The organism is Mycobacterium sp. 1245852.3 (assembly GCF_001669335.1).
Lineage (GTDB): Bacteria > Actinomycetota > Actinomycetes > Mycobacteriales > Mycobacteriaceae > Mycobacterium > Mycobacterium europaeum_A.
Genome location: NZ_LZLL01000518.1, coordinates 1 through 57,671, shown reverse-complemented (window position 1 = coordinate 57,671; position 57,671 = coordinate 1). Strand labels below are relative to the sequence as shown.

49 protein-coding genes, 1 tRNA gene and 1 pseudogene (1 of these 51 running past the window's edge) are annotated in these 57,671 nt (G+C 63.9%); 40 read left to right on the top strand and 11 right to left on the bottom strand.

Translation table 11 applies throughout. The annotated features are described in order from the left end of the window. The 7 genes from A9W96_RS23495 to A9W96_RS23465 form a co-directional block, all read left to right on the top strand. Positions 1-423 carry the final stretch of a PDZ domain-containing protein gene (locus A9W96_RS23495; protein ID WP_066871152.1) on the top strand. It extends 600 nt beyond the left edge of the window, so only the last 423 of its 1,023 coding nucleotides appear in the window; its start codon lies beyond the left edge, outside the window; its stop codon occupies positions 421-423. Positions 424-497: 74 nt separating this feature from the next. Further along, positions 498-3,479: a UPF0182 family protein gene (locus tag A9W96_RS23490; RefSeq protein WP_066871149.1), complete on the top strand. Its 2,982-nt coding sequence runs from the start codon at positions 498-500 to the stop codon at positions 3,477-3,479. A gap of 215 nt (positions 3,480-3,694) precedes the next feature. Further along, positions 3,695-4,363: a helix-turn-helix domain-containing protein gene (locus A9W96_RS23485; RefSeq protein WP_067143487.1), complete on the top strand. Its 669-nt coding sequence runs from the start codon at positions 3,695-3,697 to the stop codon at positions 4,361-4,363. A 201-nt stretch (positions 4,364-4,564) separates the two neighbouring features. Then, on the top strand, positions 4,565-5,245 hold the full coding sequence (locus A9W96_RS23480) for a helix-turn-helix domain-containing protein (RefSeq protein ID WP_197499615.1): 681 nt from the start codon (positions 4,565-4,567) through the stop codon (positions 5,243-5,245). A 96-nt stretch (positions 5,246-5,341) separates the two neighbouring features. Further along, positions 5,342-5,791 (top strand): nitroreductase family deazaflavin-dependent oxidoreductase, encoded by a 450-nt coding sequence (locus A9W96_RS23475; RefSeq protein WP_067143479.1) that lies wholly within the window; start codon positions 5,342-5,344, stop codon positions 5,789-5,791. 228 nt (positions 5,792-6,019) lie between these two features. Continuing rightward, positions 6,020-7,720 (top strand): thiamine pyrophosphate-dependent enzyme, encoded by a 1,701-nt coding sequence (locus A9W96_RS23470; protein WP_197499614.1) that lies wholly within the window; start codon positions 6,020-6,022, stop codon positions 7,718-7,720. A 7-nt stretch (positions 7,721-7,727) separates the two neighbouring features. Continuing rightward, positions 7,728-9,074: an FAD-binding oxidoreductase gene (locus tag A9W96_RS23465; protein WP_067143473.1), complete on the top strand. Its 1,347-nt coding sequence runs from the start codon at positions 7,728-7,730 to the stop codon at positions 9,072-9,074. A gap of 33 nt (positions 9,075-9,107) precedes the next feature. Here the strand turns inward: A9W96_RS23465 and A9W96_RS23460 are convergent, their stop codons facing one another. Then, the gene (locus A9W96_RS23460; RefSeq protein ID WP_156765383.1) at positions 9,108-9,923 is read right to left on the bottom strand and encodes a transporter substrate-binding domain-containing protein; all 816 of its coding nucleotides are present in this window, start codon (positions 9,921-9,923) and stop codon (positions 9,108-9,110) included. A 474-nt stretch (positions 9,924-10,397) separates the two neighbouring features. On the opposite strand from A9W96_RS23460, the gene A9W96_RS23455 reads away from it, so the two are divergent. From A9W96_RS23455 to A9W96_RS23430, 6 genes are all read left to right on the top strand, one after another. Further along, positions 10,398-11,348, top strand: coding sequence for a VOC family protein (locus A9W96_RS23455; RefSeq protein ID WP_067143467.1), 951 nt, complete (start codon positions 10,398-10,400; stop codon positions 11,346-11,348). Positions 11,349-11,441: 93 nt separating this feature from the next. Next, positions 11,442-12,692 carry a cytochrome P450 gene (locus A9W96_RS23450; protein ID WP_067143464.1) on the top strand — a complete coding sequence of 417 codons (1,251 nt, stop codon included), beginning with the start codon at positions 11,442-11,444 and terminating at the stop codon, positions 12,690-12,692. Positions 12,693-12,955: 263 nt separating this feature from the next. Beyond that, positions 12,956-13,138 carry a hypothetical protein gene (locus A9W96_RS23445; protein ID WP_066871127.1) on the top strand — a complete coding sequence of 61 codons (183 nt, stop codon included), beginning with the start codon at positions 12,956-12,958 and terminating at the stop codon, positions 13,136-13,138. A 69-nt stretch (positions 13,139-13,207) separates the two neighbouring features. Next, the gene (locus tag A9W96_RS23440) at positions 13,208-14,230 is read left to right on the top strand and encodes an acetylserotonin O-methyltransferase (RefSeq protein WP_231999828.1); all 1,023 of its coding nucleotides are present in this window, start codon (positions 13,208-13,210) and stop codon (positions 14,228-14,230) included. Then, a complete protein-coding gene (locus tag A9W96_RS23435; protein ID WP_231999826.1) occupies positions 14,227-14,964 on the top strand; it encodes an alpha/beta fold hydrolase in 738 nt (245 codons plus the stop codon). Before A9W96_RS23440 ends, A9W96_RS23435 begins: the two co-directional genes overlap by 4 nt. Further along, entirely contained in the window at positions 14,945-16,093 is a 1,149-nt protein-coding gene (locus tag A9W96_RS23430; protein ID WP_067143458.1) for an NAD(P)/FAD-dependent oxidoreductase, read from the top strand. Before A9W96_RS23435 ends, A9W96_RS23430 begins: the two co-directional genes overlap by 20 nt. Here A9W96_RS23430 and A9W96_RS23425 read toward each other — a convergent pair. Next, positions 16,084-17,064: a GlxA family transcriptional regulator gene (locus tag A9W96_RS23425; RefSeq protein ID WP_197497896.1), complete on the bottom strand. Its 981-nt coding sequence runs from the start codon at positions 17,062-17,064 to the stop codon at positions 16,084-16,086. The genes A9W96_RS23430 and A9W96_RS23425 overlap by 10 nt on opposite strands. Positions 17,065-17,226: 162 nt before the next feature. Between A9W96_RS23425 and A9W96_RS23420 the strand changes: the two genes are divergently transcribed. From A9W96_RS23420 to A9W96_RS23375, 10 genes are all read left to right on the top strand, one after another. Continuing rightward, positions 17,227-17,877: an HD domain-containing protein gene (locus tag A9W96_RS23420; protein WP_066871118.1), complete on the top strand. Its 651-nt coding sequence runs from the start codon at positions 17,227-17,229 to the stop codon at positions 17,875-17,877. A 147-nt stretch (positions 17,878-18,024) separates the two neighbouring features. Next, entirely contained in the window at positions 18,025-19,404 is a 1,380-nt protein-coding gene (locus A9W96_RS23415; RefSeq protein WP_082972562.1) for an NAD(P)/FAD-dependent oxidoreductase, read from the top strand. 116 nt (positions 19,405-19,520) lie between these two features. Further along, complete coding sequence (locus A9W96_RS23410; RefSeq protein ID WP_067020339.1) at positions 19,521-20,222, top strand: alpha/beta fold hydrolase; 702 nt, start codon at positions 19,521-19,523, stop codon at positions 20,220-20,222. 100 nt (positions 20,223-20,322) lie between these two features. After that, entirely contained in the window at positions 20,323-20,973 is a 651-nt protein-coding gene (locus A9W96_RS23405; protein ID WP_066871110.1) for an HD domain-containing protein, read from the top strand. A 16-nt stretch (positions 20,974-20,989) separates the two neighbouring features. After that, complete coding sequence (locus A9W96_RS23400) at positions 20,990-21,694, top strand: nitroreductase family protein (RefSeq protein WP_067020333.1); 705 nt, start codon at positions 20,990-20,992, stop codon at positions 21,692-21,694. A gap of 121 nt (positions 21,695-21,815) precedes the next feature. Then, positions 21,816-24,539, top strand: a complete 2,724-nt coding sequence (locus tag A9W96_RS23395) for a helix-turn-helix transcriptional regulator (RefSeq protein WP_197499613.1) — start codon at positions 21,816-21,818, stop codon at positions 24,537-24,539. Between the two features lie 74 nt (positions 24,540-24,613). Then, positions 24,614-27,388: a LuxR family transcriptional regulator gene (locus A9W96_RS23390; RefSeq protein ID WP_231999824.1), complete on the top strand. Its 2,775-nt coding sequence runs from the start codon at positions 24,614-24,616 to the stop codon at positions 27,386-27,388. 46 nt (positions 27,389-27,434) lie between these two features. Then, complete coding sequence (locus tag A9W96_RS23385; RefSeq protein ID WP_067143450.1) at positions 27,435-28,340, top strand: SDR family NAD(P)-dependent oxidoreductase; 906 nt, start codon at positions 27,435-27,437, stop codon at positions 28,338-28,340. Positions 28,341-28,464: 124 nt separating this feature from the next. Next, complete coding sequence (locus A9W96_RS30745; protein WP_082972561.1) at positions 28,465-29,430, top strand: GlxA family transcriptional regulator; 966 nt, start codon at positions 28,465-28,467, stop codon at positions 29,428-29,430. A 280-nt stretch (positions 29,431-29,710) separates the two neighbouring features. Then, positions 29,711-31,333 carry a GMC family oxidoreductase N-terminal domain-containing protein gene (locus tag A9W96_RS23375; RefSeq protein ID WP_082972560.1) on the top strand — a complete coding sequence of 541 codons (1,623 nt, stop codon included), beginning with the start codon at positions 29,711-29,713 and terminating at the stop codon, positions 31,331-31,333. 125 nt (positions 31,334-31,458) lie between these two features. Here A9W96_RS23375 and A9W96_RS23370 read toward each other — a convergent pair whose 3' ends face one another. Then, complete coding sequence (locus tag A9W96_RS23370) at positions 31,459-32,910, bottom strand: aldehyde dehydrogenase (protein WP_067143444.1); 1,452 nt, start codon at positions 32,908-32,910, stop codon at positions 31,459-31,461. 354 nt (positions 32,911-33,264) lie between these two features. Between A9W96_RS23370 and A9W96_RS23365 the strand changes: the two genes are divergently transcribed. From A9W96_RS23365 to A9W96_RS32850, 17 genes are all read left to right on the top strand, one after another. After that, entirely contained in the window at positions 33,265-34,191 is a 927-nt protein-coding gene (locus A9W96_RS23365) for a helix-turn-helix domain-containing protein (RefSeq protein ID WP_156765382.1), read from the top strand. Positions 34,192-34,268: 77 nt separating this feature from the next. Beyond that, on the top strand, positions 34,269-35,180 hold the full coding sequence (locus tag A9W96_RS23360; RefSeq protein ID WP_067143441.1) for an SAM-dependent methyltransferase: 912 nt from the start codon (positions 34,269-34,271) through the stop codon (positions 35,178-35,180). A 257-nt stretch (positions 35,181-35,437) separates the two neighbouring features. Then, positions 35,438-37,270: an asparagine synthase (glutamine-hydrolyzing) gene (asnB, locus tag A9W96_RS23355; RefSeq protein WP_067143439.1), complete on the top strand. Its 1,833-nt coding sequence runs from the start codon at positions 35,438-35,440 to the stop codon at positions 37,268-37,270. Positions 37,271-37,377: 107 nt separating this feature from the next. Then, positions 37,378-38,112, top strand: a complete 735-nt coding sequence (locus tag A9W96_RS23350; RefSeq protein ID WP_082972559.1) for an alpha/beta fold hydrolase — start codon at positions 37,378-37,380, stop codon at positions 38,110-38,112. 755 nt (positions 38,113-38,867) lie between these two features. Beyond that, entirely contained in the window at positions 38,868-39,491 is a 624-nt protein-coding gene (locus A9W96_RS23345; RefSeq protein WP_067143433.1) for a UbiX family flavin prenyltransferase, read from the top strand. A 36-nt stretch (positions 39,492-39,527) separates the two neighbouring features. Then, on the top strand, positions 39,528-41,126 hold the full coding sequence (locus tag A9W96_RS23340) for a UbiD family decarboxylase (RefSeq protein WP_067143430.1): 1,599 nt from the start codon (positions 39,528-39,530) through the stop codon (positions 41,124-41,126). A gap of 40 nt (positions 41,127-41,166) precedes the next feature. Next, positions 41,167-42,135 (top strand): alpha/beta hydrolase, encoded by a 969-nt coding sequence (locus tag A9W96_RS23335; RefSeq protein ID WP_067143427.1) that lies wholly within the window; start codon positions 41,167-41,169, stop codon positions 42,133-42,135. Further along, a complete protein-coding gene (locus A9W96_RS23330) occupies positions 42,132-42,782 on the top strand; it encodes a DsbA family protein (RefSeq protein ID WP_082972558.1) in 651 nt (216 codons plus the stop codon). Before A9W96_RS23335 ends, A9W96_RS23330 begins: the two co-directional genes overlap by 4 nt. Next, entirely contained in the window at positions 42,764-43,765 is a 1,002-nt protein-coding gene (locus tag A9W96_RS23325; RefSeq protein ID WP_067143419.1) for an LLM class flavin-dependent oxidoreductase, read from the top strand. Before A9W96_RS23330 ends, A9W96_RS23325 begins: the two co-directional genes overlap by 19 nt. 15 nt (positions 43,766-43,780) lie before the next feature. Further along, on the top strand, positions 43,781-44,521 hold the full coding sequence (locus A9W96_RS23320; RefSeq protein ID WP_082972557.1) for an SDR family NAD(P)-dependent oxidoreductase: 741 nt from the start codon (positions 43,781-43,783) through the stop codon (positions 44,519-44,521). 164 nt (positions 44,522-44,685) lie between these two features. Continuing rightward, on the top strand, positions 44,686-46,056 hold the full coding sequence (locus A9W96_RS23315) for an NAD(P)/FAD-dependent oxidoreductase (protein WP_067143414.1): 1,371 nt from the start codon (positions 44,686-44,688) through the stop codon (positions 46,054-46,056). 10 nt (positions 46,057-46,066) lie between these two features. Further along, the gene (locus A9W96_RS23310) at positions 46,067-46,939 is read left to right on the top strand and encodes an alpha/beta fold hydrolase (protein WP_231999820.1); all 873 of its coding nucleotides are present in this window, start codon (positions 46,067-46,069) and stop codon (positions 46,937-46,939) included. Between the two features lie 368 nt (positions 46,940-47,307). Then, positions 47,308-48,132, top strand: coding sequence for a helix-turn-helix transcriptional regulator (locus A9W96_RS23305; RefSeq protein ID WP_067143409.1), 825 nt, complete (start codon positions 47,308-47,310; stop codon positions 48,130-48,132). 153 nt (positions 48,133-48,285) lie between these two features. Beyond that, the gene (locus A9W96_RS23300; protein ID WP_067143406.1) at positions 48,286-48,948 is read left to right on the top strand and encodes a class I SAM-dependent methyltransferase; all 663 of its coding nucleotides are present in this window, start codon (positions 48,286-48,288) and stop codon (positions 48,946-48,948) included. Positions 48,949-49,175: 227 nt separating this feature from the next. Continuing rightward, positions 49,176-49,478 (top strand): hypothetical protein, encoded by a 303-nt coding sequence (locus tag A9W96_RS31705; RefSeq protein ID WP_156765381.1) that lies wholly within the window; start codon positions 49,176-49,178, stop codon positions 49,476-49,478. 270 nt (positions 49,479-49,748) lie between these two features. Further along, a tRNA-Met gene (locus A9W96_RS23295) sits at positions 49,749-49,825 on the top strand. Between the two features lie 313 nt (positions 49,826-50,138). After that, complete coding sequence (locus A9W96_RS32850; RefSeq protein ID WP_067143403.1) at positions 50,139-50,342, top strand: hypothetical protein; 204 nt, start codon at positions 50,139-50,141, stop codon at positions 50,340-50,342. Between the two features lie 87 nt (positions 50,343-50,429). Here A9W96_RS32850 and A9W96_RS33450 read toward each other — a convergent pair. The 8 genes and pseudogenes from A9W96_RS33450 to A9W96_RS23255 form a co-directional block, all read right to left on the bottom strand. Then, a pseudogene (locus A9W96_RS33450) lies at positions 50,430-51,464 on the bottom strand (recombinase family protein); the annotation flags it as partial. A 2-nt stretch (positions 51,465-51,466) separates the two neighbouring features. Then, positions 51,467-51,865: a helix-turn-helix domain-containing protein gene (locus tag A9W96_RS23285; RefSeq protein ID WP_067143400.1), complete on the bottom strand. Its 399-nt coding sequence runs from the start codon at positions 51,863-51,865 to the stop codon at positions 51,467-51,469. 154 nt (positions 51,866-52,019) lie between these two features. Then, entirely contained in the window at positions 52,020-52,640 is a 621-nt protein-coding gene (locus A9W96_RS23280) for an antirestriction protein ArdA (protein WP_067143539.1), read from the bottom strand. 147 nt (positions 52,641-52,787) lie between these two features. After that, the gene (locus A9W96_RS23275) at positions 52,788-53,111 is read right to left on the bottom strand and encodes a hypothetical protein (protein ID WP_067143396.1); all 324 of its coding nucleotides are present in this window, start codon (positions 53,109-53,111) and stop codon (positions 52,788-52,790) included. 86 nt (positions 53,112-53,197) lie between these two features. Beyond that, positions 53,198-54,235 carry a site-specific DNA-methyltransferase gene (locus A9W96_RS23270; protein ID WP_067143393.1) on the bottom strand — a complete coding sequence of 346 codons (1,038 nt, stop codon included), beginning with the start codon at positions 54,233-54,235 and terminating at the stop codon, positions 53,198-53,200. Further along, a complete protein-coding gene (locus A9W96_RS23265; protein WP_082972556.1) occupies positions 54,232-55,194 on the bottom strand; it encodes a replication-relaxation family protein in 963 nt (320 codons plus the stop codon). Before A9W96_RS23265 ends, A9W96_RS23270 begins: the two co-directional genes overlap by 4 nt. Continuing rightward, on the bottom strand, positions 55,191-57,392 hold the full coding sequence (locus A9W96_RS23260; protein ID WP_067143390.1) for a type IV secretory system conjugative DNA transfer family protein: 2,202 nt from the start codon (positions 57,390-57,392) through the stop codon (positions 55,191-55,193). Before A9W96_RS23260 ends, A9W96_RS23265 begins: the two co-directional genes overlap by 4 nt. After that, positions 57,385-57,633: a hypothetical protein gene (locus A9W96_RS23255; RefSeq protein WP_067143387.1), complete on the bottom strand. Its 249-nt coding sequence runs from the start codon at positions 57,631-57,633 to the stop codon at positions 57,385-57,387. The genes A9W96_RS23260 and A9W96_RS23255 overlap by 8 nt, the downstream gene beginning before the upstream one ends. Positions 57,634-57,671: the final 38 nt, after the last annotated feature.

The following is a 57,671-nucleotide window of genomic DNA, read 5'->3' as shown; positions in this document are numbered from 1 at the left end:
ACCCTGGGTGCCAATAAGGACCGCGACTACGGCTTCCTGGGCGTCGCGGTGCTCGACGCGCCGTGGGCGCCGTTCACCGTCGACTTCAACCTGGCCAACGTGGGCGGGCCGTCGGCCGGCCTCATGTTCAGCCTCGCGGTGGTCGACAAACTGACCACCGGGGACCTGGCCAAGTCGAATTTCATCGCCGGGACCGGAACCATTTCGTCGGACGGCAAGGTCGGCCAGATCGGCGGCATCACCCACAAGATGGTCGCCGCGCACGCGGCCGGGGCCACGGTGTTTCTGGTGCCGGCCAAGAACTGTTACGAGGCCAGCTCGGACAATCCGTCCGGCCTGCGGTTGGTCAAGGTCGAGACGCTCGGCCAGGCAGTGGATGCGTTGCACGCGATCGGTTCGGGTGGGCAGGCGCCAAGCTGCTAGCGAAGCCCGGCGATCACGGGTTGTGCCATGCGTAGAGTTGTCACCGTCTAGCAATCGATCAGGGAGCGTAGCCAGTGGGGATGCGGCCCACCGCACGGATGCCGAAGCTGACTCGGCGTAGCCGGATTCTGATCCTGATCGCACTGGGTGTGATCGCTTTGCTGCTCGCGGGTCCGCGGCTGATCGACGCATACGTCGACTGGCTGTGGTTCGGCGAGCTCGGGTATCGCTCGGTGTTCTCCACCGTGCTGGTCACCCGGTTCGTGGTGTTTTTGATCGCCGGCCTGCTGGTGGGCGGCATCGTGTTCGCCGGGCTGGCGGTGGCCTACCGCACCCGCCCGGTGTTCGTGCCGAGCAACGACAACGACCCGGTGGCGCGCTACCGCGCCCTGGTGCTGTCGCGGCTACGACTGGTGAGCGCCGGTATCCCGGTGGCGGTCGGCCTGCTGGCCGGCATCGTCGCCCAGAGCTATTGGGTGCGAATCCAACTGTTCTTGCACGGCGGCGATTTCGGCATCCGGGACCCGCAGTTCGGCAAGGACCTCGGTTTCTACGCGTTCGAGCTGCCGTTCTACCGGCTGCTGCTGTCCTACCTGTTCGTCGCGGTGTTCCTGGCCTTCGTGGCGAACCTGTTGGCCCACTACATCTTCGGCGGCATTCGGCTGTCCGGCCGCACCGGGGCGCTGAGCCGGTCGGCGCGAATCCAGCTGGTCACCCTGGTCGGGGTGCTGGTGCTGCTCAAGGCCATCGCCTACTGGTTGGACCGCTATGAGTTGTTGTCGCACACCCGCGGCGGCAAGCCCTTCACCGGCGCCGGCTACACCGACATCAACGCGGTGCTGCCCGCCAAGCTGATCCTGATGGCCATCGCGCTGATCTGCGCGGGCGCGGTGTTCTCGGCGATCGTGCTCAGGGATTTGCGGATTCCCGCGATCGGTGTGGTCCTGTTGCTGCTGTCGTCGCTGATCGTGGGGGCGGGATGGCCGCTGATCGTCGAGCAGATCAGCGTCAAACCCAATGCCGCGCAAAAGGAAAGCGAATACATCAGCCGCAGCATCGCCGCGACGCGGCAAGCCTACGGTCTGACGTCTGACCAGGTCACCTACCGCAACTACACCGGCGACGCGGGGGCCACCGCCCAGCAGGTCGCCGACGACCGGGCCACCACATCGAACATCCGACTGCTCGACCCGACGATCGTCAGCCCGGCGTTCACCCAGTTCCAGCAGGGCAAGAACTTTTACTACTTCCCCGACCAGCTCTCCATCGACAGGTACCAGGACCGCACCGGGGCCCTGCGTGACTACGTCGTGGCGGCCCGCGAACTCAACCCCGACCGGCTGATCGACAATCAGCGCGACTGGATCAACCGGCACACCGTGTACACCCACGGCAACGGCTTCATCGCGTCGCCGGCCAACACGGTGCGCGGAATCGCCAACGACCCCAACCAGAATGGCGGCTACCCTGAATTCCTGGTCAACGTCGTCGGCGCTAACGGCGGGGTGGTCTCCGACGGCCCGGCGCAGCTCGACCAGCCGCGCGTCTATTTCGGGCCGGTCATCGCCAACACGTCGGCCGACTACGCGATCGTCGGTCGCAACGGCACCGACCGCGAATACGACTACGAGACCAGCAACGAGACCAAGAACTACACCTACACCGGGCTCGGCGGCGTCCCGATCGGCGACTGGCTGTCGCGCAGCGTGTTCGCCGCGAAATTTGCCGAGCGAAACTTCTTGTTCTCCAACGTGATCGGCTCCAACAGCAGGATCCTGTTCAACCGTGACCCGGCGCGGCGGGTGGAGGCGGTGGCGCCGTGGCTGACCACCGACAGCGCGGTGTATCCGGCGATCGTGAACAAGCGACTGGTGTGGATCATCGACGGCTACACCACGCTGGACAATTACCCGTATTCCGAACTCACGTCGTTGGAGTCGGCGACCGCGGACTCCAACGAGGTGGCGTTCAACAGGCTGGCACCCGACAAGCGGGTCTCCTACATCCGCAACTCGGTCAAGGCGACCGTGGACGCCTACGACGGCACCGTCACGCTGTACCAGCAGGACGAGCAGGATCCGGTGCTCAAGGCGTGGATGCAGGTCTTCCCGGGCACGGTCAAGCCCAAGAGCGATATCAGCCCGGAGCTGGCCGAGCACCTGCGCTATCCCGAGGACCTGTTCAAGGTGCAGCGGATGTTGCTGGCGAAATATCACGTCAACGATCCGGTGACGTTCTTCTCCACGTCGGATTTCTGGGACGTGCCGCTAGATCCGAACCCGACGGCCAGCAGCTACCAGCCGCCGTACTACATCGTCGCGAAAAACATTGCGAAGAACGACAATACGGCGTCGTATCAGCTGACCAGCGCGATGAACAGGTTCAAGCGCGACTATCTGGCCGCCTACATCAGCGCCAGCTCCGACCCGGCGACGTACGGCCGGATCACCGTGCTGACCATCCCGGGTCAGGTCAACGGGCCCAAGCTGGCCAACAACGCGATCACCACCGATCCGGCGGTGTCCCAGGACCTCGGTGTGATCGGGCGTGACAACCAGAACCGGATCCGGTGGGGCAACTTGCTCACCCTGCCGGTGGGCCAGGGCGGGCTGCTCTACGTCGAACCCGTGTACGCGTCCCCGGGGGCCAGCGATGCGGCGTCGTCGTATCCGCGGCTCATCCGGGTGGCGATGATGTACAACGACAAGATCGGGTACGGCCCCACGGTGCGGGACGCCCTGACGGGGCTGTTCGGTCCGGGTGCGGGCGCGGCGGCGACGGGCATCCAGCCCACCGAGTCCGGCACCCCCGCCGCCAGTCCGCCGGCCAACACGCCGCCGCCGGCCGTGACACCGGGTTCGGCGCCGCCGGTGGCCGCACCGCCGGTCGCCGACGGTTCGGTGACCCTGTCCCCGGCGAAATCGGCTGCCCTGCAAGAGATTCAGGCGGCCCTCGGCGCGGCCAAGGACGCGCAGAAGAAGGGCGATTTCGCCGGCTACGGTGCGGCGTTGCAGCGCCTGGACGACGCGATCACCAAGTACAACAACACCAAGTAGGTCGGACGCGGGCCGGCGAAGCGCATCTCGCAAAGGCTGCTGCCCGCGCTAATGCAACATTTTAGCCCCATGCCGCTTCGGGGATAACCTCGTCGAGGACATCGACGAGCAGGCTGTTGTTGCTTTTCGGCACCGGGCATAGATCGCACGTGTTCGCCGTTGCAGTCGGCAACAGCAACCTCAAAGGGGTCGATGGTGGGCCAACGGTGGATCGCATGACCGCCAGTGATAGGCGGGTGGGCGCGGCGGGCGGTTCGCTTCGCAACGACGGCCGCGGGGTCCTCGAGAGCGCATTTGAACTGCTGGAGCTGGTGGCTGCGTTGGAGCCGGTGCGGCTGCTGGATTTGGCGAATGTGAGCGGGATCCCGCGGGAGACGGTCCGTCGACTGTTGCAGCAGTTGATCGCGGTCGGGGCGGTCAGTCGCGAAGGCAGCCGGTATCGGTTGGGCGCGAGCCTGTTGGGGTTGGGTTCGCGGGTGAGTCCGGAGCGTCGATTGCGGGTGGCCGCCCGTCGGCCGATCGCCGAGCTGGCAAGCGCCACTGGGGCTGCGGTTCAGTTGTCTGCGCCGATCGGTGGCGAGGTGGTGTATCTGGACGCGGTGGACGCTCGGGTTCCGTTCGGAGTGGTCGCCCAACCGGGGGCCCGGGTACCACCTAGATGCGCAGCCGCACGAGCCCACACCGAATTGGGCTTTACCGCACCGATAGTGGATGCCGGCGAGGTTATCAAGGGTATGAGCTGTGTCGCGGTAACCATTCCTTTGGGCAACGGCGCTGTGGCAGCTGTGTCGACGCTTGTCCCGCGACCGCGGCCGCCGCTCGGGCTGCTCGCTGCCACCAGGGCCACCGGTGTCCGTATCGCCGGGCTCCTTCGTACACCGTGAATTGCTATCAGCGAGAAAACCCACTGAGTGGGCACAGATTGGCCGCTTGTCCCGCGGCTTCTTAACGTCATAGCCGTGGCGGCCACACACCGGTCCGGTACTACCTTCGGATCCTTGACAGCGAAAGGCATACCTTGAACGAGGGGTTGACGTATGTGCTGATTTCGGGCCGTCGGCATGGAGTCTGGTCAAGGCGACCGGTTGCCAAGCGGCCTGGTCTGGGCGATGGCGATGCTCCGTCGGGTTGTGGACGGCTCGTTTCCTAACGACGGCCGCGGGGTTCTCCAGAGCGCATTTGAACTGCTGGAGCTGGTGGCTGCGTTGGAGCCGGTGCGGCTGCTGGATTTGGCGAATGTGAGCGGGATCCCGCGCGAGACGGTCCGTCGACTGTTGCAGCAGTTGATCGCGGTCGGGGCGGTCAGTCGCGAAGGCAGCCGGTATCGGTTGGGCGCGAGCCTGTTGGGGTTGGGTTCGCGGGTGAGTCCGGAGCGTCGATTGCGGGTGGCCGCCCGTCGGCCGATCGCCGAGCTGGCAAGCGCCACTGGGGCTGCGGTTCAGTTGTCTGCGCTGATCGGTGGCGAGGTGGTGTACCTGGACGTGGTGGACGCTCGGATTCCGGTGGGATTCACAGCCGAACCCGGGGCTCGGGTGCCGCCAGGTACGGCGACTGCGCGGGCTTATACCGAGTTGGGCCGCGCCCCCATAGTGGATGCCGGCGGGGTGCTGGCGGATCTCAGCTGCGTTGCCATAGCAATTCCTCTCGGCGACAACGCGGCGGCAGCCGTTTCGGCGCTCATCCCGCAACGCCGGCCTCCGCTGGGACTGCTGGCTGCCACCAGGGCTACCGGCAGCCGCATCGTCAGCCTCCTTCGCAACCCGTGAAACGGTGCCAGGCGCGAAAACCCACTCAGTGGGCGCAGGTTTGCCGCCTGTCGCGCGGTTTCCTAACGTCGCGGGCATGACAGGCGCAAACTGCTCATGAGCAATATGACTCCGGCGGAGCAACTGGTGCTCCTACCGCTGCTGCGCCTTCATGGCATGGTCTATCGGAGGACCGACGGTCGGATCGGCCACCGGATACCCGGGATGCCACCCTGTTTGCTGTTACACACCACGGGCGCGAAGACCGGTCAGCAGCGCAGCAATGCACTGACCTACGCCAAGGACGGCGACTCGTATCTGGTCGTCGCGTCCTTCGGTGGTAGCGATAAGCATCCGGGCTGGTACCACAACCTACGGAACCAGCCGGACTGCGAAATAAACGTGGGGCCAATACGATTCGCGGTGACAGCACGCAGAGTCGCACCCGGTGACGCCGGCTACGCTCGGCTGTGGGAGATCGTCAATACAAACAACGCGAACCGATACACCGGCTACCAGAGCCGAACATCGCGGCCCATCCCGGTTATCGCGTTAACCCCCGCCTGAAGGGCTTACCGCAGCTCTTTGGCCGGCAGCTGCCATCCGGTGCGTGACAGGTAGATGCGGCGATGAACCCGGCACCGCCTTCGGCGTGTGGATGGTCGGCGAACTGATCGCACAGCACACTAGCCCTCAAATCAGAAGCGCCTAACCGTGAATCACTGATCAGCTAGCAAAACCCACCCAGTGGGCGCGGGCTCGCAGTTGGCCTCGTCGCTTCCTAGCGTCACTCGTGTGACACGCGCTCATGGCGCCAAGAATGGCGCAGAAGTACTGCTGGATCATTTGGAATCCCAGGGCGTGGACTGCATTTTCGCCTCTCCCATCGCCGTGATGGCGCCGATCTGGGAAGTGCTTGCCCGGCGCGGCAACGAGATGAGGCTGCGGTACTTCCGCTGTCGCCATGAGCTGTTGGCGGTGAGCCTGGCATCGGGTTACTACAAGGCCACCGGCCGAAGCCAGATCGTCTTCTTGCCGACATCGTTGGGAGTTCAAAACGCGTCGATGGCGCTGAGCACGGCGCTGCAGGAGCGCACACCGATGACGGCACTGTCGCCTGACACGCTCAGCTATGGTGATGACCCCGACGGCGATCCCGGTGCCGAATGGCCCGCACTGCTGACCGACCATGCCGGCCCGGCGCGCAACGCCGAAGTCGTCGTCAAGTGGGCGAAGCGAGCGCGCACGCCGTTCGATCTGGTTCACGAACTCCGGCGCGCCCGCTTCATCGCCGAGTCCGTCCCGCTCGGCCCGACGCTGTTGGAGATACCGTTTCAGCTGTTGCTGGGCGAGGGTCACCCCGAGGTCCCCCCGTGGGTTCCCGCTGCACCGAATGTCGCGACACCAGAACATATCGACCGGGTGGCCGGACTTCTCGTGCGCGCGACAAACCCGATCATCGTCACCGAACACGGCGGGCGCACCGACGCCGACCGCAACGCCCTGATAGGCATCGCCGAGGCGCTGTCGGCGCCCGTCTTCGAATTCTGGAATCCCGCCTATCACAACTTTCCGCGGTCACACCCCCTGTACGGGGCGGGGCCGGTGGAAGCGGTGCTGGGTGAAGCCGATGCCGTGCTGTTGGCCGGCTGCAATGGACCGTGGCATCCGCCGCAGGCGGCGTTACGCCCAGGGTGCGCGGTCATTCACCTCGAACAAGACCCGCTGCGCCCGCGCGGTGCCTATTGGGGCTACCCGATCACTCACGCGATCCCGGGGAATGTGTCGATCAATCTGGTTGCGCTCGCTGCCAATCTACAAACGCGATCGGCCGTTCGGCACGACGCCGACGAGCGGTGGACGCGCTACACGGACGGCGTGCGCGCCAAGGGAATCGAAGAAGCTCGCCAACTAGCGTTGCAGGCAACCGATTTCGTGTGTGCCGCCGACTTGTTCGGCGCGTTGCACGACGCACTTCCCGACGACGCGATCTGTGTCGATGAGATCACGTCTCAAGTGCCGCAAATGATTCAATTCCTGTACGCCCGTAAACTTTTCGAGCAGTATCGCGGTTGGGCAGGAGCACTGGGCACCGGCCTGGGCACCGCACTCGGCGTCAAGCTCGCGCGCCCGCAGCAAGTGGTCGTCTGCATCCTCGGTGACGGAGCGTGGCACTACAATCCCGTGCCGGCTGCGCTGGGATTCGCACAGGAATACGCAGTCTCGCTGCTCATCGTGCTGTGCAATAACCGGCAGTACGCATCCCAGATCCGAAACCTTGTCAGGTACTACCCGGATAGCGCGGCCGTCCGCGAACAGAACTTCGTCGGCAACACCATTGAACCGATGCCCGACTACGTGAAGCAGGCCGAAGCGTATGGCGGCATGGGCGAACGCGTGCAGAAATTCGATGAGCTGGCCGTGGCCGTGCAGCGGGCGCTCGAAGCCGTCGCATCAGGGCGGACGTTCTTGCTGGACGTCGTCGTCAACCCGTAGGAGACAAATGACCACCCCCGCTGTGATATCCGCGGCCGCCGCCGACCTGACGAGAGCGATCAATGCCACGCAAGTGCGGGTCCCCGGTGCTGCGCCGTTGATCTGGAATGCGGCGGCGCAGCATCGTCCGGCATTGATCGTGCGACCCGAGTCATCGTTCGACGTGCAGATAGCCATCCGGGTGGCGCGTGGCCGCGGGATGCGGCTCTCGGTGCTCGGGGGTGGCCACGACTGGCTTGGTCGCGCTGTGTGCGACGGCGGTCTGGTGATCGACATGTCCGGGATGCGAAGTGTCACAGTCGATACCACGGTACCGGTCGCAACGGTGGGCGCGGGTGTCACAGCGACTGATTTGACCGACGCGGTCACGCCGTACGGGCTGGTTGCCGCCACCGGCAACTGCGGCGGCGTCGGTATGGCCGGCCTGACACTCGGCGGAGGTTACGGACCGCTCAACGGCCGGTTCGGCCTTGCCTCGGACAACCTGGTCGGTGCAGAGGTTGTCCTGGCGGACGGTCGAACCGTCGCAGCCGACGCGACTCACGAGCCGGAGCTGTTCTGGGCACTGCGCGGTGGCGGCGGCAACTTCGGGGTGGTCACCTCGATGCGCGTGCGGTTACATCCGCTGGACCGGTTGATCGGCGGGATGATCACCTTCCCGTGGTCGCAGGCCGCGACGGTGTGGCGTGGGCTCGGTGAGCTGTTGTCGACGGCTCCGGACGAGCTGACCGTGTTAAGTGGACTGCTTTGCGACCCAGGCGGAAATCCGGCGGTGTTCCTGGCCCCGGCCTTCAGCGGCGATCATCGTTGCGGCGAAGCCGCCGTCGATAAGCTCGTCAAGCTTGGAACTCCGCTGACCACACAGGTCGCGCCGATGACGTACCGCGAATGGCTGAGCCTGTTCGATGCCTGGAGCGTGGGTGGGCAGTGCTGGGCGATTCGCACCCGCACGGTCGCGGGGTACACACCTGGGGTGATCGATACGCTCCGCGAGGCCGGTCGGGCGCTGACCTCACCACCCAGCGGCATCACCATCCACCACTGTCACGGCGCGTCGACGCGCGTCGCCTCGGACCAAACCGCGTTCGCAAACCGCCGCCCACACTTCGTCGTCGAGATTGTCGCCAGTTGGGAGACCGGGGATGGTGCTACTCACCGTGCGTGGGCCGACGCGGTGTCGGCGGCGCTTGCGCCTCACGCCCAACCGGGCGGCTATGCCAACCTGTTGGGACCCGATGACCACGAGCAGGTCGCGAATGCATACGGCGAGAACGCCGTCCGACTCGCCGCCGCGAAAGCGCGGTACGACCCCGACGGCGTCTTCACCGCCATTCCGCTTCCCAGCGTCGGTTAGAGGAGGGCTCGAATGTCGATCGGTCCGCAACAATCATGGTCCGATTAGCGCACCCAGGTACCTCTGGCTCAGCGCTGCGTAGGTTCCGTCGTTCTGTGCGATGTTGAGCCACAGATTGATCCATTGCTGCACGTCCGTGGCGGTTCGAGGAATGAGATAGGCCTTTTGTTCGAACGTGAACGGATGGTCCAGACTCTGACCGCAGAGCTGCGGATCCTGGCCTGTCTGCCAACGGATCTCACTGGCATCGGTGATCATGACATCGGCGGCGTCGTTAGTGATTTGGCCGAAGATGGTGTTGTTGTCCGGATAGTTCACCACATGCGCATTGTGGAGGTGGCCGTTGTCGAATTCGGCATTGGTGCCACCGGGGTTGACGACCACGCGGACACCCGGCCGGTCAATGTCGCTCAGGGTCTGGAACTTTGATGCCTCAGCGCAACGGACGATGGCCGCTTTTCCATCGCGTAGGTAGGGAGCGCTGTAGATCGCATGCTCGGCGCGGTTGAGCGTGATGGTGATTCCTCCCATCGCCACATCGCACTTGTTGCCCAGATCATTGACAACACTTGCCCACGTGGTCGGCACCGTGTCCAGCCGGACTCCCAGTCGAGTGGCCATGTCGTGGGCCATGTCGATGTCGAGCCCACTCCAGATGCCCTGTGCGTCACGATACGTGAATGGGCGGTAGTCGCCGGTACTGCACACACGGACCGTGCCGCGCTGCAGAATTTGTGGCAATCCGACGGACGCCGGCGTGGCTGTCGATGACGTCGTAGTCGGTGAGTCACACCCCGCGGCGAGCGCGGCCATGGCGACCAATACAGGAATCGTGACCAACCCGATCATGATGGCCCGCCCCCTCATTGGGGAAGTGCCGACGCCCCTAGCCATTCGCCCTACCAGAATCACTCATCATGAATGCTCCTCAATGACCTGACGGCCCCTTCTGGGATCCGTCCTGGTACTCCTTGAGCGCCAATCTATTACCCCAGCCTAGAGCTCGGGCGCTGCCCCTATCGCCACACCGTCAAACGGTGACCGGCCGCTAACGCCCACTCAGTGGGCGCAGGTTAGCTGCTGGGCGCGTTGCTTTTTAACGTCGCAGGTGTGACGAAGAACAGATCTGGCCATACTGCTCATCGCGGTTGGCCCGAGGTGGTATCAGCTGCGCTTCCGCAGCATGTGCTTCCCGGCGGCTACGCCAACATGTCTATGCCCGATGGCCCGATCAGACCGCAAACGCTCACGGCGAGAACGATGTCCGAAGCGGCTTTCCGCTTCCTGGGGGCCCGATGACCACCCGCCGGCGGGAGAGCTCGAATGTCGTACATCATCGATAGTCACCACATCACCATGTCGGTGAACGGGGCCCAGGAGGACGTTGACTTTCACGTCAAGATGCTGGGTCTGCGGCTGATCAAACGGACGGTGTTGTTCGACGGCACGATCCCGATCTATCACCTGTATTACAGCAACGCCAACGGCGACCCGAGCGCGGTGCTCACCACGTTCCCGGTTGGCCAGGCCGGGATCTGCGGGCGACGTGGTACCAACCAAGCACGTGAGGTATTGCTCGCCGCTCCCGCGGGTTCGCTGAACTACTGGTCCTCCAGGTTGCAGGAACGGACCGCGGACGTCCGGGACGCGACCGTGTTCGATCGCCGCCGCGTCCTGTTCCGGCATCCGTGCGGGATCGAGTACCAGCTGGTCGAGGTCGTCGACGACCCTCGTCGGGGTTACACCGGCAACGGTGTGCCCGAGGAGTACGCCATCCACGGGATTTACGGTGTAGGCGTACACGTGACGGGGCCGGACACCGCAGTCGAGTTCGCCGCCAACCACCTTGGTGCTCGCGAGGGTTTGACCGAAGGTGACCGTTTTGCGTTGGAGGCCGGTAAGTCCGGGCTCGGCGGTGCGGTCGAGCTTGTCGTCAATCGCACAGATGGGCCGGGCACGTGGACCTATGGTGCCGGAACTATTCACCACTTCGCTTGGAACGCAGACACTCTCGAAAACCAGAGCGACCTGAAACTCGAGATCGAGGGTGCCGGCTACACAGATATGTCCGAAGTTCGAGACCGCAAGTACTTCAAGTCGGTCTACGTCAGATCACCCGGCGGCGCCCTTTTCGAACTGGCCGTGACACACAATGACGGTGGCTGGGACTGCGACGAGTCGCCGCAGGAGCTGGGCAAGCGATTCCAGCTGCCGGAGCAATTCGAGGCGCGGCGCGAGGAGATCCTCGGCCGCCTCGAGCCGATCAGGCTCTGAGGATGCGTCGAAGCGAGGACGGCCGCGCGTCGACGGCGGCGCATTGGGTCTTCATCTATCGAAGTTCTGACAACCCCGGAGTGAGGAATCCACATGAACGCACCCACAATGCATGACGCCACCAAAGTTCTGGCTGACCCATCGGCATACGCCGACGACGAGCGGCTGCACACGGGGCTACGGCAGCTGCGGGCAACCAATCCGGTTGCATGGGTGGACCATCCGCCGTATCGGCCGTTCTGGGCGATCACCAAGCACGCTGACATCATGGCTATCGAGCGCGATAATGACCTCTTCATCAGCGCGCCCCGCACAATGCTCACAGCCGCCGCTGTCGACGATCTGCGCAATGCAGAGCTAGACGCCGGGACCGGCATGCGCACCTTGGTCCAGATGGACGGCGCATACCACCGCAAGGTGCGCGCGATCTCCGCGAACTGGTTCCGCCCCGCGGCCATGCGCAACCTGAAGGCGCAGGTGGACCAGCTGGCCAAGCGCTGTGTCGACAAGATGCGCGAGATCGGACCTGAGTGCGACTTCGTCACCGACGTCGCAGCCGACTTTCCGCTCTACGTCATCCTGTCCCTATTGGGTCTTTCCGAATCCGAGTTTCCCCGGATGCGCACGCTTACCCAGGAAATGTTCGGCCGCGATGACGCCGAATACCAGCGAAGTCAAGGCCCCCAGGCCGTGCTCGCGGTGATGCAGGACTTCCTCAACTACTTCGCCGCGCTGACCGCGTCGCGCCGCCAGAACCCCACCGGCGACCTGGCCTCGGCCATCGCGAACGGGCGCGTCGACGGCGAGCCGCTCTCGGACGTGGACACCGCGTCCTACTACGTGATCATCGCCAGCGCCGGCCATGACACCACCAAAGACGCCATCTCCGGCGGGCTGCGCGCGCTCATCGAAAACCCCGGTGAACTAACGCGATTGGAGCAGGACCTCACGCTGATGCCGACGGCGATCGAGGAGATGATCCGGTGGACCACCCCGGTGAAGGAATTCATGCGCACCGCAACCGCCGACACCACGGTTCGGGGGGTCGACATCGCCGAAGGAGAGTCGGTGTATCTGGCATACGCGTCCGGCAACCGCGACGAGGAGGTCTTCGACGATCCGTTCCGCTTCGACATCCGCCGCGATCCCAACAAACACCTGGCCTTCGGGTACGGAGTGCACTTCTGCCTCGGTGCCGCATTAGCGCGGATGGAGATCAACAGTCTCTACCGCGAACTGCTTCCCAGGCTGAAATCGATCGAGCTCGCCGGCGAGCCCGAATTGTGCGCGACGACACTCGTCGGTGGTCTCAAACACCTGCCGATCCGCTACTCACTGAAGTGATTTCGGCTCTGCCGATCCGTGACACAGAAGGGCCCACCATGACGAGATTTTCGGAGGATTACCCACTGCAGCCGCCCCTGGCGATGATAGTGCGGCAAGCATGCGTTCACAGCTTCATCGCGATAGTGCTGGTCTTTATGGGCACCATGCTATGGGCCGCGGCTTTCGGTGACCTTCCAGGGTCTGCCAAGACCTTCCCACGTTGCGAGCAATACGACCTCGGGCCAGCGGCTTCGGCCGGCCGACTCGATCGATGATCAACAATGACCATATCGCTGAGCGCGAGAATGGGTTTCGGCTCAATGCGTAATCACTATGTGTTGCCTGATTTTTCACAGTCGGCCGAATTGGACCGTCTTGTCCAAAACACCTTTCTGCGCCAACTCGTCCTCCACGGTCTCGTCACGGTCTTGCTGCTGGCAGCCGTTATCGCGATGAGTTGGTAGCCCTCACCCGGTCCGGGCGGCGGGCGTGGCCGTGATTTTTGTCAACCAGAATGAGGAGGTTGGGAGACAATGCCATTGGATCCGCCGGCGTCATCGCCGGCGAAAGCGATGCAGGGGCTCATACTGGGCGCGTGGGTAGCGCAGACCATTACTACAGTTGCCGACTTGGGAGTGGCCGATGCGCTTGGCGACGGGCCACTGCACATCGATGAACTCGCCGACAAAGTCGGAGCCGATTCCGATGCGTTGCGCAGGGTGTTGCGAGCATTGATCAGCAAGGGCATCTTCGCTCAGGGCGACGATGGCCGCTATGAGCTGACCGAGCGGGCAGACCTGCTGCGCTCGGACGCCCCGGTATCTATGGCGGCCCTGGCGCGGCTCGTGGGCGCACCGCAGGAGCGCGAACATTGGAGCCTGCTCACCCAGACTGTTAGAGCCGGCACTTCGCCGGTCCAGGCGTTGCGCGGTAAGCGCTTCTTCGACTACTTGCGCGACGAACCCGAATTCAGTGCGATTTTCAACGACGCGATGACGGGCTTGTCGGCGTACGTAGATGGACCGCTCGTGGAGGCGTATGACTTCACGCCATTCGCTACCATCGTCGACGTCGCAGGCGGTCATGGCCGCTTGCTCGCGGCCATCCTGGCCTCGGCCCCGAACACGCGTGGTGTGCTGTTCGACCTTCCCGATGTGGTGGCCCAAGCAGCGCCGCTGCTACGAAAGTTAGGCGTGGCGCAACGGGTTCGCCTGGTTGCGGGCTCCTTCTTCTGCGATGTTCCGCCGGGAGCTGATGCCTATGTGCTCAAGCACATTGTGCACGACTGGTCCGATGACGCGGCGCTGCAAATCCTGCGGAATGTGAGGAGGGCTGCGTCGACCGGCGCGGCCTTACTGCTCGTCGAGACGGTAATCCCCGAAGACACCCGCGAATTCATCGGCAAGATCGCTGACATCGAGATGTTGCTGTTCAACGATGGGCGTGAACGCACCGCCAAGGAGTATCAGCGACTCCTCGCTGAAGCCGGCTTCGAGATGACTCAAATCTTCGATACCGAAACGGATTTCAGCGTGATCGAGGCTCGCGCCAGATGACTCTCGACGGGACCCTACCGCCGGACACGCACGGGCTGACGTATGTGCTGATTCCAGGCGGCTGGCACGGCGCCTGGTCCTGGCGGCCGGTTGCCAACCGGCTTCGCGCGGCGAGCCATCGGGCGATCACCCTGACGCTGCCGGGTCTGGGCGACGGCGATGACCCGTCGGGTTACCAGCTCGGGGACGCGGTCGACTACATCGTCAACGAGGTGCGCCGGCTCGAGCTGGACAATGTGGTCCTCGTCGCGCACAGCTGGGGCGGCTACCCCGCGACCGGCGCCGCTCACCTTCTGCGCGGCCGGGTCAGCAAGATCGTCTACTACAACGCTTTTGTGCCGGTTCGGGTCAGGTCGCTCGTCGACGAAACCCCGCCAGACACACGCGAGTTGATGCTGCAATTGATCGACGGATCACCGTTCGGCGCCATTGCACCGAGCTTGGAGTACGTCGAGCAGCTGTTGCTGCAAGGCGTCGCCCCAGCGTTGCAGCGATTGGTGGCGGATCTGATGACCCCGCAACCCGGCGGCTACTTCCTTGGCGCTCTCGACATCGATGCGGCGAGTCTCGGTGTTTCCACCGCCTACGTCACCGGCGACAGCGATCAGGCGATGCCGCACCCGGGGCCCGAATTTGCCGCCCGGCTCGGTGTAAAACCGGTCGTCGTTCCGGGGACACACGACGGAATGCTGACCCACCCCGACGAAGTGGCCAATGCGATCCTCGCGACCTGACCGGGCAGTAGTGGTTATTGGTGCCGGCCCGGCCGGCATTTCTGCCGCGCTGAGCTTGAAGGACAACAGAATCCGGCCATTGCTCATCGACCGGGCCGATGCAGTGGCCGCGTCGTGGCGCGGCCGGTATGACCGGCTCAGGCTCAACACCGGTCGGCAGTTCTCCCACTTGCCGGGCCGGCCATACCCGAAGGGGACTCCGCTCTATCCGACTCGTGACCAGGTCGTCGCGCACCTTGACCGACACGCGGGCGAGGACGGCATCGACCTCCGGCTCAACACCACGGTCGAGCGGATCGACCGCTGTACGGTGGGATGGCGGTTGACAACGTCTGACGGCGACCTCGACGCTCGACACGTCGTGGTCGCCACGGGTTACCTGCACACTCCCTTGATCCCGGATTGGGCCGGCACTTTCAGCGGTGAGCTATTGCATTCATCGAGTTATCGAGGCCCGGCGCGGTACGCGGGCAAGCGTGTGCTGGTGGTCGGGTCGGGATCCTCGGGAATGGAGATCGCCCACGACCTGACCGTAGGCGCGGCGGCCAAAGTCTGGCTCTCGGTAGGAACTCCACCAAACCTCTTGCCGCGTAAGGGGCCTGTCGGGCTGCCCAACGACGTGCTCTCGATTCCGTTGTTCCATCTGCCCCCGCGGGTAGCCGACCGGATCTCTAACGCAGCGCGCCACCGCGCATTCGGCGACCTCCAAGAATTCGGTCTGCCTGTTCCGGCGGAAGGCCCGTTTGCCAGAGCCCACCGGCTGCACGCCGCACCGACAGTGGTCGACCGCGAGGTCATCGACGCGGTGCGCGACGGATCCATCGAAGTGGTCGGGGCGGTCAGCGCGCTCGAGGGTGCCAAGGCGGCGCTGGCCGACGGTGCACGAATTCAACCCGACGTGATGATCTGCGCGACCGGATACGGGCCCGGCCTGGGCCCGTTGGTCGGGCACTTGAGGGTACTCGCACCCGACGGCGGACCGGTCCTGCTGGCGCCGACGCCTGCGGCCGATGGCCTGTACTTCCATGGTCTGCTGAGCCGCCCAGCGTTGATCGGCTACGTAGCGAAACAATCGCGAACCCTGGCCAGGCGCATCTCGCAAGACTGCCATTCGATCGCTCAGGCGTAGGCCGTTCGGAACCTGTCCCGATAGGCCTTCGGGCTGATGCCCAGGTGGTTGACGAACACGCGTCGCAGGGTTTCGCTGCTGCCGAAGCCGGCCATGCCCGCGGACTCGCTGACGGACCGGCCGGATTCCAGTGCCCCACGGGCGAAATCGATGCGAACCAATTCGACATAGCGGGCCGGGGTCATCCCGAGCTCGGATTGGAAGAGCCGGGTCAGCTGACGGGTGCTCAGTGACGCCCGCGCGGCAAGGGACTGCACGCTGTGGTTCGCGGCCGGGTCGGCCGCGACCGCGTCGATGACCGCACGCAGCGGCGACTGCGGCGGGGGATCGGCCTCGACCAACACCGAGAATTGTGATTGGCCCCCTGCGCGTTTGAGGTAGACGACCAGCCACCGGGCAACGTTGCGGACCAGTTCGGTGCCGTAATCCATTTCGACCAGCGCCAGCGCCAGGTCGATGCCCGACGAGATCCCGGCCGAGGTGAAGACGTTGCCGTCGCGGACGAAGATCGCGTCGGGATCGACGGTGACATCGGGGAAGGCACGCGCGAACCGCCGGGCATCGTGCCAGTGCGTGGTGGCGCGCCTTCCGCTGAGCAGGCCCGCCTGCGCGAGGACGAACGACCCGGTGCAGATGGAGGCCAGCCGCCGGGTCCGGGCCGACACCGATCGGATGGCCTCGACCAGGGCGGGGTCGATGGCGTGCGCGGGCAGGTTGTCGCTGCCGGCGACCAGGACGGTGTCGGCGGATTCGATCGCCGCAATGCTGTCGGTCACGCCAAGTCGGGACCCGAGCGAACTGGTCACGTCGCACCCGTCCAGCGACGCGATCTTGACCTGGTAGTCGGCGCCGAACCGGTTGGCCTCGACGAAGACCTCACCCGCGCCCGCGACGTCCAACAGCGTCACCCCGTCGAACACGACGATCACCACCACCCGCGTACGCGCTTTGGCTTCGGTCACGCCAGCCATTGTGTCGCAATTTGTGGGAAATATGGCGGCTGGGCGGCTAGCGGGCCGACCGACGGTGGCGAACGCGTCGCATTCTGTGGTGAAGACGGCTCAAACGATTCGGGTGGCTTGAACGGCGCGGTCGAATACTGAGGACAGTCCACCCGACACAGGAGGTTGATCATGGTCACTCAACACGTCGAGAGTATCGCCGACATCGTCATACCGGACACCCCGCTGGTTCGCGAGATCACCGAGTTCATCCGCGAGGCCGAGGGTGACCTGCTCTTCGACCATTCGCGGCGCGTGTTCTTCTTCGGTGCGCTGCAGGGGCGGCGCCGGGGCCTGGAGCCCGACCTGGAATTGCTGTACGCCGGGGCGATGTTCCACGACCTGGGCCTCACCGAGCGGTATCGCACGTCCACCCTGCGCTTCGAGGTGGACAGCGCCAACGCGGCGCGGGCTTTCCTGTTGGAGCACGGCGTCGGCGAGGCCGACGCCGCCAAAGTGTGGCTCGGCATCGCGTTGCACACCACGCCCGGCATACCCGAATTCATGGAACCCGAAATCGCTTTGGTCACAGCCGGTGTCGAGACCGACGTGCTGGGCATCGGACGCGACGACCTTTCCGCGGAAGCCCTCGCCGCGGTCACCGCGGCGCATCCCCGGCCTGACTTCAAGCGGCGAATCTTGGCTGCCTTCAACGAAGGCATGAAACACCGCCCGCACAGCACCTTTGGCACCGTCAACGCCGATGTGCTGCAACACTTCGATCCCACTTTCCGCCGTGACGACTTCGTCGAGATCATCCTGGACAACACCTGGCCCGAGTAGGCGCTCCGTCCGCGCGGCCGGTGATGTCGCGAACTGTGGGATAGCGGTCTGAAATCGCACCGGTGCCCCGACGGTCACCGCAGCAGACTGAGCGGTGACCGCCGGGGGATGCGGCGGTTCTCATCAGGTGCGATCACAGGAGTCAGCTTGAAGACGAACGCGTCCGAAATCGGGGACACCGCAATAGTTCTCGGGGGAAGCATCACCGGCTTACTGGCGGCACGGGTACTGGCCGACTTTTATCGCGACGTTGTCGTGATCGAACGAGACGTTCTCCCGGACGGACCGCGGACCCGCCGCGGGGTCCCGCAAGGCGGCCTGCCGCACATCCCACCGGCACGGCTGACACGAAGTTTGGAACAGCTTTTTCCCGGTTTCCTCGACGAATTGGTGGTCGGCGGTGCCCGAGTCTGGGACGACGGCGACCTGTCGCGCCTCTGCATCAATTTCGGTGGACACGAGTTGCTGCGCTCGGGCAACGTCCCCGACCCGGAGTCGATCGTTATCCACTACGCGCACCGCGCTTTTCTCGAGTGGAACCTACGTCGACGCGTGCATGCCCTTCCCAATGTCGAGTTGCTGCAGGGCTGTGACGCGGTCCGGTTGACGTCCACCCAGCAGCGCGCCCGCGTGACGGGTGTCGTGGTGGCGCGACGTGACTCGGGCGCCGAAAGCGTCCTGACCGCAGACCTTGTCGTTGACGCGACGGGCCGCGGCTCGCGGACACCGATCTTTCTCGAAGAACTCGGGTATCGCCGTCCACGCGAGGACGAATTGAAGGTGCACGTCACCTACGCCGGTCTGCCGGTTTATCTGGAGCCGGGCACCTTGCGGGAGAACGTCACGCTCACCGCCGCCCAGCCCAGCCGCCCGGTCGCATTCGCGATGTTCGCCGGGGAGAACAACGCGTACATGCTCGCGGTGCAAACGCTGTCCGGGCAACCGGCGCCCACCGATCGCGCCGCCCTGTTCGATTGTCTGACCGGTGTAGCGCCCCCACATGTGCTGGCCGCCGCGCGGGCCGCGGAACCGCTCGCGGACGTCACGCATTACAAGTTTCCCTCGAATCGATGGCGACGCTACGACAAGCTGACGCGCAAGCCCGACGGCCTGATCGTGATGGGCGACGCGCTGTGCAATTTCAATCCGCTTTACGGCCAAGGCATGTCGATCGCCGCCATCGAGGCGTTGATTCTGCGTGATTGTCTTCGGGACGGCGGCGACAAACTGCCACGGCGGTTCTTCGGCCGCGCTGCCAAGGAGATCGCCGTGGCCTGGCACACCGCCGTGAGTTCGGACTTGGCACTGCCGCAAATAGCGGGGAAGCGAACCGTGTCGGTGCGGCTCAGGAACGCTCTGGTGGAGCACATGGTCCGCGCCGCGCAAACCGATCCGGAAATGGTCCAGCGATTCCTGCATCTGATGAACATGGTCGGCCGGCGCGCGGAGCTGATTCATCCATCCACGATGCTGCGCATGGTCCCGAATGCGCGGAACGTCCCGATAGCGGCTCGGGCCTCAGCGTAAGCGCGGCCTCGATCGACAGAAAGCAGGACATGACGCGAAGCGACTGCCACACTTCGGATTTGGCCACCGGTGACCTGGCCGCCGCCCGGCCCGGCCACCCCGGCTGATTAGCGGACATGTCGACATACGTCCTGATCCCCGGCGCCTGGCATGGGGCGTGGTCTTGGCGTCCGGTCGCCCAGCGGCTGCGCGCGGCGGGCCACCGGGCTATCACCTTGACGCTGCCCGGTATGGGCGACGGCGAGGATCCCTCGGGATACCAACTTCACGATGCGGTCGATTACATCGCCCGGCAGGTGCGGCGGCGGGAATCCGGCGCGGTGGTGTTGGTTGCCCACAGCTGGGGCGGTTTCCCCGCGACCGGCGCCGCGCAAGTGCTCGCCGGTCGAGTCGAGAAACTGGTGTACTACAACGCGCACGTGCCGCTGCCCGGCAGGTCGCTGATCGACGAGAACCCGCCCGACAAGCGCCTGTCCGCGCTGCGGTGGATCGAGGAATCGCCAGTCGGAGGCGTTCCGGCAACCGCGGACTATCTCGGACGGGAACTGATGCAGGGCGTCTGTGCTGACCTACAGCGGCTGGTGGCGGACCTGCTCACCGTTCAGCCCGGCGGTTACTTCCTCGGTGCCCTCGACATCCACCCGATCGACCTTGGCATCCCGTTGGTCTACATCGCCGGCGAAGACGACCTGGCGATGCCGCGGCCGGCGGCCGAATCGGCCGCGCGGATCGGGGTCCGGCCGGTCGTCGTTGCGGGCACGCACAATGGGCTGCTCACCCACCCCGACGAGGTGGCCCAGGCGATCCTCACCGCCTGACGGCCAATGTCGGATTCTGTGGGAAGAACGGCCGCAAACCGACTCCTCCCTGACCGCGCGGCGGCGCACACTTCAGGCAAGCAGTGAAGGAGACGCGGTCATGGCCATTCCATCGACAACAGCCGTTGCGGACATCGTGGTCCCCGACACCGCGCTGGTGCGCGAGGCAACCGAGTTCATCCGCGCCGCCGAGGACGACGTCCTCTTCCACCATTCCCGGCGGGCGTACTTCTTCGGCGCGCTTCACGGGCGCCGCCTCGGGCTGCACCCAGACCTGGAACTGCTCTACGTGGCGGCGATGTTCCACGACCTGGGTCTCACCTCGCGCTACGGCGCCTCGACCGAGCGCTTCGAAATCGACGGTGCCGACGCGGCGCGCGAATTCTTGGTGGAACGTGGCGTCGAGGAAGCGCAGGCGCAGAAGGTGTGGTTGGGCATCGCCCTGCACACGACGCCCGGCGTGCCGGCCCGCCTGGACCCGGAAATCAGTTTGCTCATCGCCGGTGTCGCGACCGACGTCGTCGGTGCCGGCCGCGAGGCCCTGCCTTCTGACGCTGTCGAGGCGGTCACCGCGGCCCACCCGCGTCCCGACTTCAAGAACCGCATCCTGGTCGCCTTCAACGAAGGCATGAAGCACCGCCCGGAGACCACCTACGGCACCATGAACGCCGACGTCCTGGCGCATTTCGATCCGAACTTCACGCCCGCCAACATGGTCGACGCGATCCACAACAGTCCTTGGCCCGAATAGTGGAAGGAGCAGAACAATGGACATCTACGAAGGCCTGTACACCACCCGGATGATGCGCCGGCTGCGCCCGGATCCGATTCCGTTGGAGACCCAGGCGCGCATCCTCGATGCGGCCGTGCGCGCCCCGAACGGGGGCAACACCCAGCGTTGGCACTTCGTGGCCGTGGACGATCGGGAACTCATCGGCAAGTTCGCCGAACTGTTCCGCAAGGCCCGCGCCATCGAATACGAGAAGTTCAGCACGGGAACGGGACCGATGGTCGCCACGGCGCCGGGAGCGGATCCCGCCGCGCACGCCGAAACGATGCGCCGAATGAAGGGCTCGGGCAACTACCTGGCCGACCATTTCGAAGAGGTCCCCCTGTTGCTGTTCGTCTACTCCATCGATGACCTAGGCGGCGCCAACATCTACCCGGCCATCTGGAGTGCGTTGCTCGCCGCCCGCGCCGAGGGAGTCGGCGGTGTCATGACGATGGTGCTCCGCAATTTCGAGGACGAGGTGAACGAGCTACTGGGAGTTCCGGCCGAGCAGGGCTGGAAGATGTCGGCGATGCTCACCCTGGGCTACCCGTTGGGCAGGTGGGGCGTCGCGGCCAATCGCCATCCGGTGCACCAGGTTTCGTCCCGCAACGGCTGGGACAAGCCGTTCGGCATCGAAGTGCCGCAGCCACTGTGGCCGCCGCACGACGAGATGACGGCCGGCCTGGCCGCGGCGGGCTGAACACGTCTTGCGGCGGCCGATTAGGCCATCTCTGGCATAGGTCACCTCAACGTAATACGATCCGAGGCATCCCTACGCGCTGGAATGGACAAGGCGGTGCGGATATCGGCAGGGTGCCCTCGTGGGCGCGACGATTGAGCTGATCGGCCGACAGGCCGAGTGCACGGCTCTCGACGAGCTCATCGACGCTGTCTGCGCCGACGAAAGCCGCACGCTCGTCATTCATGGCGAGGCAGGGGTCGGAAAGTCCGCGTTGCTGAGTTACTTGGCGGAGCGGGCATCAAATTGCCTCGTGATCCGTGTGGCCGGCGTCCAGTCCGAGATGGAACTTGCGTTCGCCGCGCTCCATCAATTGTGTAGTCCCATGATGGCCTACCTGGAGCGGCTTTCAAGGCCTCAACGTGAGGCGCTACAGACCGCGTTTGGGATGGTTAACGGGCCGCCGCCAGACCGCTTTTTGATCGGGCTGGCCGTCTTGAGCTTGCTGTCTGAGGTCGCCGACGAGCGCCCCGTCGTCTGCCTGATCGACGACGAACAGTGGCTCGACCGTGCCTCCGCTCAGGTGCTTGCGTTCGTAGCGCGGCGCCTTTTCGCGGAACCCGTCGGCCTGGTCTTCGCCGCGCGCGTGCCGGGACGCGATCTGGCCGCGTTGCCGCACCTGGCTATCAGCGGATTGCCGGACGCTGAAGCGCGTGTGCTGTTGGACATGGTGTTGACCGGACCATTGGACACACAAGTGCGCGATCAGATCGTCGCCGAAACACGCGGCAACCCACTGGCATTGGTGGAACTGCCGCGCGGACTCAGTGCCCACGATCTGGCAGGCGGATTCGGTTTACCAAGCGCCACAAGGCTTTCCGGAGTCGTAGAGGAGAGCTTCAGTCGGCGCATCGGTGCCATGCCCGACCCGACCCGAAACCTGTTGGTCCTGGCGGCCGCGGAGCCGACCGGCAATTCAGCGCTGATATGGGCGGCCGGCACGCAGCTGGGGATCCACCCCGACTCGGCAGCGCCCGCGGTCGATGGGGGCCTCTTGGAGATCGAGGCCCGGGTGTTGTTCCGGCACCCGCTCGCGCGCTCCGCCGCCTACCGCTTCGGAACATCGCTGCAACGAAAGCGGGCCCACCGGGCCCTTGCCAGTGTTATGGATCCCGAGGCGGATCCGGACCGGCGCGCCTGGCACCTGGCTCAGGCTGCAGCCGCGCCGGATCAGGATGTCGCCGCTGAGCTGATACGTTCGGCGGGTCGCGCTCGTGCGCGCGGCGGGGTAGCGGCCGCCGCGGCTTTCCTTGAGCGCGCCACGGCGTTGACCGTCGATCCCGCGCATCGCGCTCAACGGGCGCTGGATGCCGCTGCGGCAAAGGTAGAAGCCGGTGCATTCGATGCCGCACTAGACCTGATAGCTCAAGCCGAGGCCGGGCCCTTGAACGACTTCGAACGCGCCCGGGTCGACTTGGTGCGCGCTCAGTTGGCCTTCGTCACAAACCGCGGCAGTGACGCGCCCCCGCTATTGCTCACGGCCGCCAAACGGCTGGAGAAAGTCGATGTATTACTCTCGCGCACAACATATTTGGATGCTATGTCGGCCGCCATGTTCTCGGGCCGACTAGGGAAAGGTTGCGGCGTAGCCGACGTGGCAAGCGCCGCCGCGACATCACCGCGCCCGTCAACATCGCAACTGTCCGACCTCCTCCTGGACGGCCTCGCAGCACATTTCACCGACGGATATGCGGCGGCGGCCCCACTCCTGCGCCGCGCGGTCAGAGCGGCCATAACTTCGTGCGTCGACGAGCTCCGATGTCTATGGCTGGCCGGTATCGCCGCGTTGCACTTGTGGGACGAGACAAGCTGGGAGGTGCTGTCGGCCCGCCACGTCGAGATTGCCCGTTCCACCGGCGCCTTGACTGAGCTGCCCCCCGCGTTGAGCTCGCGTGCCGTGATGTTGCTGGCTGCAGGAGAATTGTCCGCCGCGGAATCTCTGATTCATGAGGCCGAGATGGTCACAGAGGCGACGGGCGACAGCGCCGCGCCCCATGGTGCGTTGGGTCTCGCTGCATTTCGCGGTAAGCAAGCCGAAGCTTCGTCACTGATCGAACACACCACTACAGACATAGTGCGGCGCGGGGAAGGTGTTGGGCTGACGATTGCCGAGTGGGCGACGGCTGTTCTGGGCAACGGCAATGGTGACTACAGGACCGCCCAAGCGGCGGCTCGCCGCGCTGCCGAGCAGCATGCTGACATCGGCGTATCTACCTGGGCCGCCGTCGAGCTGATCGAGGCCGCAGCGCGTGGGGGTATGACAGAGATCGCAGCCGTCACACTTGATCGGCTCACCGAGATGACCCGCGCCAGCGGCACCCATTGGGCACTCGGCGTCGAAGCGCGTTCGCGAGCGTTGCTGACTGACGGTGCGCTGGCCGAGCCGCTGTATCGCGAGGCGGTCGAGCGGCTTGGCCTTACGCGCATGCGTGCCGAACTTGCCCGTGCGCACCTGCTGTACGGCGAATGGCTTCGCCGGCAACGTCGCCGCACCGACGCCCGGGCACAGCTGCGAATCGCGCACGACATGCTGGAGAGGATGGGAATCGAGGCGTTCGCAGAACGGGCCAGGCGTGAGCTGCAAGCCACTGGCGCGACGGCCCGGAAGCGCACCGCCGATGTGAGCGGAGAACAACTGACCGCGCAGGAGATTGAGGTCGCGCGGCTGGCACGCGAAGGCCTGTCGAACCCCGAGATCGGCGCGAGATTATTCATCAGCCCACGCACCGCCCAGTACCACCTGCGCAAGGTCTTCGCCAAGCTCGACATCAGCTCGCGTAGCCAACTCGACCGAGTCCTTGACTAGCGGGCGCTTGCGCATCCGCAAATCGAGGGCTGCGCCACGTGCGGTGGATTGGCGGCTCGGATAGCGTCAGCTCCGTGTCACATAGCGAAGGCACCGGGTTAAGGCTGATTGGTCGCCACGCCGAACGCGGTGTGCTCGATCGATTGTTGGCCGCGTTGCGAGCCAGTGACAGTCGAGCCCTAGTACTGCATGGCGAGCCGGGCATCGGTAAGACCGCGCTAATGGAATACCTGGCCGTCAACGCATCAGGCTGCAAGGTCTTGCGCGCGGCGGGGATTCAGTCGGAGATGGAACTACCGTTCGCAGGATTGCACCAACTGTCCGCCCCCTTGCTCGGCCGGGTGCTTCGCCTTCCGGGCCCACAGCGAGAGGCTCTGCGGACTGCCTTAGGCATGAGCTCGGGGTCGGCGCCAGACCCGTTTCTGATCGGCCTCTCCGTCTTGAGTTTGCTGTCGGACGTCGCTGAGGAGCAGCCGCTGTTGTGTCTGGTCGACGATCAGCAGTGGCTGGATCACGCCTCGGCGCAGATCCTCGCGTTCGTCGCCAGACGCCTCGGGGCGGAAGCGGTCGGCATCGTCTTCGCGACCCGGGCGCCTGGAGTTGAACTCGCCGGCCTGCCGGAGCTGGTCGTCAGCGGCCTGCCGAAAGCGGATGCGCGTGCGCTGCTGGATGCGGCCCTGCCCGGGTCACTGGATGAACGGGTTCGCGAACAGATAGTCGCCGAGACGAGCGGCAACCCCCTCGCCTTGATGGAGCTGCCACGCCGCATGACCACGGCAGAACTGGCTGGCGGTTTCGGGCTGCCCGCGGCGGCGCCAGTCGCTGGCGCCGTCGAGGAGAGCTTTCGACGTCGCCACGCCGCATTGCCCGCCGACGCCCGAATGCTGCTATTGATCGCGGCCGCCGACCCCACCGGTGACCCAGCGCTGGTCTGGAGTGCCGCGGAGCGGCTTGGCATCTCGGCCGCGTCTGCGGCTGTTGCCGGGGCTGATGCGGCGGAGTCGGGCCTGGCTGAGATCGGAACCCGGGTGCGCTTTCGGCACCCTCTGGCGCGTTCCGCAACCTATTGGTCGGCGTCGCCGACCGAGCGCCAGGCGGTCCACGGCGCACTGGCGGCGGTCACCGACCCGACGCTTGATCCCGACCGCCGCGTCTGGCACTTGGCCGAGGCCGCTTCGCGGCCGGACGAGGACATTGCCGAGCTGCTGGAGCATTCTGCCGACCAGGCGCGTGCACGAGGTGGGCTGGCCGCGGCAGCAGCGTTCCTCGAACGCGCGGCCCGCTTGACGCTCGACCCGATAAAACGGTCTGGACGGGCGATCGCCGCGGCGTACACGAAGGTGCAGGCGGGCGCATTCGATGCGGTGGCGGATTTGTTGTCGATGGCGAATGCCGGACCGCTCGACGAGCTGCAGCGTGCACGCGTCGACCTGCTACGCGCCCAGCTCGCTTTTGCCACGAGCCGGGGCGGCGACGCCCCGCTCCTGTTGCTGACGGCTGCCAAGCGGATCGAGCCGATCGACGCCGGACTCGCGAGGGAAACGTATCTCGACGCCATCAACGCCGCGGCGTTCGCCGGCCGCCTAGCCAGCCCTGGCGGCGGCGTTCGTGAAGTGGCTCGAGCCGCGGCCGTGGCCCCAACACCCCCGCGCAGCCCGCGCGCCCCCGACATTCTCCTGGACGGCTGGGCGGCGAACTTCGTCGAGGGATACGCGGCGGCGGTTCCGGACCTACGAGAAGCGCTGAGGACGTTCGGCGTCGGCATGTCGTCCGACGAGGAGCTGCGCTGGATGTGGCACGTCAATCTCGCTGCTCTGCACTTGTGGGACGACGAGCACTGGGATCCGTTATCGGTCCGCTATCTCCAGCTCGCGCGTGAGTGCGGCGCGCTCAACGAGCTGCCGCTCGCCCTGAGTACGCGGGCGATGATGCTGTTGTTCGCGGGCGATCTCACCGCTGCGGGCGTGATAATCGACGAGCAATCTACGGTTACCGAGGCGACGGGGAGCAACCTCGCGCCGTACGCCGCCATGCGCCTTGCGGCGTTGCGCGGCAGGGAAGTCGAGACGTCCGCCCTGATCGAGATCACCATGAACCAGGTGACCGAACGAGGTGAAGGCATCGGGGTGGCGTGCGCCGAGTGGGCAAGGGCGGTGCTACGCAATGGTGTTGGCGATTATCCGGGGGCGGTGGCCGCTGCGCAGCTAGCTCTTGACGAGCAGGAGTACCCCGATGTCCGATACCCGGGCATAGCGAATTGGGCCGCTGCGGAGCTCGTTGAGGCGGCCGCACGCAGCGGGATGACCGAGATCGCTTCGGCCGCTGTGCACTGGGTCGCAGAGATGACGACCGCCAGTGGTACCGAGTGGGCGCTGGGAGTTGAAATGCGCTCGCGTGCGCTGATTTCGGAGGGGGAGAACGCCGAGCGCCTCTACCGAGCGGCGATCACGCACTTCGGCCGCAGCCGCGTGCGCGCCGAGCTGGCCCGCGCACACCTGATCTACGGGGAATGGTTACTCCGGGAGCGCCGACGCATCGATGGGCGCGCGCAGCTACGCACGGCTCACCACATGCTGGAGACGATGGGTATGGCTGCGTTCGCGGAGCGAGCGCGGCGCGAACTGGTGGCCGCCGGTGCAGATGCCAGCATGCGCACGGCTGATACGAGCATCGTTGAGCTGACCGCTCAAGAATCCCAAATAGCCCGCCTGGCACGCGATGGGCTCTCCAATCCGGAGATCGGCGCTCGCTTGTTCATCAGCGCCAAAACCGTCCAGTACCACCTGCGCAAGGTCTTTGCCAAGCTGGACATCAGCTCTCGGAGCCAGTTAGATCGCGCCCTTAACTAGCCATCGGCGGATGCGATTGAGTGCTCGCTCGCGGCATTCTCTCAAGATGGCTCCCGACGTGATCGTGGTCACCGGCGCATCGAGCGCAGTCGGCCAGTTGGCTGCTGAGGCGCTGGCGCTGGCGGGCCACACGGTCTATGCGTCCATGCGTGAGACCGCCGGCCGCCACCGTGCACAAGTGGAAACGGCCGCCCATTTCGCGAGGGACAACGGCGTCGAGCTGCGGACCGTGGAGATGGACGTGCAATCGCAGCAGTCGGTGGATGCCGCGATTGAACGGGTCGTCGAAGCGAATGGGCGTATCGACGTCCTGATACACAACGCGTGCCGCATGGCTTTTGGACCGGCCGAGGCGTTTGTGCCACAGCAGTTGGCCGACTTGTACGACGTCAATGTGGTGAGCACGCAGCGGATCAATCGCGCCGTACTGCCACATATGCGACGACAGAGGCGAGGTCTTCTGATCTGGGTATCCAGCAGTAGCGCGGCGGAGGTTGTCCCGCCGTATCTTGCCCCATATTTCGCCGCCAAGGCCGCGATGGACTCACTGGCGGTGTCCTACGCATCGGAGTTAACCCGTTGGGGCATCGAAACTTCCATCGTCGTTCCCGGTGCATTCCCCGGTGGTACCGATCACTTCGCCAATGCTAGTTCTCCCGGTGATCGTACGGTGGCCGCCCAGTACGAGAATGGACCCTGCGCGGATATTGGAGCCCGAGTGCGGAAAGCGATCGACACGATAGTGCCCGCGGGCGCCGACGTGTCTGCAGTTGCAGACGCTCTGGTCAACGTTGTGCAAACACCGTTCGGCAAGCGTCCGTTTCGGTTCCACATCGATCCCGCCCAGGACGGCGTCGGAGTCGGATTCGCGGTGCTCGACAGGCTCAGGGCCGAGATGTTGCATCGTGTCGGCATGCACGATCTGTTGAAACCAGTCCGATCGGCGGTGTAGGGGACAAATATCTGAGGATAGCTCTCCCGGCCAAGCGATTTCGGGGTTGGATACGGCAGTGGAGGATCGATTAGTCTTGGCATAACCTGTTCCGACAAGCAACGCGATAGGGCATGGTGCCGACGTGGAAGCGGCCGCGCGAGTCGTGGTGATCGTCGTATTCGACGGTGTGAAGCTACTAGACGTGGCCGGTCCTGCCGAGGTCTTCACCGAAAGCAATCGGTTCGGTGCAGATTATTCACTAGAATTCGCATCGGTTGACGGACGTGATGTGACCGCATCGATAGGAACGAAATTCGCTGTCACGCACGATATTTCATCAATCGAATCTGTCGATACCGTGTTGGTGGCCGGTGGTGAAAATCTGGTCGGACAGCCGATCGATCCCGCGCTCGTCGGTGCTTTGGTAATCTTATCGGCACGAACTCGGCGTTTGGCATCGGTCTGCACGGGCGCCTTTATCCTGGCGCAAGCGGGGCTGCTCAGCGGTCGTCGCGCCACCACCCATTGGCGGCAGGCCCAACGCCTAGCCCGTGCCTTCCCAGATATCGCCGTCGAACCCGATGCGATCTTCGTCCGCGACGGCGACGTGTATACGTCCGCCGGTGTCTCCGCGGGCGTCGACCTTGCACTGGCGTTGGTTGAGCTCGATTATGGACCAGAGCTGGTCCGCAAAGTTGCACGGTCGTTGGTGGTATACCTCAAACGAGCTGGTGGGCAATCGCAATTCTCCGTCTTGATAGAAGCCAATCCGCCGCCAGACTCCCCACTGCGGGTGGTCATCGACGCCATTGCCGCCAATCCTGGCGACGATCACAGTGTGAAGAAGCTGGCCTTAAGGGCGTCTCTTAGCACACGCCAACTGACGCGACTTTTTCATTCTGAGCTGCGGATGACTCCGGCCCACTACGTCGAATTGGTTCGAATCGACTTCGCCCGTGCGTTACTCGAAGCAGGGCGACCAGTCGCTGAAAGCGCGCGGATGGCGGGTTTCGGCAGCACGGAAACGCTGAGAAGGGCGTTTCTCAACCACATCGGCATCACGCCGACTACCTATCGGGACAGATTCCGCACGACATCTCGCGGATGAGAACACGGACTGCGCAGCGGTTTGCAACTGTCGGTCGTTAACCGGCGTACCGGGCGCGATGCGCCACCGCTCGATGTCACTTTCTGTGCGGTGGACGGCAGTAATTGCCCTCCCGGATAGCCCCCACAACCCAACAAACTGGCTAGTGACCCTGGCGGATTGAGCTTGGACGTCGTCAAGAGCCGAAGACGAAGTAATTCACGGGCTGCAACGCGGCAGCGCCATCGAGACGAACCCGGCGTAGTGCCAATGATTTCGTAGCGTGAGCTGGAGAACCTATATGCCATTGCAGCCCAACAAATCAATACAGTCCGAAGTCGAAGCGAGCGACCATGACGTGAAGCGTCTGGCAGAATCCACGCTGTTCGCCGAATACGACTTCATTGTCTGTGGTGCAGGATCCTCAGGTTCGGTGGTTGCGCGAAGACTATCCGACAATCCCGATGTCTCAGTGCTGCTGCTTGAGGCCGGCACCCACGATGCGACCCCATCCGTCATGACGCCGGAATTATGGGCGACAAACCTTGGCGGCGAACGCGACTGGGCATTTCAGAGCGAGCCTAACCCGCATATCAACAACCGCGTATTCCTGATGTCGATGGGCAAGGTTCTTGGCGGCGGATCGAGTATCAACGTGATGGCATGGGCGCGCGGCCATCGGTCCGATTGGGATTTTTACGCCGCTGAGGCGGACGACCCTGGCTGGAGCTACAAAGCGGTCGTAGACATTTATCGACGGATCGAAGACTGGGGCGGCGCCCCAGATCCCAGATATCGAGGCAGCGGAGGGCCGGTTGGGGTTCAACCGGCCTCAAGCTCAAATCGGCTCGCCGCAACAACGCTCGAGGTGGCCCGGTCCATGGGCCTGCCTACCTTCGAGACTCCCAATGGCAAGATGATGGAGGGCGACGGTGGCGCAGCGATCGTTGACTTGACTGTTGTCAACGGCCGGCGTCAGTCGATGTTTCGCTCATATGTCTATCCCATCTTGGATAGGCCAAATCTGACAATCCTCACGCACGCCGTGGTTACCCGCCTTTCGGCTGAAGGCAACCGAGTCACCGGTGTTGAGATATCTCGCGACGGCCGGCTGCAGCATGTCGCTGCCCGCGGGGAAGTTGTGCTATCACTTGGTGCGATCAACAGTCCAAAGGTGTTGATGCAGTCAGGTATTGGTGATGCGTCCGAGTTGCGTGCATTCGGGATCGAGGTCCGCCAGCATCTCCCCGGCGTCGGCAAGAACCTCCAGGACCATCCATGTCTACCGCTCAACTTTGAGTTCCCGCACCCATTCACGGCGTCAAACCAGGGCGAAACACAGCTGTTTTGGACGAGTAATCCTCGTTTGGACGCTCCGGATCTGTTCTGCTGTCAGGCAGCGGCGCCATTTGCAAGCCCTGAGATCGCGGCTCAGTTTGGCGAGCTGCCGACGTCGTGCTGGACTTTGGCCGGTTCGCTCACCCACCCGCGTAGTCGCGGCACCGTCCGCTTGGGCGGCTCGGCACCCGATGACCCACCCCGCTTGAACGTCAACTCGTTGTCGGATCCCGACGACCTTGAGCTCGCCGTTTCCTGCGTGGAGTTTCTGCGGGACTTGGGCAGCTCGGCGGCGCTTCGACCATTCGTCAAACGCGAGTTGATGCCAGGCAACCTCCAAGGCGATGAGCTAAGGGCATTCGTCCGAAATGCGGTGGTCCCATTCTGGCATTCGTCAGGGACGGCCAAATTGGGCGATGACTCGTTGTCGGTCGTTGGCAGCGACCTTCGTGTGCACGGCATTGAAAACTTGCGAGTTGCCGACGCCTCCATCATGCCGCGCATTACCTCTGGCAACACGATGGCCCCCTGCGTCGTAATCGGCGAGCGCGCCGCGGAATACATCAAAGATCGGCATTCCCTATAACAAGCTCGGACTCGCGGGTCGTTAGCGACGAATCTGTGTGCCGCGCTTATGGCACGAGGTGACGCACCGCGGCGGCCCAGGGTCGATGCCGACTTCGGCGATCGCATTCTTCCGCCGGCCGGAGCTTAGCCCATTGGTGTGCTACGGAAGATCGACTTGACCGACTGGTAGGCGGCCAGACCCTCAGGCCCAAACTCTTTTCCGATCCCGCTTGCTTTGATGCCGCCGAATGGCGCACCGAGATCCGGCTGGTAGTGGTTGATGCCGATGGTGCCCGTCTCTACGGCGCGGGCGATCTGGCACGCCCGCGCTTCGTCGGATGACCACACGGTGCCACCGAGGCCAAATTCTGAGTCGTTGGCGATGTCAATGGCTTCGCCGTCGGAGTCGTAGGGGATGACCGATACGACAGGCCCGAAGATTTCGTCCTGTGCAATGCGCGATGAGTTGTCTACGTCGGCGAATACTGTGGGCGCTACATACCAACCGCGCTGACAGTCAGCGGGTACGCCGCCGCCGGCGACGAGTCGAGCACCCCCGGCTTTTCCGCTTTCGATATAGCCCAGCACCCGTTCGCGCTGTCGCGAGCTCACCAGGGGCCCAATTTCCACGGACTGATCGATCGGATCGCCGACCACTAGCGAGTTCGCCAGTTCCGCTAGGGCATCGACGATCTCGCTGTAACGAGAGCGTGGCGCCAGGACCCGCGTGTTGGCATAACAGGCCTGGCCGTTGTTGCAGAAGGACACCGATCGCAAACCCTGCATCGTGAGGTCGATGTCGGCGTCGTCAAGAATGATCGCGGCGGACTTTCCGCCCAACTCCAAGGTGACCGGACGGATGAGCCCTCCGCAGGTTTGGGCGATGAGGCGACCCGCGGCCGTTGAGCCGGTAAACGCGACTTTGTCGACGCCGGGATGACCAACCAGGTAAGCACCGGCGTCACGGCCGCCAGGGACGACATTGAGCACGCCGGGCGGTAACCGCGATTCGGCGGCTGCTTCCCCGAATACCCCGGCGTCCAAGGCTGTCTCCGGCGACGGCTTCAACACCACGGTGCATCCCGCCGCCAACGCCGGGGCGAGCTTCGCCGCCGCGAGGATTTGGGGCACGTTCCACGGGACGATGGCGCCGACCACACCGACCGCCGTTCGGCGCACGATGGTGTGTCCGACCACGCTCGGCCTGGTTTCCTCTATGTCGCATGTGCCAATTAGGCCGGCATAGTAACGAAAGGCGGCAACCGGCAAGAAGCCGTTCATCAGGCGGGAGAGGGCCAGGGGTGCTCCCATTTCGCGAGTGCATAGTTCGCTGGTGTATTCGGCGCGCTTCTCGAGCGCATCGGCGAATCGACCAAGGATTTGGGCCCGCTCGTCCGCGGGGGTGTTTATCCACGCATCCAGTGCGCGGCGGGACGCGGCCACCGCGTCGTCGATGTCGCCCCGTGTTGCATCGGCCCCATTGCCCAGGACCGTCTCGGTCGCTGCTTCCACGACCGGCGCAGTGCTGTCAGCAACGCGGAACTCGCCGTCAATGAATAGCTGTCCCTCGGGCACAACCTTATCGCGCAGCACCATGCGTCCTTCCGTTGATGAATAGTGTTGTGAACCAAACACATAGGCCCACCGATGTGATGCACGTCGGAGCGACGGCTAAGCCCACTGTCGTGTCTACCGTCGGTCAAGTCTGCGGGGCGTGTCCGTGCTGCGCATTCCGTGCACAAAACGTGCGTGGCTAGTGTGACGTAGCACACGCGCCGCCTACTGCGTCGCTTTTTGTGGGACCGATGTCCGATTGAGGACTGCTTGCCGCGCCGTCGTTAAACAGACACTGGTCCTTATGATTTCGCCACGAAGCCAGCGGGTTGCGTATGGCTGCCCACCGTCGGCCCGGCTCGCAACTACGCCCGGTGCCGGACTCGGAGCACGCCGGTGAAGCCGGTGGCATTCGTGACTGCCGAAATGATCGCAGAGGGATGGGGACTGAAACCCGAACGGCATATCAGGGGTTCCAGTGGAGGCGTGTCGGCAGCGGTTTGGCGCTTCGAAAGCCAATCGCCACTCGAACTTTTCGGTCCCCCGGCCGAGACGACGCACCTCATCTCGATTGCACTGAACGGGAAGCATCACCACACCTACTTTGGGGACGGACGCCTCAAATGGAGTCGTGTGCATCCGGCTTTCCATATGAACATGGTGGTTGCCGGCGAACAACCCAGGGGAATAGTGAAGGCAGAGCGGCCATTCAGCTGTCTGCACGTGTATGTGCCGCATGCTTTTGTGGAACGTGCCGCCGTGGAAATCGGCGCGATGAAGTCGGCTGGATCGGTCACTCTTATCGACCCGATGTGCTCAAGGGATCCTTTCGTGGAGGGAATCTCGCGGCAGATGATTCGCGAGATGGCCTGCCCCGACGGATGCTCCCGCATGATGATCGATTCCCTTGGCCAACAACTCGTTGTCCGCCTGATACGGCAACATTCAAGCCTATCGGGCACCAGAGCGCTGAGTGCACGCAGCGGACCGGGCTATCGAGACTGGCGGCTAGGGCGCGCGATCGGATTCCTCGAAGCCCATCTGTCAGACGATGTCGGTCTTGACGACGTGGCTCAAGAGGTGGGCCTATCACCGGCGCGTCTTACAACACTTTTCCGCGAAGGCACGGGCGACCCGCCGCATCGATGGTTGATGAACCGCCGCGTTGCACGAGCATGCGAGCTGCTGGGCAACCCCTCGTTCAGCATCACCGAAATCGCGCACAAATGCGGATTCGCCAGTTCCCAGCATCTCTCCGCTGTGATGCGTCGGCGGCTGGTCATGACGCCGACAGCGTACCGTCAGCAGGTCCTCGGTGAGTGACTAAATCCCCTGCGCTACGGCGAGTTACGGCCGGTGGTGATTCCGTGAGAGGTGAGGCGTTCGATCGAGGGGAGAATATGATGCGTAGTGACAACGACACTTGGGACCTGGCCACCAGCGTGGGCATTACAGCCACCATCGTCGCGGCGGCCAGAGCAGCTGCCAGCAAGCGGACGAATCCAATCATCGAGGACCCGTTCGCCGAACAGCTGGTACGCGCGACCGGCGCCGAGCCATTCGTACGACTGGCGAGCGGAGGCCTCGACTTCTCCGCTCTCGGAACTGGTTGGATTGTAGATCTTTTCGCTGTCCGCGCCCGGTTCTTTGACAGATTCTTTCCCGATGCATTGGCGGCAGGCATCCGCCAGGCGGTGATTCTCGGTTCCGGACTGGACTCGCGCGCCTACCGGTTGGAATGGCCGGCGGGCAGTGTGGCTTACGAAATTGACCGATCCGCGGTTATCGCATTCAAGAATTCAACGCTATCCGGTCTCGGTGCCACGCCGGCCACAGAACTGCACTGTGTGGGAGCCGACTTAAGGCGTGACTGGCCGACGGCTTTGCAGGAAGCGGGCTTTGATCATTCAGCGCCTACAGCATGGATGCTTGAGGGACTAATGATCGGGTATCTGCCGGGTGACGCGCAGAAGCGCATACTGGACCAGATCACGGCACTGAGCGCCCGCCGCAGCCGACTGATCACCGACCACGTGCCCCCGAGCTCGGAATCCCTCGGATCGTTGCTCCAGACTCTCGCAGCGACCTGGCGGCAGCATGGGTACGACGTTGACCTCACTGGCCTGACCTATTCAGACGGCGGCGACGACGTCGAAGAGCTCCTGCAAAATCGCGGATGGACCACCAGCGCCTACAGCCTGACCGATCTGGTCGGCGCCGCCCGGGTACCGATTGGCGACCTGGATCCAAGTCCGAACGGACATGGAGTGATCAGATACCTCATAGCCACTCGAAATGATCGTGATGACTAGTCAACGGCGAATGCGATCACGTGCCGGTTCGCTGCACGCTGAATGTCGACGAGACGTCGCCGTGGCAGGAGCCCGCGCATCCGTACATCTTCTGGGACCCATGCCGCACTGGTCCAGGAATTGCGCCGTCGGATCGGCGAATTGTGCGCGTTTCGGCCGATGATCTTGACCCTCATCACGCCGGGCACTCGCACTAGGCGGCTAATGAGCATAGGTGGTTACGGCGAACAAATTCTTGAAATGGGAAGGGCAACAACATGTGTGGCATCACTGGATGGATTGCTTTCGCGCGGGACCTGACGCGTGAGCGTGAGGTGCTCGACGCGATGACGCTGACGATGGCGTGCCGTGGCCCAGACGCGTCAGGAGCGTGGTCTGAACCCAACGCGGCGCTGGGCCATCGCCGACTCGCAGTGATCGACTTGCCGGGCGGCGCGCAGCCGATGTCGGTGTCGACTCCCACGGGCGATGTCGTAATGGTTTACAGCGGCGAGGTTTACAACTTCACCGAGTTGCGGGACGAGTTGGTGGCGCGGGGGGAGCGCTTTAGGACGTCCAGTGATACCGAGGCGGTACTAAGAGGCTACCTGCACTGGGGTGACGCGGTGGCAGATCGTCTCAATGGGATGTATGCATTCGCGATCTGGGACGCGCGGCACCGCAAGCTGGTGATGATCCGCGATCGAATGGGAATTAAGCCGTTCTATTTCTATCCGACATCGGACGGGGTGTTGTTCGGTTCCGAACCGAAGGCGATCCTGGCCAATCCTCTCGCCAAGCGGGCCGTCGACGTCGAAGGCCTTCGCGAGATCCTGCTTCCGATCAAGACTCCGAAGCTCGGCATCTGGAAGGGTATGCGCGAAGTGGAACCGGGCACGATCGTCACCGTCGACGACCGCGGGATCCGGGAGCGCACCTATTGGCGGCTGGAGTCGCGGCTCCACACCGACGACCAAGAGACGACCGTTCGGCGGGTGCGCGAGTTGCTCGACGACATCGTACGGCGGCAACTCGTGGCCGACGTGCCCCAATGTGTATTGCTATCCGGCGGGCTGGATTCCAGCTCAATCACCGTATTGGCCGCGCGTGAATTGAGTCATCCGGTGCGGAGCTTCTCGGTGGACTTCGCCGGACAGGCCGAGAACTTCACCCGAGACGAGCTCCGCCCAACCTGGGACTCCCCGTTCGCGCGCGATGTCAGCACGCACGTCCACTCCGAGCACACCGAAATCGTGCTCGATGCCAATGATCTGGCGGACCAGGACGTCCGGCGCAACGTGGTCACCGCCCGCGACCTGCCGGGAGGCAACGCCGACTTGGACGCATCTCTGTACCTGTTGTTCAAGGCGATCCGCGGCCACTCCACGGTGGCGCTGTCCGGGGAGTCGGCCGACGAAGTCTTTGGCGGCTATGCGCACTTCCACGACCCCGTCATGCAGCACACCGACGACTTTCCGTGGCTTGCGGTGGTGGGAACCATCATGGGAGACATCTCCGCTCAGATGTGCACCGAGCCGTTGCGCTCGGCGCTCGACTTGGACGCATACAAGCGTGACCGGTACGCCGACGCGGTCCGCGAGGTGTCCAGGGTCGACGGTGAGGACGACTTCACCCACCGCATGAGGGTCATGAGTTATCTGCATCTGACCCGGTTCCTCCGGAGGCTGTTGGACCGTAAGGACCGGATGAGTATGGCGGTGGGCTTGGAGGTGCGGGTGCCGTACTGCGATCACCGGCTGGTGGAATACGTATACAACACGCCGTGGTCCCTGAAGACGTTCGACGGGCGGGAGAAGAGCCTGTTGCGCGGGGCCACCCATCGCCTACTGCCGGCGTCGGTGGTGCAGCGGGTCAAAGCTGGTTACCCGTCTACAGCCGATCCGAAGTACGGGGCGCAGATACAGAGGCAGGCCAAGCATCTTCTGGTATCTGAGAACGATGCGCTGTTCGCTCTGATTGAGCGCTCCGGACTCGAGCAGCTGGCCAATCTCGACCCTCAGACGCTATCGGGCGGCGCCAGGGGCCAGATGGAGCAGGCGCTCGATCTCGCAACCTGGCTCGACCTCTATGAGGCCGAGATTGTTTTTTGACGCAGCCGCCGGCCCAGCTCGGCCCGATGTCGAAGCAATCGACCCCAGCCAAATCGGCAGACGGTTAGGGCCACTGCCCGGGTACGGGCCTGACAGAGGAGACATTGATGAGCACGCCATTAGAGGCAAGCGATTCGCGGCCAGTGCTATTACTGGTTCACGGCGCCTTTTTCGGCTCGTGGATTTGGGATGAGTTACGACCCGAGCTATCGGCGCGCAACTGGCAGACGCAGACGGTCGACCTTCCCAGCGTTGCCGACAGAGGAGGCCCGCGTGCCGGCCTGTTTGAAGATGCCGACGTCGTCCGTCAACGCATCCAGAAAGTTGACGGGTCAGTGGTAGTAATCGGCCACTCCTATGGCGGCGCAGTGGCGACCCAGGCCGCCGCCGGCCTACCCAATGTCCGACATCTGGTGTATGTCAGCGCTTTACAGCTGGACATAGGCGAAACAGTATTCACCTTTGCCCGGAACCACGACAGTGTGAAAGTCGAGGGAGACACTTTTACGGTTCGGGACGCGCGCACCAGCTGCCTTAGCGATGTGCCGCACGAGATAGCGGATCGCGCGGTTGCCCGCCTCAAGCCGAGCAGCCTACGCACGGGCAGCCAGGTGCTGAGCGCCGCTGCATGGCACACGATTCCGTCTACATTTATCGTGGCCGAAAGGGACCAGGCTTTTTCTCGCGAGGACCAGGATCTCCTGGCGCGCCGTGCAACCTACGTTCGCCGCTTGCAGTCGGGCCACGCGCCGATGCTTTCTATGCCCTCCGCACTCGCGGATCTCATTGTGGCGGCGGCAAAGACCACCACCGACCGCGGCGAACGGACCGACTCAGCCTGATCTCGTGGCAGCAATCGTCAGCGACAACTCCCAATGATTACGACGTCGCGTCCGCGATTCGTACGCGTACTGGGTGATGGTCTTCACCCGAGACCGAATCGTCGATGGGGGTCGAATCGATCCGGTCAGGGTTTAAGGAGCGACGGGTCGTAGGAGGCCGACTGTGGGCCCACGATAAGGTGCAAATTGCCTATGTCACTTTGTCGGTGCGCATCGCACCGCGCAAATTACGTGAACTCGTCGTGGCATACCACCTAGTCCCCTCCCGCCCGACCATGTTCGCACCGTAAGTCTGCGAGGACGGCATAGTTCAGGTACTCGGCGGCATCGTCGGTGGTCAAGACCTCCCGGTCGATGTAGCCGAGTTGCTCGATTTCATTGCCCCGGTCGGGCCCCGGACTACGTCACGGCGGTGTCCGCTGAGTTGAGCTCCTCACCGACGTGGCGCACTATCGGCCTCACGGCTACCAGAAATGGCCACGATGGCTAGCCACCGGCGGATGCGACCACAGGCCGATCTGCTGGAAACTCTGACCGATGACGAAGACCCGCTGTGAGCGCCCGACTCTGGTCCTGAAGGGCGGCGTGCGAGCCGGCTCCTACCACCGCCAGTTCGCGGGGGCGGCCGTCAAGCCCGCGGTCCGCGCCAGGGTGCCCGCCGTCATAACCGCGAGCGAAGCAGTCGTCGGGTTCGCCGGACGTATCGCTCGGTCAGATTGCGTGCCTGGCCGGTGTTCCCGGGAGGAGGAAAGACGATGCGCCTAGTGGTTGCTATAACCGGAGCGACGGGTGCCGCTCTGGGCATCCGGCTGCTGGAAGCTCTTGGGCAGCTGGGAGTCGAGACGCACCTGATCCTCAGCGATTGGGCCAGGGCAACGATCAAGATGGAGACCGATACCAGCGTCGACGAGGTCCGAGCGCTGGCGTCACACGTGTACAGTGCCCGCGATCTTGCTGCAGGCATCTCTAGTGGATCGTTCCGCACGGATGGCATGGTCGTGTGCCCCTGCAGCATGAAGACCCTGGCAGCCATCCGAATTGGCTTCAGCGACAACCTGATCACCCGTGCCGCCGACGTCACGCTGAAGGAGCGGCGCAGGCTTGTCCTGGTCGCGCGGGAGGCCCCGCTGAGCGAGATCCACCTGGACAACATGCGCTACCTGGCGCGTGCCGGGGCCGTGATCTTCCCGCCGATGGTGGCCTACTACACCCGGCCCACTTCCGTCGATGACGTGACGAACCAGGTGGTCGGGCGTGTCATCGACCAACTTGGGATCGAGCACTCGCTGATCCAGCGCTGGAAGGAGGATCAGCCTCCAGCACGTATTAACGGCCACCGACACCTCGCGGAAGCCGACGACTGGATGGTCAACAACTGACGATTAGAGAAACCCTGAAAGCCTGAGGAGAGCGAAATGACCATGGGGACACGCCTGTCGGAAACCCCCAACGTGACCGAATCAAGAAACGGGGAAGCCGGCCCCGACCTGCGAACGTGGTTGGCCACCCTGGCAGCCGCCGGGCAGCTGAGCCGTATCACGGCCTCCGTGGACTGGGACGAGGAGATCGGCGCGATCACCCGCGCGAATCTTTCGTTGGGCGGCCCAGGGCTGCTGTTCGAAAACGTCGTCGGCCACGAGAACACTCGCTGCACAAAGCTTTTGACGTCGGCACTCGGTAACCGACGCCAGGTTCAGCTCATGTTGGGACTGCCCGACGACGCCAGCGATTCGGCAATCGTGCTTCACCTGCGAGAGGCATTCAAGAAACCCATCCCACCGCGCATCGTCGACTCCGGCCCGGTCAAAGAGAACATCCTCGAAGGCAACGACATCAATTTGTGGGAGTTCCCCGTCCCGAAGTGGCACGGTGAGGACGGCGGTCGCTACATCGACACGTTCTGCGGCGTCGTCACCGAGGACAAGGTGACCGGACGCGACAACATCGGCCTCTATCGCGGCCAGATCGTGGACCGCGACAAGATCGCCAAACTGTTGGTGCCCAGTCAGGGCTGGGGCGGCCATATGGAGGAATACAAGCCAGAGCCGATGCCCGTTGCCGTCGTCTATGGGTGGCACGACGTCCTGCCGTTCTGCGCCGGCAGCCCGTTCCCCAAGAACGTCTGTGAGTGGGACATGATGGGGGCGATACTCGGCCGCCCGGTCGACCTGGTGGCGTGCGAATCGGTGCCGTTGCACGTGCCGGCGACCGCCGAGATTGTCGTCGAGGGCTTCATCGATCCCGATCCCTCGACATTCGTCGTGGAGGGCCCGTTTGCGGAGTATCCGGGTTTCATCGGCGGCGCGGCACCGGCGCCGGTCCTGCGGGTCACCCGGATCACCCACCGCAACGACCCCGTGCTGCGCGGCACGCTCGAAGGGATACGGCCGGGCATGTTCAACGAGGACAGCATCACTAACTTCGCTCGGTCGGCAATCACCTGGAACGTGCTCGACGATCTCGGGATCGGCGGCATCACCGACCTCTGGATGACGGAGGTGACCAACGGCCAGAACACTCTTGTGCAGATTCAGAAGCGGTACCGCGGCCACGCGCAACAGATCGCGTCGGCGCTCTGGGGCACCGGTGGGTCGGTGTGGTTCCACAAAAATGTGATGGTCGTCGAGGAGGACATCGACATCCACGATCCGGTCGCGCTGGACTGGGCCATGTCCTATCGGGTCAACGCGGGCCTCGGTGACATCGCATTCTTTGGACCGGGCCTGGGCTCCTCGCTCGATCCTTCGACCCCGCCGGAGAAGAACGACACCAACAAGTACGGGACCGGCGAATGGACGCGCGTGCTCATCGATGCCACCCGCAGCTGGGAGATCGAGCCTCGCGCCGAATGGGGCGGGCGCCGCTTCCCGCCGACCGATCGGCTATCGCCCGAGCTGGAATCCAAAATCGCCGGCCGGTGGGAAGAGTATGGGATCGGCATCCCGTACCTCGACGACGACGGCCGCGAAATGCTGACGCTGCGGAAGCTGAGCAAGCGGATGCCGGGGGTGTAATCAGCCCTGACCGCCACCCTTTCCAAAAGGAATTTCACTTGTGAGCGCGTATGTCATGGAGCCTGCCGCGGCCGAATTCGCTGAAGCCGCGGCCCATGGAACGCCGGTGTACGAACTGAGCCCATGCGCGGCGCGCGCAGGTTTGGAGGAGATCCAGTCTGGTCCGATTACCAAGCCGGCCGTGGACGAGTTGTGGGCCACTGTCGAGGCCGACGGTGTCGAGGCACGCATCTGGATTGTCAAACCCGTTCATGCTGAAGGCCTTTTGCCGGTCGTGTTGTACCTACACGGCGGGGGATGGGTTCTTGGCAGCGCCGCAACCCATGATCGGCTGGTGCGCGAGCTCACGGTTGGGGTGCACGCCGCGACCGTATTCGTCGACTATGACCGCGCACCAGAGGCTCGCCATCCCATCGCGCTCGAACAGGCATACGCGGCCGCACGCTGGGTCAACCGGCACGGCGCGACTGCGCATCTCGACGCCACCCGCCTCGCGGTCGCCGGCGACTCCGCCGGAGGGAACTTGGCCGCCGCGTTGACCCTGCTGGCCCAGCACCGCGGCGATGTCGCCTTCGTTCACCAGTCGCTGTACTACCCGGTGACCGATGCTGCACAAAATACCGCCAGCTACCGCGATTTCGCCGATGGCCCACATCTGACCGCCAAGACCATGGCCTGGTTCTGGGATGCTTACCTGCCCGACCCGACCCAGCGCAAGCACATCCTCGCGTCGCCGATCAACGCCGGCCTGGATGAACTCGCCGGACTCCCCGATGCGTTCGTCGTCGCAGGCGAGTGCGACGTCCTGCGAGACGAATGCGAAGCCTATGCCCGTAAGTTGACGGCGGCCGGGGTGCGCTGCACCAGCGTCCGTTACAACGCGACCATGCACGACTTCATGATGCTCAACGAGCTGCGCCAAACCGCCGCGGCTACGACGGCGATCGCGCAGTCAATCAACGTCCTGCGCCAGGCGCTGAACTCGTCTCCGCCGAGGAAAAAGTCATGAGCGATGTTGGCGACGACGTGCGGGTCCGGGCACTGCACTGGTACGACCTGACATGTCCGTTCTGTTACATCGGGCAGAACAGGACTGCGGTGCTGGCGGATGCTGGCGTTGCGGTCATCTCACTGCCATTCCAGGCGCACCCCGAGATTCCGCCCGCCGGTCTTGTTGTCGGTCCACGTCGTGGGCGGCGTTCGAAAATGATCGAACGGGAGGCGGAAGGGGAGGGGCTGATGCTGCACTGGCCGCTGCGAATCCCGAACAGCAGGAAGGCGTTAGCCGCCGCCGAGTGGGTTCGCCGCAATCAGCCCAGTGCCTTCGCTGAAGTCCAGAGCAAGCTCTTCGAAGCACACTTCGTTCTCGGTGAAGATATCAACGATCAAGCGGTCATCGACCGGCACGCCGCGAATGCCGGCGTTGAGCTGAGCGCGTTGCGCACCGCTCTCGCCGACGGAAGTGCCTATGCCGCAGTCGATCAGGCCGAGAGGGCCGCTGACGAGTGCGGCGTATACGGCACACCAGCATGGCTGCTCGAAGGTCGATTGATCTCAGGGCTCCTGCCAATATCGGAATTTGAGCGTGTTGGCCGAGATGCATTGAGCCAGAGACAGCCATCAGAGAGGAACCATCAATGGCAGAGATTGATGTAAGTGTCGCGCTACCCCCGTCATATGAGTCAGCTCAGCACATCGCCACGGCGGAGACACTGGGCTATCGACGGGCCTATCTCTACGACACTCCGTTCGGAGGTGACGACGTCTGGTTGGGCTTGCACCGCGCCGCCGAGCGCACCACGACGATTGAGCTAGGTCCTGCGGTACTGATCCCGACGCAGCGCCATCCGTTGGTCAACGCCGCAGAGACCGTCTCACTGCATCGACTGGCGCCCGGGCGCATACTGACTTCTTTCGGCACCGGTTTCTCCAGCCGGGCGTCCATCGGTCAGCCCCCGATTCGGTGGTCCTACATGGAGGCTTACATCCGTGCGTACCAGGCTCTGCTGGCGGGAGAGGTAATCGACTGGGAGGGTGCGGCCATCAAGCTGATGCTGACGTCAGAGCAAGCCGACGCACTGCCCCTGCGAATCCCATTGCTGCTGGCGGCGACCGGGCCCAAGGGTGCCGGCGTCGCCAAGCGACTCGGCGCCGATGGGGTGATCTCTATGTTCAACGTGGTGCCGGGCCAACGCGACTTCGCGCGCGCCGTGGTAGCCACAATGGGTACCGTCCTCGACGACGGCGAGGATCTGGCCGGCGAACGGGTCCGGCTGGCGGTGGGTGCGCCATGGGCGGCGGCATATCACTTCGTCTATACTACCCAGGGCGCCGACGCGCTGCGCGACATGCCCGGCGGTTCGGCCTGGCTGGATGTGGTCGAGAAGGTGCCGCAACGCCTGCGCCACTTGGAGATTCACCAGGGCACCATGGTCGAGATGAATGATGCCGACCTGGCGGGTTGGCACGCCGGAGGCTACGCCTCGGTTCCGTCGGTCACCCTGAGCGGATCCGCCGACACGGTCGGCAAGGCCGTGGCCGCAATGGCCCAAGCGGGCGCCACCGAAATCATTATCGAGCCTTCAGGACCCGACATTCCTTGTGAACTGGACAGATTCATGGCGGCTGTCCGCGGTTAGCAAGGGGAGGGTGGCATGACTGATCGTCGTGCGGTTGTGACGGGTGCGAACGGCGGAATCGGCTCTGCGATTTGTCAACGGCTGCGAGCCGACGGCGTCGAGGTCCGAACGACGGATGTCGTCGGCCCAGCCGATGCCGTGCTGGATCTGGCCGCTGACCCGATACCCGATTGGTTCGGCAGCGATATCGACATCTGTGTGGTGGTGGCGGGCGTCGTCGACACCTACGCGCCGGCGCACTCGATGTCGGCCGAACAGTGGTCGCGCGACATCGACGTCAACCTCACCGGCGCCTTCCGGGTCATCCAGGCATGTCTACCGGGCATGCAGGAGCGTCGTTTCGGTCGCATCGTGGCGATTTCAAGCGTCGCGGGACGTAATGGGGCGGCTGGCAAAGTCGCCTACGCTGCATCGAAAGCCGGACTGCACGGCGTGATGCGCACCGTCGCCATCGAGAACAGTTCCCTTGGCATCACCGCGAATTCGGTCCTGCCCGGGATCATCGCCACGCCCAAGGCGCTGACGCTGCCTGACGCGGACCAAGAACGTATCCGTGCGGCGTTACCGAGCGGCAGGTTCGGCCGCCCCGATGAGGTCGCCGACCTGGTCGCTTTCCTCGCCAGCGACAACGCTGGATACATCACCGCGCAGGACATCTCCATTGACGGTGGCATGGGGCTGAACACGTTGTTCGTGGGCCCAATGCGCTTGCAAGAGCGCATCGCTGCCACCATCCGTCCCGCCACACCGAAATGACTCCCATCATGCTGCTCTACCGGAGCCGTTGATCGCGATGACATGCGTTGCGGCTCAACGTATTTGATTACCAAGTACCCGGTCCGGCGGCAATACCCCGCCTCGGAGGCCGTAGGCAGGAAAGCCCAGCATCGCTGCCGACCGCCTGAGACTAGGAGGAGTGGATGACATATCGGGATCGGAACAAGGCCATCGTTGTGGGCGCAAGTTTGGGCGGGCTATTGGCTGCACGAGTTGCGGCCGACTTCTACCAGACTGTCACCGTGGTGGAACGTGACCGCCTACCTGCCGATCCGGTCAACCGACGGGGCGTTCCGCAAGGTAAACATCCGCACGCATTACTCGGCAAGTCGGTGGAGATCATTGGCGGCCTGTTTCCGGGCATATTCGATCAGCTCGTCGCCGATGGAGCCGTGAGGTGGGACGATGGCGATCTGTCGAGATTCTGGTCCATGTTCGCGGGTCATCTGATGGTCCGCACGGCAATCCCGGACCCGGCCTCGCTGACCGACTACCACATGAGCCGACCCCTTCTGGAACACGCAGTCCGCCGTGCGGTACGCGACATTCCGAACGTCGAAATTCTTGAGGAGCACGACTTCGTCGGTGTCACAGCCGATCCCAATCGTGCTCGCATCACCGGCGCCCGCGTACACAAGCACGGAACTACAGACGAATTGGCGCTCACGGCCGATTTGGTTGTGGACGCGACAGGGCGCGGATCACGAGCACCGGTATTTCTTGAGGAACTCGGCTATCGCCGACCTCGGGTCGATGAGGTCGAGGTGCAGATCGCCTATTCGACCTTGCCCGTGCGCATTCCACGTGGCGCGCTACGCGAACTCGTCGTGGCGAATTATCCCATTCCGTCCCGCTCGACAATGTTCGCAACGTTCGCCTGCGAGCAGGACATATATCTGGTCCTCGGCGGCACCATCGGCGGTCAAGAACCACCCGCTAGCCGCACCGAACTGTTCGATCTCGTTGCCAAACTTGCCCCTAGGGATGTCGCGGCCGTCCTGCGATCGGCTGAACCTCTTGCTGATATCGCACAGTATCGAATCCCGTCCAACCGCTGGCGGCGCTACGACAAACTTTCTCGTATACCCGAAGGGCTACTGGTGTTTGGCGATGCAATCTGTTCCTTCAATCCCATCTACGGTCAAGGTATCACCGTCGCTGCACTAGAGGCCGAGGCGTTGCGTGATTGCCTACGCAACGGAAATCGCAATGTCGCTCGACGGTTCTACCGCGAATCGGCCAAGAAAATTCAGGTGGCATGGCGGACGGCGGTCAGCTCTGATTTGGCGCTTCCGCAGGTGCCCGGCCGGCGGCCGCTGTCCGTTCGGGCAATGAACTCCTACATGGATCGGGTCCTGATCGCCACTGAGACGGATCCGGTTGTCGCGCAGCAATTCTTCCGAGTGGTGTGGATGCTGGACGGCCCTTCAGCGCTCTTCCGCCCGTATATCGTCGGCCGCATCGCGAAGGCGAATCGGGTTCGAGCACAAAACCATGCGCAGCTCGAAGCCTGACCTAGATCCGTTGAGCACGGGACCACACACCTTGATCGCAAAGGGCCTGGTCCAGCGCTATCACGTGTACGGCAGCGGACCGGTGTGCGTCGTACAGCCCGGCGGCCCAGGCGTGTTCTGGGAGTACCTGCGGGTGCCCGCCGTCGAACATCACCTGACTATGGTCTATGTCGAAGCCATGGGTACCGGCGCCTCCGACCGGCTAGCGAGCCACCCGAACGGGTACACCCGCCGCTACTACGCCGCTCTCATTGACAAGCTGATTGATCACCTCGGCCAGGACAAGGTCTATCTGCTGGGGCATTCCTACGGCGGCTTCGTGGCACAACGCTATGCCCTAGATCACCCCGAACGCCTCACCGGCGTGATCCTATTCGAAAGCTCTCCGCATACCGGCGACGAGCACGGCGCAGAGGCCACTCGCCAGGTTCAGGCGTTCGCCGCCCGGAACCCCGACAATCCTGAGCTATCAACCGTTCTCGCTGCCCTGCAGTCGGTGGGATCGATTACCGACGACTTACAACTCACGCGCGCCCTACGCGGGCTGCTGCCGGCGTACTTCGCCGATTACTGGGGACGAGAGACCGAATTCGCGCCCGTCCGAGGTCAGGCGCGAGTCACCTATATCTCGAGGCTGGACGCCGACCTAGTTCCTGACGTCATCGACGACCGCGCAGCGCTCCCGACCCTCACTACGCCCGCATTGGTGATTGCTGGTCGCTATGACGTCATCTGCGGCGTGCGCTGGGCAGAAGAACTGCACAACCTCATTCCGCAATCCCGACTCAAGATCCTGGAAAAAAGCGGTCACTTCGGCCACCTCGAAGAACCCGAAGAGTTCGCCTTGGCTATTACCAGTTTCGTGGAGGGGACCCGCGATTGAATCGCCTGATTGCGGCATCCTTCAGCGCGGCGTCGTCGTACTTGACTCGAGGTGGCATGGTGTGTCGTCGACACCGCGCCAAACGGAGCGGCGATGGTGGTGGCTGTCTTGACCGTCCGTCCTCATCGCGCCCTCGGGCTCCGACAGCCCCTGCGAACTCAGCAGATTCATGGCGGCTGTCCGCAATCAACGATGGGAGGGTGGTATGAGTGATCGCCGTGGCGTAGTCACGGGTGCGAACGAGTGGTTAGGCAGCGACGCCGAGATTTGTGTGGGTGGAAAAACGCGATGACGTGTTTCCCGGTATATTCGCGGCCCCGCTAGCGGCGGGCTAATCGTGCCCCTCCCAACAGCGCTACTGTCGTTTCATGGCTGACCGGCAACTGCTGGCGGCATTTCTTCGAGCTCGTCGCGATGAGTTGACGCCTGGAGACGTGGGCGTTGCAGCGGGCCGACGTCGGCGGGTGAAGGGCTTGCGCCGCGAGGAAGTCGCGATGCTGGCAGACATCAGCGCCGATTACTACCTGCGACTCGAGCAAGGCCGGGTGCGGCAGCCTTCTGATCAGGTGCTCGAGCGCCTAGCCGGCGCGCTGCAACTCAACGATGATGCGACCGAGTACATGCGAAACCTGGCTCGCCCTGGTCTACGCCGCCGCCGACGGGTCGCCGCGTCGGCCGAGAAAGTCGATCCCGGCCTGCAGACGTTGATCGACAATTGGAACTTGATTCCCGCATACGTGCAGGACCAGCAGATGAACATCCTGGCGGCCAACCCAATGGCGCACGCGCTTTTGCCATACTTCGCGCCAGGGTTCAACCAGCTGAGGACGGCGTTCCTGGAGCCGAAGTTTCCCGCCTGGGTGCGCAACTGGGACGACGTAACCGTAACCGCAATGCTTGTATCGTGGCTTCGCTTCAATATCGCTGAGGACAGCCCCGCTGACCCCGATTTGCAATCGCTAGTCGACGAGCTCAGCGATGCCAGCCAACGCTTCCGCACCTTGTGGGCACGCCAAGGCGTCGAGCAAAAGACGAGCGGACCAGCCCCGTTCCACCACCCTAGGGTCGGACCGCTCGAGCTGCATTACCGCGTGTTCATGCTTCCCGACATGAGGCAGGCGATCATTGCCTACTATGCCGAGCCCGGCACGCCTTCAGAGGAAGGCCTCCGTTTGCTTTCCGAATTGCGCTGAGTCAGGGCGGCTTCAGCGGCATCGCGCTAGACCCTGTGGTGACGAATCCCAGGAAAACTTGGGCCTGGATGCCGGCCAACTGCGGCGCCAACATGGGTGGCGACCATTCCGCGGCTGCGCAGTGGCGCAGCCGTAGCGCCCAGGAGGGGACCGATGGCAGAAGTTATGGATTGGGACGAGGCCTACCGCGAAGACGGCATCTTCGATGGACTGCCACCGTGGGGCATCGGGCGACCGCAGCCACAAATCGCCGACCTCATCACACAAAGTAGATTTCGCAGCGAGGTTCTCGATGCCGGCTGCGGATACGGCGACACTTCATTTGTATTGGCGGCATTGGGCTACACGGTCGTTGGCGTCGACCGAAGCGTGATCGCGATAGCCGAGGCCGCCCAGGAGGGCCGCAGGCGGCGGCTAAGCAATGCAACCTTCGTGTCGGCCAACATCACATCCCTAACCGGCTACGACGGACAGTTTTCGACGATCGTCGACAGCGCACTGTTTCATGCGCTTCCGGTAACCTTGCGCGACGACTACCTGGATTCAATACGTCGCGCGGCGGCGCCTGGCGCGACGCTGTATATCCTGACGTTCACCCAGGATGCGTTTCCAGAAGATCCCGGATACCCGATTCCCAACGTGGTGACCCGAGACGAGCTCAGTGAGGCGGTCAGCAAGCATTGGGCCATCGATGAGATCCGGCCGGCGTTCATTCATGCACACGCGCCGAAAGTCCGTTCAGCCCACACGTTCGATTTGGACGCCGCCGGACTCGAAAAGCTGCCAGCGTTTCTTCTCACCGCCCACCGCCCGTGATGTGCAGAAGGATCTCCTGGCGATTCCATGCTCCTCAGGTGAGAAAGCCTGATGGGGAATGACTTTGACGATGACCCATCGACCATCCGGCAAAGGTCAACACCCTCCACCAGTCCTACACTGCTGCAGGGCAATAAACGAAGGCTACGGCATTGACGACACCATCAGTCCGCGCATCCGAAGAGTCCGAAAGCGATGGTGCCCACCGCCACGGCGCGGTGCCCCGAGTGAACGTGCTGCGCCAATTCGTCTGTTGGCTGACGCGCCGTCGTGTTGGCTCAGGCTACGGTTCACAAGAAGTGATGATCAAGGCCTACCTCGTGTTTGCATCTTGCGGCGTGGGCAGCATCGTCGGCAGGTGGCCGCTTCGTGTGCAGCATGCCTTGCGCACGTCGAAGGACGCAGCGTGCAAGCGTCGGTCGCGAGACCAACGGTCGATGCAACCAACGACTTCAACCGGTGCGGCGATGTCAGTTTTCAGCGATGAATTGATGGCGGCCGATAGAGAAAAACGTGACGGAGATTATTAAGAAAGCCTTTCGGTTATGACGACACCATCGACGCACGAAACCTCGCGACCGGTGCTTTAACTAATGCACGGCGCCTGGCTGGGTGTGTGCAGTTTGGAAAGATGCAGCGCGTCCGCCCTGGCTGGCCGGTGGGCATTTGATGGCCGGGCCACAGACCGTACCGGACTTCGGGTGCCCAAGACGATGGTTGGCGGGCGCCGCGGCTTCGATGCCCGCTGAGCGGGCGATTTGGTCGCCGAGAGACCGGTTCGGTAACCTGGCATTCACCAACGCGGGGTGGAGCAGCTCGGTAGCTCGCTGGGCTCATAACCCAGAGGTCGCAGGTTCGAATCCTGTCCCCGCTACCAAAGTTCGAAAGTTCGAACTTGCGCCCTGATAAGAGGGGCGCGAGTTCGAACTTTTCGACATTCTGGGGCTGGTGAGGGCCCTATGACGAGTCGAATAGCTGATCGAGGTGAGTTCCTCGTTGAGGCGTTCTTTGAGGTTCGGATCGAGCAGGCTGTCGAAGAGGTCAGTCAGCTGAGCGTCGACGATCTCGTCGTCGGAAATGTATAGCCGTTCGAAAAGAGCCTGGTTCATTGCCCGGCGTCCTTGCCCGTTGCTTCCGCGATAGAGATCACGCGAGCTGCGGAGCAGGCTTAATGCGCGGTCCAGGGCTTTGTGCAGCTGGTCGCGGGTAAGCCGGCGGTCCGCAAGTTCGCGGTTCGCGTTCGCCAGCGCTGTGCTGATGCGGCCTTGTTCGCTTCTCAACTGATCAAGTGGTACGGCACCGGCGTAGTGGGCGCGCAAGACTGCATCGCGTTCGTCGGCGAGCTTCTTGACGAGCCGTTCCGCCGCTCGTATGCGCTTGTCGCGCTGCGGTAAGAGAACGTCGAGGTAAGCGACGATGTCGCGCCGTATCTCTGCGCGGAGGGAGTCGGAGAGTTCACGCGTGCCCCAGTGCTCTTCGACGAGAGCTTCGACCGCCGCGGTCGATATTGCTTTGAAGTCGCACGACGTTCGGCGGGTCTTCCGTCCAAGGCAGTAGAAGTAGGGGTAGCGGGTTCCCGTGCCGTTTTTCACGATTTCAATACCGAGCATGTCTCCGCAGTGGCCGCAGTACAGGCTTCCCTTGAGGTAGTGGGGATGCTGTTGCGGTTTCTCGCGCGTGCGGACGCGGCTCGCCCGTACCTCTTGAACTTTCTCCCAGGTCTCTTCGGAGATCAGTGGTTCATGCCTGCCGGCATGCCATGCACCGTCGAACTTGACGAAGCCCAGGTAGTAGCGGTTGCTCAGGATGGTCTCGATATGCGACGTCGACATGGGTCGTGCCGGACGCTTCGGGCGCGGTAACGACGTCACACCTCGACGCTCAAGCTCTTCGCGGATCTGGGTCATGGTCGATTCACCGGTCGCATAGGTGTCGAATATCCAGCGGACATGCTCAGCCCGTTCCGGATCCACTGCCACCGTGCGGATTTCGTAACCTTCTGGCGTGCGCGTGCGCACGTTGAGGTAGCCGAATGGGACCATCCCCGGGGTGCCGCCGTTCTTGACCTTCTGGGCCATGCCTTTGCGTGTTTCCGTGGCAAGGTTGCGGCTGTAGAACTCGGCGATAGAGCTCATGATGCCGTGCATGAGCATGCCGCTAGGGGTCTCGTCGATGTTCTCCGTGACCGATACGAGCTTGGCGCCCGACCTTTGGATCGCAACGTTGATTTCGACGTCGTCGATACGGTTGCGGGCGAGCCGGTCGACCTTGTGAACAATGACGTAATCGCAGGGATGGTCTTGTAGAAATTTCAGCATCAGTTTGAGCTCTGGTCGGTCTGCGGAGCGAGCGGACTCGCCAGCATCGACGAATTCCATGATGACCTCGGCACCGAGCGCTTGGGCTCGCTTTTCGCAAGCCTCACGCTGTGCCGGTATCGAAAATCCCTCTGACTCGCCGCCCCGCTGCGCTTGATCTTTTGTCGATACGCGGAGGTAAATGACAGCCTTCGCCATGGTCAGTGCTCCTTGGTGTCAGCGGTAGTTTTCGGTCCGGCGGCGTCCGCACCGTCTGTCCAGTCCGTTTTCATGGCTGAGGCAATGCAGGCTTCAACCTCGGCGAGTGTTTCATCGGGCACGTCGTCGTATTTCGACCGCAAATAGATTCGGAGGCTTGGTAGGTCGTCCGCTTTGAGCCACCCCACGATCGTGAACAAGTCGATGGACGGGATGCCAAGGACTTGGCCGATCGCGATGAGGCTTTCGGCCTTGGGCGTCGCGATCCTGCCCTGCTCGATACGCCACACCGCTGCCACGTTGATGTGCGCCCGGCGCGCAACTTCAGCAACGCTTAAGCCGCATTCGGTACGCTTTTTGGAGAGTAGGTTTATCAGCTGTACCGTTTGATCGGTATTCATTTCGCTTGTCTCCCTTTGTATTATCCATTGTATAATGGACAATTCTGCAAATACAATGCGAAAATACAATTTCACAACGAGAAACCTAATAGTCAGCCGAGGCTCACCTTTATTTCCGGGTGCGAATCGCAGCGCATGCGGCATCATCATCGCGTTACCGGTCCGTCCGAAAGAGCCAAACGCCGCCTGCCGGGTTGTCAACGGTCTCGATATCGCCGGACAGCTCCATGTCCCTGGCAAGGGCGGCAGTGTCGAAGCGGACGTAGGGCTGCAGGTAGTCAGGAAGCTTGGCCAGTTCGTCGGGGTAGCCGAGATCGTCGGCCATGTCGTCGACGTACTCCTGAACTGAGTCGAAGTGCCCGAGGTAGGCGTCGGCGAAGTCATCGAGGCGGTCGTGGTCGTCGCCGCACAGATCAGCCCACGCGGAGAAAGCTTCACCGTGTTCGGCGATGCCTTTCGCGATGCGCGATATGCGCTCGATCGAGTCGTATTCGCCGATCCGGCAACGGCCGAAGTGGTCGAAGTCGTGGATGGCCCACTCTTCGGCATTCGGCTCGGCTGAGCGCTTGAGCATGGCCGTGATGTCCGCGTGGATGTCTTCCGGTGCGCGGGCAGCATCGATCCAGGCGCCGTGCAGGCGTCCGTTGGTGTAGTCGGCAAGGCTGGCGACGTAGATCCGTGGCGACGGCGCGGGAACTCGTTCGGACTCCGGGTCTTTCGGCGCAAGGGGTTGGCCTTCTTCTGGTCGTGGTGCGCGTGGTTGTTTTTCATTCATGATCACCTCCTTTCTGGTGGCTATCGTTATGGTCTTGGCTTGGTGAAACGGGCCGGTCGGGAAGCAGAGAGCCTGATAGCTCGATCTGCCTCCCGCCGGCCCTGGTGCGCCGTGGAGCTAGTGGCGCGGTGTCCTACACGGGCTCGGTCATGCTCCCGATGTGGTTCCTCCCTTCGCTGCCCGGCCCTGGCGGGTCGAGCTGGGTTCGCCGCCGTCGGCGAACAAGGTGGCGATGGCCTGTTGGCGGGCTGCGGCTTCGCGCTCGATTTCGGCGCGGGCCTCGGCTGCCTTGCTGGCCAGTTCCGGATCGTCTTTGGCGCGGGCGATGTGCTCGGCGATGGCGATCTGGATCTCATCGGTGATGGTGCCGTCACGCAGCTGGGCGATGAAGCTCAGCTGAGCGTGGACGTCCGGCTTGAGTCTGATGCCAAGGGTTTTGACGCCTTTGGTGGACTCGTCGGGTGTGGACATAGCGACCTCCTCGGTGCTGTGCGGCCGGTAAGCGCATGCTGCGCTTACGGGTACGGCCGCATGACACCGACGAGGCAGCCGCCGACTCATGCGGCTGCCCTCTCGGCTGGCGGGGTCTGTGGGTTGGGGCGCGCGGTCGCGATGCGGTCCCGGGCGACGGCGGCGAAGACCGGATTGAGTTCGACACCGAGCCAGTCGCGGCCGAGGTGCTCGGCGGCAACGGCGGTGGTGCCGCTGCCCATGAAGGGGTCGAGCACGAGTCCCAGTTCACTCTGGCTATCGCAGTGGCAGGTCGGCGCGAGCACGCAACGGCGGGCGGCGCCGTCGACTGCACGAATGATTTGTCGCTTCCATGGCAATCGGCAACGGACGCAGCGGGCTTCGGGACAGCCGGCGGCGATCATGCGTTCGGCGAGTTCCTGCGGGAAGACCGCGTGATGGGAGCTGCGGTAGCGGCCGGGCGCGATCGTCCAGACGTCACCGGGGTTCTTGCCGAGCGGGTGCCCGACCCGTCCTTGGCTCTTCAGCGCGTGGAGGCCGGACGCGCCCATGCCGTTCGGTCCGCGCCACGCGTCAGGTGACGGGTTGCCCCGCTTGGCCATTCGGTTCGGGGTGACGGCTGACTGGTGCGGCTGGCGAATGGCGTCGAGGTCGAAGAAGTACGTCGGCTGCTTGGCGAGGACGTAGATGACTTCGTAGGTGCAGTTGAGGCGGTCAGGAATGCTGCTGGGCACGGGATTCGGCTTGGCCCAGACGATTTTGTTGCGGATGATCCAGCCGGCTTCCTGCAGCCGCAGCGCGACGCGTTCCGGCGCCATCAGCAGACTTTTGCGGTCGGCCCCCTGGGACGGATGACTGGAGTAGGTGTCGCCGAGGTTGAGCCAGTAGGTGCCGGTCGGGACCAGGACGCGGCGGATCTCGGCGCTAAGCGTCAGCAGGTGGTTCACCCACAGGTCGACATCGGCTTCGAGACCGAGCTGTCCTTTGACGGCGTAGTCGCGGAGACGGAAGTACGGCGGGCTGGTGACCACGCTGTCGACGGAGCCGTCCGGCAGGCGGCGCAGCCGGTCGATCGCGTCACCGACAACGATCCGGTTTCGCGCAACTTCGTTGAGCGCACTCATAGGGCGCCTCCGTTCCGCATCAGCGGCAGCAACTGTTCGGGAGCGACGATGCGGAAGAGCGCACTCGGCAGGCTGCGGTCGGCCGCAATGGCATCAGCAAACGCCTGGCGGCGGCGTTCAGCCTTTGCTGGGTCGGGATGCGTGATCGACCAGACGACGAGCGGGAAGGCGCCGTGGCGGTCCTGCTCGATGCCGGTCCGCCGATAGGCTTCGTATTCGCGGCACTTGGCGAGCAGCGTCGGGATGTGCTCGGTGCCGAGGTCGACTTCGATGAACCAGGCATGGACGAGGTCGTCCCGACTAGCAGTCTCGGCATAGAGGTCGGGCTTGAGGGTGCGGCGGGCGGCACCGACACCGACGAATGTCCGCCACGTGGCGGGTTCGACCGCGCTGTCGACGAGTCCGAGTTCGCCAGCACGGCTGGCGGCAATCAGCGCGATGTGATGGTCGGCGATCGCCAGCCGGTGATTGACGAAGCGGGCGCTGGGTTCGTAAGTCCGGCGGGCATCGCGGCCAGAGCGGTTTCTGAGGATGCGATCGCCGGTCGCATCGACGTAGTGGATCAGTCCCTGTGAGCCGCCGTGCGCGCCACCGACCCGCTGCGTTAGGGCTCCCAGGACACGCAGACCGCGCAGCCGGGCGAGTGTTCGTTTCGTCATGCGGCGGGCGGACGTTGGGGCGAGATCGGCGAAATGCAAGGAACGGATCTGCTGGACGGTCAGGAACCGATGCTGGTGGACGGACGCCAGGATGGCCCGGTCACGGTGGGTCAGTTGCGCCGCGATGGCATCGATCCCGCTGGCGGAGATGCGTCGCTCAGGGCGCCGTCTGGCGGGGGTTGTGGTGCCCCGTGGGGCACCACTATTCCCCAACCCTGCGGGACGGTTTTGGTCGTCTGCCAGGTGTAAGCGGCCGCGCGGGTTTGGCACGAGGGGGTACGCGAAGGGGGAGTCACTCATGCCTGCCTCCGGCTGCGGCGCGGCGCGCCAATGTCGTTGGTGCTGTTGGCATCTGCAGCGGTGTCGATGAGCGCAGCGAAACTGGTTTCAATCTCCCCGACCGGTTGGCCGTAGCGCTGACGGCTGCGACGTCGGATGTCCGCCGGATCGGTAGACGGTGTCGGCGCGGGCTTGGTGATGCCGGAAGCCCACGGCTGCACGGCATTCTCACGAACCAGGCTGGCGTAGACGTGGTGGGCGGGCAGCTTGGTGAAGTCTTCGATCGAGAGGACGGACTGCCCTGCCGCCATTTCCTTGGCGTCACCGGCCTGCAGTTGGAAGCAGACACGCGAGCGGGCGTTGTTGCGAAAGGCGTCCAGCATGCTTGGCGGCAGCTGCTTTTCGTATTGGTGGGCCAGATGGAAGCCGGCCCCGAGGCTGCGGGCGGTCGCGAGAGCATCGCCGAGGTCCGTTGGGAGGCGGAGATAGTCCTGAACCTCGTCGATGTAGACCATGACGGGATCGCGGCTGGCTTCAGGACTTCCGGCGCGTTCACGGATCGCCTGCCAAAGCTCAGCGACGACCAGGGCGCCCAGCAGTTGGGCGTTCTCAGGGCCGATGACACCCTTTTGGAGTGGGACCAGCAGCACTTTCTTTTCGTTCAAAACTTGGCGGACGTTGAACTTGGGGTGTTGCTGAGCCAGGATGTCGCGCAGCGGTCTGCTGAGCAGCGGGCGAAGCTTGTTGCTGAGTGGCGCGATGGTGGTGGCGGTGGCCTCGGGGGAGAGGCTGTCGAACCACTGCCAGAACGGTCCGGCCGCAAACGGATCCTGCTGCATGACGTTCCGGGTCAGGCGGCGGCGGAAGCCGGGATTGCTCAGCAGCAGCGGCAGCATGACCAAGGAGGCGTCGTCGCGCGCGGCCAACAGATTGAGGCAGTTGCGCAGAATGTCGGACGACCGCGGGCCGAGGCTGTCGCCCCATATGGCTTTGAAGGTGCCGAATAGGCTGTCGGCGACGACCTCGGGGGAGCGGCCGTGGCGGTGCGCGGCATCGAGCGGGTTGATACCGACCGGCGCTTCGTCGAAGGGGTCGAGCACCACGATGTCGCCCTTCCGCTTCTCCGGGATACGGGCCAGCAGATCGGCGATGAGATCCTTGGGCTCGATAACTATGACCGGCCGATCGGCTTCGAGGTCTTGCAGAATCAGGTTGAGCAGCAGTGTTGACTTCCCGACCCCATTCGGGCCGATGACCCAGGTATGGCGCAGGGCGTCGGTCGTGTCGTAACCGATCGTGCCGCCCGCGCCAGGCGCTGAGGCTGCAGCCACGATCCGCTGCCCCGATTGCGTTGCCGCGCTGGGGCGGACGGGGCGCGGGTGCAGGGGCGGCTGGCCCGGGAAGTGCTGATCGTGGTCGGCGATCGGCCAGCCGGTGAGCCGCGCGATTTCGGTCACGGTCAGGCGCTGCGACGGCGTGAACACCGACCACGACGCGCGTGGGGTGTTCAGCCGGTCGGCTTTTTCCTGGCGGAGGGTGATGCGGACGTCGGGCGCTTCGGTGGTGCCGATAGCGGCGGCCAGGCCCAGCAGCAGCGCCTTGCGTCGCTCGGCGGTGGGCGCCTGCACACCGAGCCGGACAGCCGCGGTGAAGGCGTGCTGGCCGAGCTTGTGCGCCAACGCTTGTCGGGCGGCGGGGCGGGGCTCGCTCAGGACACCGTACAGGAGCTTGGAAATCGTCGGCTGGTTATCGCGCGTCGGCTGGATCGGCACGTCCTTGGGATGGCGGCGCGGTCCGAGCACGATCTGGATGGTCAGGCGCTCACCCTTCCCGACCGCCGTCAGGGCGTGAAGGATGGAGCGCTGTGATGCCACCGCGTCGGCAGGCTCGAGCTGGCGGGCGTTGGTACTCAATTGGATACGGCGAGCGGCGGCGACGTCGTGGCGATCATCGGCCTCGAATGAGGTGACGATGGCGCCATCGGCCAGGTGCTCGACGGCACGGCGGACGGCCGCTGCATGCCGGAGCTGACTGCCGATCAGGTACTCCACGCCGGTGACGTCGGCGCGCGCTTCCAAAATGAGTTGCGGGGCGTGGATTTGCGCCGCCCAGTGGCGCAGCAGTCCGAACGCAATCGCTTCGGAAAGCGGTTGCGGCCAGAACAACTGCTGCCAGACCAGCGAACCGGCCGACGCCGTGGCATCACGCGGCTCAGGCATTCGGCTGCTCCGGGTTGTCGGATTGCTCGGCCGCCGACGGCGTTTCGATGGTGCTGTCGACGCTGCCCTTCAAGGCGGCGAGCGCCTCGGCGTGGGCTTCGGCATCACGCAGGGCGATAGCGATGACCGCCCGGCTCAGCTTGCGCAGATCCGGCGGATCGCGGTCGACACTACGGACGGAGATGTGGCGCTCGAAGTTTCGTTCACCGCGGCGATAGTTGATTTCTCCTGTTTTAGACATAGGTGTCCTCCTTTCGGAATGGGATTTCGTTGATTACA

Coding starts and splice junctions, on each gene's coding strand:
- A9W96_RS23485 (WP_067143487.1), top strand. CDS start 3,695: ATGACCGCCAGTGATAGGCGGGTGGGCGCGGCGGGCGGTTCGCTTCGC.
- A9W96_RS23475 (WP_067143479.1), top strand. CDS start 5,342: ATGAGCAATATGACTCCGGCGGAGCAACTGGTGCTCCTACCGCTGCTG.
- A9W96_RS23465 (WP_067143473.1), top strand. CDS start 7,728: ATGACCACCCCCGCTGTGATATCCGCGGCCGCCGCCGACCTGACGAGA.
- A9W96_RS23460 (WP_156765383.1), bottom strand. CDS start 9,923: ATGATCGGGTTGGTCACGATTCCTGTATTGGTCGCCATGGCCGCGCTC.
- A9W96_RS23455 (WP_067143467.1), top strand. CDS start 10,398: ATGTCGTACATCATCGATAGTCACCACATCACCATGTCGGTGAACGGG.
- A9W96_RS23450 (WP_067143464.1), top strand. CDS start 11,442: ATGAACGCACCCACAATGCATGACGCCACCAAAGTTCTGGCTGACCCA.
- A9W96_RS23445 (WP_066871127.1), top strand. CDS start 12,956: ATGACCATATCGCTGAGCGCGAGAATGGGTTTCGGCTCAATGCGTAAT.
- A9W96_RS23440 (WP_231999828.1), top strand. CDS start 13,208: ATGCCATTGGATCCGCCGGCGTCATCGCCGGCGAAAGCGATGCAGGGG.
- A9W96_RS23435 (WP_231999826.1), top strand. CDS start 14,227: ATGACTCTCGACGGGACCCTACCGCCGGACACGCACGGGCTGACGTAT.
- A9W96_RS23430 (WP_067143458.1), top strand. CDS start 14,945: ATGCGATCCTCGCGACCTGACCGGGCAGTAGTGGTTATTGGTGCCGGC.
- A9W96_RS23425 (WP_197497896.1), bottom strand. CDS start 17,064: ATGGCTGGCGTGACCGAAGCCAAAGCGCGTACGCGGGTGGTGGTGATC.
- A9W96_RS23420 (WP_066871118.1), top strand. CDS start 17,227: ATGGTCACTCAACACGTCGAGAGTATCGCCGACATCGTCATACCGGAC.
- A9W96_RS23410 (WP_067020339.1), top strand. CDS start 19,521: ATGTCGACATACGTCCTGATCCCCGGCGCCTGGCATGGGGCGTGGTCT.
- A9W96_RS23405 (WP_066871110.1), top strand. CDS start 20,323: ATGGCCATTCCATCGACAACAGCCGTTGCGGACATCGTGGTCCCCGAC.
- A9W96_RS23400 (WP_067020333.1), top strand. CDS start 20,990: ATGGACATCTACGAAGGCCTGTACACCACCCGGATGATGCGCCGGCTG.
- A9W96_RS23385 (WP_067143450.1), top strand. CDS start 27,435: ATGGCTCCCGACGTGATCGTGGTCACCGGCGCATCGAGCGCAGTCGGC.
- A9W96_RS23375 (WP_082972560.1), top strand. CDS start 29,711: ATGCCATTGCAGCCCAACAAATCAATACAGTCCGAAGTCGAAGCGAGC.
- A9W96_RS23370 (WP_067143444.1), bottom strand. CDS start 32,910: ATGGTGCTGCGCGATAAGGTTGTGCCCGAGGGACAGCTATTCATTGAC.
- A9W96_RS23360 (WP_067143441.1), top strand. CDS start 34,269: ATGATGCGTAGTGACAACGACACTTGGGACCTGGCCACCAGCGTGGGC.
- asnB (WP_067143439.1), top strand. CDS start 35,438: ATGTGTGGCATCACTGGATGGATTGCTTTCGCGCGGGACCTGACGCGT.
- A9W96_RS23350 (WP_082972559.1), top strand. CDS start 37,378: ATGAGCACGCCATTAGAGGCAAGCGATTCGCGGCCAGTGCTATTACTG.
- A9W96_RS23345 (WP_067143433.1), top strand. CDS start 38,868: ATGCGCCTAGTGGTTGCTATAACCGGAGCGACGGGTGCCGCTCTGGGC.
- A9W96_RS23340 (WP_067143430.1), top strand. CDS start 39,528: ATGACCATGGGGACACGCCTGTCGGAAACCCCCAACGTGACCGAATCA.
- A9W96_RS23330 (WP_082972558.1), top strand. CDS start 42,132: ATGAGCGATGTTGGCGACGACGTGCGGGTCCGGGCACTGCACTGGTAC.
- A9W96_RS23325 (WP_067143419.1), top strand. CDS start 42,764: ATGGCAGAGATTGATGTAAGTGTCGCGCTACCCCCGTCATATGAGTCA.
- A9W96_RS23320 (WP_082972557.1), top strand. CDS start 43,781: ATGACTGATCGTCGTGCGGTTGTGACGGGTGCGAACGGCGGAATCGGC.
- A9W96_RS23315 (WP_067143414.1), top strand. CDS start 44,686: ATGACATATCGGGATCGGAACAAGGCCATCGTTGTGGGCGCAAGTTTG.
- A9W96_RS23305 (WP_067143409.1), top strand. CDS start 47,308: ATGGCTGACCGGCAACTGCTGGCGGCATTTCTTCGAGCTCGTCGCGAT.
- A9W96_RS23300 (WP_067143406.1), top strand. CDS start 48,286: ATGGCAGAAGTTATGGATTGGGACGAGGCCTACCGCGAAGACGGCATC.
- A9W96_RS23285 (WP_067143400.1), bottom strand. CDS start 51,865: ATGAATACCGATCAAACGGTACAGCTGATAAACCTACTCTCCAAAAAG.
- A9W96_RS23280 (WP_067143539.1), bottom strand. CDS start 52,640: ATGAATGAAAAACAACCACGCGCACCACGACCAGAAGAAGGCCAACCC.
- A9W96_RS23275 (WP_067143396.1), bottom strand. CDS start 53,111: ATGTCCACACCCGACGAGTCCACCAAAGGCGTCAAAACCCTTGGCATC.
- A9W96_RS23270 (WP_067143393.1), bottom strand. CDS start 54,235: ATGAGTGCGCTCAACGAAGTTGCGCGAAACCGGATCGTTGTCGGTGAC.
- A9W96_RS23265 (WP_082972556.1), bottom strand. CDS start 55,194: ATGAGTGACTCCCCCTTCGCGTACCCCCTCGTGCCAAACCCGCGCGGC.
- A9W96_RS23260 (WP_067143390.1), bottom strand. CDS start 57,392: ATGCCTGAGCCGCGTGATGCCACGGCGTCGGCCGGTTCGCTGGTCTGG.
- A9W96_RS23255 (WP_067143387.1), bottom strand. CDS start 57,633: ATGTCTAAAACAGGAGAAATCAACTATCGCCGCGGTGAACGAAACTTC.